This window comes from Polymorphospora sp. A560 (genome assembly GCF_045781765.1).
Lineage (GTDB): Bacteria > Actinomycetota > Actinomycetes > Mycobacteriales > Micromonosporaceae > Polymorphospora > Polymorphospora lycopeni.
On record NZ_CP122282.1, the window covers coordinates 7103103 to 7160281 of the forward strand.

Below are 57179 nucleotides of genomic sequence, written 5' to 3' on the forward strand. Positions count from 1 at the left end.
GGCGACCGGCACCCTCAACGGTTCGGTCACCGTCCTGTCCGTTCCGGCGGCCGGGCGGCAGCTCTCCGGTGAACTCCAGATCGTCACCGACGAGGGCGCGGTCGTCGGCCGGGGTGCCCTGGAGATCGGTACGGTCAACTGAGCTGACCGCAGCTCGCAGTACGACGAGGAGCCCGTCCCCGGTGGGGGCGGGCTCCTCCGTGTCCGGGCCGGCCGGTGCGGCGGGGGCCGGGCCCCGGCGGCGTGGGCCGGCTCAGGCGGGTTCGGCGGTCTCGACCACGAACGGCGTGCCCTGCTGGCAGGTGGTCATCATGTCGGCCTGCACCCGGCCGGTGACGGTGACCCGGGCGCCGGCCCGGACCGTGGGGGTGCCGCCGACGAGCAGGTAGCCGTCGAGCAGGAAACAGTTGGGTTCGACCCCGGCGGTCACGGTGCCGGTCAGGGTCATCAGGCCCGGCGGGCGCCGGGTGGGGCCTGGGGCGCCGGTCGCGCCAGGGCCGGTCGCCGTCCGGTCCGGGGTCGGCTTGACCGTCGGCACCGGCAGGTCTTCGGATCCGGACGGGCTGGTCACCGTTCCTCCTTGCGTCGGGCCGGGCGACGGGGCGGCCGTCCCGTCCTGGGCACAGGCCCCGACCAGCAGGCACAACACCAGGCCGGGCAGGACCTTCCGGAACGTCTTCATACGATCTTCGACGCGCTGGCGGCCGGCGGCGTTCCCATCCCGCCGCCGGTCAGGCGCGTCCGGCGCCGGCGGCGAGGGTCGCGGCCTCGGCGGACCGGGCGGTGGCCGCCGCCTTCATGTCCCGCTTGAGCTCCTGCGGGAGCGAGAAGGTCAGCCGCTCGTCGGCGGTCGTCACCTCGGCCACGTCGGTGAAGCCGCGCTCGGCCAGGTGGTCGAGCACCTCCATCACCAGGTCGTCGGGGACGCTGGCGCCGGAGGTCAGGCCGACCGTGGTCGCCCCGGCGAGCCACTCGTCGGCGATCTCGGAGGCGTAGTCGACCAGGTGACCGGCTCGCGCACCGGCGTCCAGGGCCACCTCCACCAGGCGTACGGAGTTGGAGGAGTTGCGGGAGCCGACCACGATCACCACGTCGCAGTCCGGGGCGATCTGCTTCACCACGTGCTGCCGGTTGGAGGTCGCGTAGCAGATGTCGTCGCTGGGCGGCGACTGGAGCATCGGCAGCCGACGCTTGAGGCGGGCGACCGTCTCCATCGTCTCGTCGACCGAGAGCGTGGTCTGCGACAGCCAGACGACCTTCGAGGGGTCACGCACCGTCACCTTGTCGACACCATCGGGGCCGTCGACGAGCTGGACGTGGGCCGGAGCCTCACCGGCGGTGCCGATGACCTCTTCGTGCCCTTCGTGCCCGATGAGCAGGATGTCGTAGTCCTCGGCGGCGAACCGCTTCGCCTCCTGGTGGACCTTGGTGACCAGCGGGCAGGTGGCGTCGATCGCCTTCAGCGAGCGCTCCCTCGCCTGCTCGTGCACCTCCGGCGCGACGCCGTGCGCCGAGAAGATCACGATCGACCCCTCGGGCACCTCCTCGTTCTCCTCGACGAAGATGGCGCCCTGCCGCTCCAGGGTCGACACGACGTGCTTGTTGTGCACGATCTGCTTGCGTACGTAGATCGGCGCCCCGTAGAGCTTGAGCGCCTCTTCCACGGTCTGCACGGCGCGGTCCACGCCGGCGCAGTAGCCGCGGGGCTTCGCCAGCAGCACGCGCTTGCGGGTCTGGGGGATCGCCTGAGCCTCGGTCACGTGCCCCATCGTACGTGGGCCGCCCGAGGGCGGCAGCGGCCGCGAGCCGCACCACCCCGGGTTCCGCCCGCGCGGCCGGGACCGGGACCGGCACGCCGGCCGGGCTCGCGGACGGTGTCGGTGGCCGGCCGTAGGCTGGCCCGGTGACCCAGGCCGAGACGCCCCGCAGCACTCCCGAAGAGCCATGGCCGGTGCGCGTGGTGAGCCAGAAGGTGAGCGCCTGGATCGCCAAGCTCGGCTGGGTCTGGGTCGACGGGCAGGTGGCCCAGATCAGCCGGCGGCCGGGCGCGAGCACCGTGTTCCTCACCCTGCGTGACCCGTCGGCCGATCTCAGCCTGACCGTGACCACCAACCGCGACGTGCTCGACGCCGGGGCGCCCGAGCTGGCCGAGGGAGCCCGGGTGGTGCTGCACGCGCGCCCCGAGTTCTACGCGGCCCGGGGCACGCTGAGCCTGCGCGCCGACGAGATCCGGCAGGTCGGGCTCGGCGAGCTGCTGGCCCGGCTGGAGAAGCTCAAGAAGCTGCTCGCCGCCGAAGGGCTTTTCGACCGGGCCCGCAAGCGCCGCCCGCCGTTCCTGCCCGGCCGGGTGGGTCTGATCACCGGCCGGGCCTCGGCGGCCGAACGCGACGTGCTCACCAACGCCCGTCGGCGCTGGCCCGCGGTCGAGTTCCGGGTGGTCAACGTGCCGGTCCAGGGGCCGACGGCCGTACCGCAGATCATCGAGGCGCTCCGGCTGCTCGACGCCGACGAGGGTGTCGACGTGATCGTCCTGGCCCGGGGCGGTGGCAGCGTCGAGGACCTGCTCCCCTTCTCCGACGAGGCGCTGTGCCGGACGGTCTTCGGCTGCCGCACCCCGGTGGTCAGCGCCATCGGCCACGAGACCGACGTCCCGCTGGTCGACTACGTCGCCGACGTACGCGCGTCGACCCCGACCGACGCCGCCAAGCGGATCGTGCCCGACCTGGCCGAGGAACTGCGGCTGATCCGGCAGGCCCGGCAGCGCCTCGACCGCGCCGTGGTCGGCCTGCTGGACCGCGAGCGGCAGCGCCTCGACGCGGTCCGCTCCCGGCCGGTCCTCGCCCGGCCCGAGGTGATGATCGAACAGCGGGTCGTCGACGTACGCGGCCTGCGCGAGCGGGCCGGCCGCTGCCTCGACCACCGGCTCACCACGGCCACCGGCGACCTGCGGCAGACCCTCGCCCGGCTGCGGGCACTGTCACCGGCCGCGACGCTGCAGCGGGGCTACGCCATCGTGCAGCGCGCCGACGGCCACGTCGTCCGGGCGGCCGGCGAGGTGACGAAGGGCGACCAGATCCGGCTCCGGCTCGCCGAGGGCGAGCTGGAGGCGACCGTCGACGGCTGAGATGTGGGAAGGACCACGTTGAGCGAGCAGAAGTCCCGTGGCGGCGACACCGCCGACGAACGGCTGACCTACGAGCAGGCCCGGGCCGAACTGGCGACGGTGGTCGAGCGGCTGGAGGCCGGCGGCACCTCGCTGGAGGAGTCGTTGGCACTGTGGGAGCGTGGCGAACGGCTCGCCGACACCTGCCAGCGCTGGCTGGACGGCGCCCGCGACCGGTTGGACGCCGCCCGCCAGGCCCGCGAGAGCGCCTGACGGGCGGCGTCAGCCCCTCTGCCGCGCCGCTGGGAGGCGCGGCTTCGGGACGTCTTCGCGCGCCGAAGCCGCGGTCAGTCGGTCAACAGCTCGTACGCCGCCTCGGGGGCCCGCATGCTCTGGGCGGCCGTCGGCCGGCGTGGCGGGGGCGCCGTCCCGAACTCGCTGTACACGATCTTGATTTCCCGTGCCTCGACCTCCCCGGCGGCGGGGGTCGAGATGCCCAGCTCGACCAGCCGACCCTCCGCGTCGATCCGGGCCTCGAACGGGATGGACGCGGCTGCCGCGCCGAGTGCCTCCAGCATCCCCTCGTCGAGCAGCGCCGAATCGGCCACCTTGCCGAGGTCGACGGTGCCGCGGTAGGTGCCGGCCCCGGTGTCCCGCACGTCGGTGGCCGTCTGGAAGAGCGCCGCGGCGAGCGCCGGGTCCGGCGAGTCGGATTCCCCGGCCTCCACGTCCAGCACGTCCGGAACGCGGGCCGGGTCGACCAGGAGGTACTTGTCACTCCACGAGTCGATGCCCGCGGCCTTGTTGAGTTCGTCCCCGTAGTCGATCCGCACCCACACGTCCTCGTTGATGAGGATGAACTCCAACGTGCCCGGGTCGCCGTCGATGTCGAAGAGGAGCTTGGCGGCGGTGCTTTCGCTGGCCATATCCACCACACCCACGATGTCCTCGGAGCCACCGGTGACGGTATAGAGGAAGTTGCCCTGGTCGAACACCTTGGTCGAGTCGAGCAGCGCCTGGCGCAGGTCGGGCGTCGCGCTCACCCCGGGCGTCGCGTCCTCTTCCGGCGGGCTGTGCGACCAGACCCGTATGCAGCCGGTCGTGCCGAAGGCGAGCAGGGAGGCGGCGACGAGCCCGGCGAGGGTCCGCCGAATGGTCTTCACGAGAAGCTTCTCCACGGGTCTGCCCCGACCCCAGGATCGGCCGGGCGGCTGCGTCGGCAAGCCTAGGAACGCCCCATGGAAGAAACGCTTGAAGAACACTTGAAGCGGCCCGTACCGCCCCGCCGGCCTACCCCAGGCCGTCCGCCAGATCGCGCAGCTCCGCCTCGGTCGCGGAGCCGACCACCATGACGGTGCGCTCGGGTTCGAGCAGGACCAGCGCCCGCTCGCCGGGCCGGGCCGTGTAGCGCTGCCAGGTGCGCCCGCCGATCTCGATGACGCCCTGCGGCTGGCCGTCCGCGGTCAACTCCTGCGGCAGGAGGGTCTCGGCCGGCACGTCGCTCTGCACGAGCTGCACCCCCTCCCCCTCGGGCGAGACGAAACCGACGCGCAGGGTCGCGGTGCCGTCGGCACCGTTGAAGTTGGCGGTGACCGGCCGCCAGTCGTCGTCGACACCGGTCGGGTCGATCACCTCGAACGCCCCGGACGCCCGCGCCTGGGCCACCGCCGGCGCGGGGTCGATCACCACCGGCTGGTCGGCGCCGAAGAAGACCCGGTAGATGCCGAAGATCAGGGCGATCGGCACCAGCAGCACGAGCAGCGAGATCGCCATGTCCTTCGGCGACCGCTCGGATCTCCCGGTGGGTTCACCCGAACCCGGTGGCGGCACGTCGGGATCCTCACCGGTCGACCCGGCGGACGCCGGATCGGCGCCGGCGAGCAGGTCGGTGTCGGTGTCGGCGGTCGTCCGCCCGGGCGGGGGTACGGGCCCACGCTCGGTGGGCTGGGCTGGTTCCACGTACCCCATCTTTACAGTCGCCGTCGGCGGCCCCCAGCTTGGCAGTCGCCGTAAGCGCCACGATCCGGACCATCGGCGCCCCGAACGGACGTTCAGCCCACGACCGTGCCAGGATCGAGGCGAACCGCCCCCGCCCGGCCCCGGAAGAGGGTTCGATGGGCGCGGGACGCGGGATCGCGGCCGGCCCACGCCGCCGGACGCGATCGAGCCGCCGGGCAACACCGGACCGACGGAACGAGTGAGGTAACCGCGATGACCGCTACTAGCACCCGGGTACCGCAGAACCTGGACCGCAACCTCGCCCTGGACCTGGTCCGGGTCACCGAGGCCGCCGCCATGGCCGCCGGTCGCTGGGTCGGCCGCGGTGACAAGGAGGGCGGCGACGGCGCGGCCGTCGACGCGATGCGCAAGCTGATCAACTCGATCCAGATGCGCGGTGTCGTCGTCATCGGCGAGGGCGAGAAGGACAACGCGCCGATGCTCTTCAACGGCGAGCGGGTCGGCGACGGCACCGGTCCCGAGGTGGACGTGGCGGTCGACCCGGTCGACGGGACCACCCTGATGAGCAAGGGCATGCCGAACGCCCTCGCGGTGCTCGCGGTCGCCGAGCGGGGCGCGATGTTCGACCCCAGCGCGGTGTTCTACATGGAGAAGCTGGCGGTCGGCCCGGACTGCGCGGACGTCATCGACATCACGGCCGGGGCGACGGAGAACCTGCGCCGGATCGCCAGGGTCAAGAAGTCCAGCATCTCGGACGTCACCGTCTGCATCCTCGACCGGCCCCGCCACCAGCGCCTCGTCGAGGAGGTACGGGACGCCGGCGCCCGGATCCGGTTCATCTCCGACGGCGACATCGCCGGCGCCATCTCGGCCGCCCGGCTCGAGTCCGACGTGGACGTGCTGATGGGCATCGGCGGCACGCCGGAGGGCATCACCGCCGCCTGCGCGCTCAAGTGCATGGGTGGTGCCATCCAGGGTCGGCTCTGGCCGCACGACGACGCCGAGCGCGAGCGGGCCGTCGCGGCCGGGCACGACCTCGACCGCGTACTCACCACCGACGACCTGGTCACCGGCGACAACTGCTTCTTCGTCGCCACCGGGGTCACCTCGGGCGACCTGCTGCGTGGCGTGCGCTACCGCTCCGGCGGCGCCTACACCCAGTCGATCGTCATGCGCTCCAAGAGCGGCACGATCCGGGTGATCGACTCCTACCACCGGCTGGAGAAGCTCGCCCTCTACTCGGCCATCGACTTCGACGGCCGGCCGATCGCCGAGCAGGAGTGACCACCACCGAACCGGGTACCGCCGCGACCCCGACCGTCCCGTCCAGCCGGCGTGCGGTCGGGGTCGTACTCGGCGTGGTCGCGGGGGTCGCCCTCGCCGCCCAGTCCCGGGTCAACGGCGAACTCGGGGTACGTCTGCACGACGGCATCGCCGCCGCCGTCGTCTCCTTCGGCTCCGGTCTGGTGATCCTGACCGTCCTGACGGCGGTGGTGCCGGCCGCCCGGCGTGGTCTACGGATCCTGCGGACGGCGTTGCGCGACGGCGGCCTGCGGCCCTGGCAGTGCCTCGGCGGGGTCTGCGGCGCGTTCCTCGTCGCCACCCAGGGCCTGACCGTCGCCACACTCGGCGTCGCCGTCTTCATCGTCGCCGTGGTCGCCGGCCAGTCCACCAGCAGCCTCGCCGTCGACCGGGCCGGATTCGGGCCGGCGGGCCGGCAACCGGTCACCGCGCCCCGCCTCGCCGGTGCGGTGCTGACCGTGCTGGCCGTCCTGCTCGCCGTCGGTGACCGGCTGGGCAGTCCCTCGGCGCTCGCCCTGGCCCTGCTGCCCGCCCTCGCCGGGATGGGGATCGCCTGGCAGCAGGCGGTCAACGGGCACGTACGGATCGCCTCCGGCAGCGCGATCACCGCGTCGTTCGTCAACTTCGTCACCGGTACGGCGGCCCTGCTGCTCGCCTTCGTGGTCGTGGTGGCCGTACGCGGCTGGCCGGACGGCCAGTGGCCGACCGAACCGTGGCTCTACACCGGTGGTGTGATCGGCACGTTCTTCATCGCGGTGGCCGCGGTCGTGGTGCAGTACACCGGGGTGCTGCTGCTCAGCCTGTCGATGATCGCGGGGCAGGTCGGCGGTGCGCTGCTGTTCGACGTGCTGATCCCGCCGCCGACGGGGCGGCCGGGGGTGACCACCGTCGTCGGCGCGGCCCTGACCCTCGTCGCGGTCCTGTTGGCCGCCGGCGTACGGGGGCTCCGGCCACCGCGTCGGCGGGGGTGAGGGCCGGCCGGCGCCGCGGCCCGGCCGGCACCGGCCAACGCGGCACCGGGCTCAGCCGGCGTCGGAGGAGTGGCCGGGGAACAGGTGGGCGGACGGGTCGATGAGTACGGCCGCGTTGTTGACGGCGGTCGCCGCCTCGCCGAAGCCGGTCGCGATGAGCCGCACCTTGCCCGGGTATTCGGTGATGTCACCGGCCGCGAAGACCCGGGGCCGGTTGGTGGCCATCGTGCTGTCCACCCGGATGTGTCGCCGGTCGAGTTCCAGCCCCCAGTCGGCGAGCGGCCCGAGGTCGGCGGTGAAACCGAGCGCCGCGACCACGGCGGTGACCGGCACGGTCTCGACCGGGCCGCCCTTGACCGCGATGTCCGCGCCGGTGACCACCGTCTCGCCGTGGATCTTGGCGATCTCGGCGTTGACCACGATCCGGACCGGCAACTGCTGGACCCGGGCCACCGTGGCGGCGTGGGCGCGGAACTTCTCCCGCCGGTGCACGAGGGTGACCGAGCGGGCGATCGGCTGCAACGCCAGTGCCCAGTCGAACGCCGAGTCGCCGCCGCCGACGATCAGCACGTCGTGCCCGGCCAGGTCGGCCAGGTGCGGCACGAAGAACACGATGCCGGCACCGGCGAACGTGGCGGCGGCCGGCAGTGGCCGGGGGGTGAAACTGCCGAGCCCGCCGGTGATGATGACCGAGCCGCAGAGCAGTTCTTCACCCGTGTCGAGCCGGAGCACCGGGCGGCCGTCGAGGTAGGACAGCTCCTGGGCGCGTACGCCGAGCAGGTAGTCCGGGCGGTAGGGCGCGGCCTGCTCGACGAGGTTGGCGACCAGGTCGCGGCCCTTGATCGCCGGAAACCCGGCCACGTCAAAGATCATTTTCTCGGGGTACATCGCGGTGACCTGGCCACCGGGCTCGGGCAGCGCGTCGATCACCGCGACCGACAACCCCCGGAACCCGGCGTAGTAGGCGGCGAACAGGCCCGAGGGACCCGCACCCACGATCGCTACATCGATCTCCCGCATGCGCCACGCCGCCTTCCGTCCCCGGACCCAACGTGCTTGGCAAAGACGGTATGCGGCCAACTCCGGCCGGGCAACAGGCGTCCCGCGGCGGCGGTCAGGAGTATCCGGACGTCACTCCGGACCGTACGCGTCGTCGGCGTCCGGCTGGCGCCGCCGGAAGAGGATCGCCGCGAGCAGCCCGCCGAGGAACCCGAAGAGGTGCCCCTGCCAGGACACCTGCGGATCGGTCGGCAGGATGCCGATCAACTGCCAGCCGTAGAGCAGGCCGACCAGCAGTACCACGCCGAGGTTCCACCAGCTCCGCTCCACGATGCCGCGCATGAGCAGCAGCCCCAGGTAGCCGAACACCACCCCGCTCGCGCCGACCACGACGGAGTGCGGCGAGCCGGTGAACCACACGCCCAGACCGCTCACCAGGATGATCACCAGGGTGGAGAAGAGGAACCGGCGGGCACCGGCCGCGAGCACGAACGTGCCGAGCAGGATCAGCGGCACGCTGTTGCTGTAGAGGTGGTCGAAGCCGTGGTGCAGGAACGGGCCGAAGAAGACCCCGTCGAGGCCGTCGATACGACGCGGGATGATGCCGAGCGCGGGGTCGAAACCGGCCGCGAGCCACACGTCGAGCGCCTCGATGACGAACAGGATGGGCACGACCGCGCACATCGCGACGAAGGCCCGGCCGAGGGCGGCGTAGAACGCCTCGGTGCCGAACCGCTGCGGATCGCCACGCCGGGAGTTCAGGTCGTACGCCACCCCCAAGTAGCTATCAGCTCACGGCGGCCGCCGCCAGTCGGGAACGACGAAGGCGCCCGCGACCTGAGATCGCGGGCGCCTTCGATACCAGGATCGCGGCTCAGTACCAGCCCTGGTTCTGCGACGTCTGCCACGCGCTGCACGGGGTGCCGTAGCGCCCCTTGATGTAACCGAGCCCCCACTTGATCTGGGTGGCCGGACTGGTCTGCCAGTCCGATCCGACGGAGGCCATCTTGTTACCGGGCACCGCCTGCGGAATGCCGTACGCGCCGGAGGAGCGGTTGTGCGCCTTGGGGTTCCAGCCGCTCTCCTTGGTCCAGAGCTTGTCCAGGCAGGGCATCTGGTCCAGGCCGAACCCGCTCTGGAGCAGCAGCGCGCAGCCGATCTGGCGGTTGCCGCTGTATTGGTTGCACGACTCCGGGATCGGCCCGTCGTAGGGCTTGGCCGGCGCGTTGGCGTCGTTGGCCGCGGCGGCCGCCTCCCGCTTCTTGCGACTGGCCGCTTCCTCGGCCTTGCGGGTCCGCTCAGTGGCCGCCTTCGCCGCTTCCTCGGCCTTGCGGGCCGCTTCCTGCTCGGCGAGGCGCTTCTGCGCGTTGGCCACGATGTGCGCGGCGTGCCGCTCCTTGATCAGCGCCTGTTCCGCCGCCTCAGCCTGGGCGACCTGCTGGTCGTTGATGCCCTGCTGCTGGATTTCCTGCTCTTCGCCCAGGTAGTAACCGCCGACGACGCCCGTCAGGAGCAGCGCCACAGCGGCCGACCGGACTCCGATCCGGCTCCACGGCCGAGTCACGAAGTGGTCCCTTCGTCGGGGGCACGGACACGGCGTGGCGACCGCGTCGATCGGATTCCACGCCGCCGAACACCCTGACGCACCGTGCGACGGTTGGGCAATCAACCAACGACATTGTGATGTGCGCCACGCCACTTATCATCCCTAACCGGGACCAAGTGGCGTGGCGCCGTACCACCTAACGAGGGATGTCCTCCAGCAGGTCGGTCACCACCTCGGCAATGGGTGACCGTTCCGAACGGGTGAGCGTCATGTGGGCGAAGAGTGGATGCCCCTTGAGCGCCTCGATGACGGCGGTCACCCCGTCGTGCCGGCCGACCCGGAGGTTGTCCCGCTGCGCCACGTCGTGGGTCAACACCACCCGCGACCCCTGCCCGATCCGGGACAGCACGGTGAGCAGGACGTTACGTTCCAGCGACTGCGCCTCGTCGACGACGACGTACGCGTCGTGCAGGCTCCGCCCGCGGATGTGGGTCAACGGCAGCACCTCCAGCATCCCGCGGGCCATCACCTCCTCCATCACGTTCTCGTGCACGACGGCACCGAGGGTGTCGAAGACGGCCTGCGCCCACGGCGACATCTTCTCCGCCTCGGAGCCGGGCAGGTAACCGAGTTCCTGGCCACCGACGGCGTACAGCGGGCGGAAGACGATCACCTTCTTGTGCCGGCGGCGCTCCATCACCGCCTCCAGCCCGGCACACAGGGCGAGCGCGGACTTGCCGGTGCCGGCCCGGCCACCCAGCGACACGATCCCGATCGACTCGTCCAGGAGCAGGTCGAGTGCCACCCGTTGCTCGGCGGAACGGCCCCGCAGCCCGAACGCCTCCCGGTCACCGCGCACCAGCCGTACGGTCTTGTCGGGCTGCACCCGCCCGAGCGCCGAACCGCGTGACGAGTGCAGCACCAGCCCGGTGTGGCAGGGCAGGCTGGACGCCTCGTCGACGTCGAGCGCGTCCCCGGCGTACAGGCGGTTGATCTCCTCCTCGCCCAGCTCCAGCTCGGCCATGCCGGTCCACGTGGGATCGCTGGCCTGGCCGTGCCGGTATTCGTCGGCGGTGAGCCCGACCGACGCCGCCTTGACCCGCAGCGGCATGTCCTTGCTGACCAGGGTCACCGTCCGCCCCTCGGCGACGAGGTTGAGCGCCACCGACAGGATCCGGGTGTCGTTCGACTCGTTCCGGAATCCGGGCGGCAGCACGGTGTCGTCGGCGTGGTTGAGCTCCACCCGCAGCGTGCCGCCGAGGTCGTTGGTCGGCACCGGCTCGTCGAGCCGCCCGTGCTTGATCCGCAGCTCGTCGAGCATGCGCAGCGACTGACGGGCGAACCAGCCGAGTTCCGGATGGTGCCGCTTGCCCTCCAGTTCGGAGATGACCACGAGCGGGATCACGACCTCGTGCTCGGCGAAGCGGTGGAAGGCGGCCGGATCGGACAGGAGGACCGAGGTGTCCAGGACGTAGGCGTGGCGCGCTGGTGCGGGCTCCGCACTGTCGGCGGTGTTCCCGCTACGGGCGGAGGAAGCGCGCCGGGTGGTCCTGGCGGACCGGGTCGCGGTGGCGGCGGCCGGGTCCTGGTCGGCCCGGGTGTTCGTGCGGCGAGTGGTCACAGGCCTGCTCCGGCGGGCGTGCACCCGGCCACCCGCGTCTCGCCTCGTCCGGAGCCCGGACGAACGGGGTCGGATGCGGGCCCCGTCGCGCCGAAATCGCAGGTCCAGGCCGGCCGGCTGACCCGGGACACCCCCGGGTCATGGCAGGAACGCTAGCCGGCCGGAAGCCGCTTGGGCTAGAGCTGCCCACAGGTTGGCGGCAGTTGTGAGGATCTCGTCACAGTCCGCACCGATCGGGAATTCCGGATGAGCGTCGGCCGGGGATCCGCGAACGGATCCCCGGCCGACGGGAGGACCGGCCGGGATGCGTGCCCCCTGCGCGCATCCCGGCCGGTAAGGGATCACCAGTCACCGGTCTGACGGTGATCCCGTACGGTGCGTGTCCGCCGCGGACGACGCACCGCAATCGCGGGCGACCGCTCACCCCATCACGCGTCGCCGGCAACGGATGCCGGCCGGCGAGCGTGTCTGATGGAGTGCCGTCCGCCGTTGGTCGCGGTCCCCGCGAAAGAGGCGCCCGTGTACGTCGTTCCCTGACGTACGTCGGTGCGGGCGTTGTCGGGTGTCGTGGGTGATGGCACCGCCAGCACCGAGGCGATCGCCGCCTGCGCCTCTCGACGCCGGCGGTTCCAGGCCCCCCGGTCGCCGTCGAAATGGCCCTGCCGGTATCCGAACCGGTAGCCGATGCGGTAGCTGAGCTGACCGTGCAACCGGCCCGCCGCGTAGCTGGACGAGGCCAGCAGCAGCACCAGGAACACCGCGAAGAAGGCGCTCATGTCTCCTCCGTGTCGAACGAGCTCGGATCGTCGGTGAGCAGCCGGTCCAGGTCATCGGTGCTGACCTCCTCGACCAGCTCGACGCTGATCCGGCAGCCGTCCATGACGACCTCGGCGATCGAGGCGCGGCGGATGTCCCCACCGGCGTCGTAGACGCGCACGCTCAACTCCGGGCAGCCGAGGTGCGTGCGCCAGGAGTTCCACTCGGCCCGGTCGCCGACGTTGAGGGACAGGTATCGGCAGCCTCGCGCCAGGTACATGCGCCACGGCGCGCTGAGTCCGGCGGCCACCCCGTCTGCGATCAGGCCGAACGCCTGGGCTCGGGTCGCGAGCTCGGTCACCAGTTCCCTCCTGTCCCAGACGCGTGACCAGATTGAACACGGATCGTCTCAATCACGTGACAAAGAGTAGTCCGTACCACGTGCGTGACAGCATCAGCTTTTCGTACGATTAGCACCGACCCTAAGTCCACCTAGTCTGTACTTGTGACACCCCTCAACACAAGGACTGACTCGTTAACAGGGAATCATGGACCCCTGTCACGCACACAATACAAAGATGACCATCCCGGCGGCGATGCGGAATCCTCGCCGTACCGTCAGCCAGTGCCGGAGACCGCCCACGGGCGCAAGATCGCCTTTGCCGCTTTCGTCCGTAAAGCTCTCGACGACGCGCGGACCACGCGAGCCTGGACCGGCTCGGAGGTCTCCCGGCGGACCGGCGTTTCCCGGCAGACCATCAACCGGTGGGTACGCGGCGAGTGGGCCAGCGACCCCGAGGCGGAGCGGGTCGTCGCCTTCTGCGAAGGGCTCGGGATCAACCCCACCGTCGCCTTCGGCGTACTCGGCTGGGACCGGCAGACCTCGGCCCGGCCCGCACCGGCCGCCCCACCGATGGACCCCGACGTCGAGGCGCTGCTGCGCCGGCTGGTCGACCCCAACGTCTCCGAGGCGGAGAAGTTCCACATCCGCGAGACGATCCGCTACCTCGCCTACCGCCCGCCGATCCCCAGCGAGCCGCGCAAGGGCCGCAGGCGGGCCAGCTAGGCGGGGTTCGGCCGCCTCCGCCGGCCGCCCCCACCTCCACCATCCGAGGCAACGGACATCGCAGTCGATCCTTCATGCCTGGTACGGCCGCACGTGGTGCCCACAAACCGGGGCGACTTCCTCAGATGGCGAAAGAAGGCGTTCCGGTGGCCTTACATGCCGTGCGGGCAACCGAACGGGCACGCTAGCGTCCCAATCTGTACTGCTTGGGCTCGTCGTCGGCGGGGGGACGGGACAAGGCCGAACACAGCCCTGCGGGACAAAAGGAGGGGTCTACTCATGACCCTGAAATCGACAGCGACCGTGACAGCGGCCGTTTCCACGACAATGTGCATCACCATCAACGTCCTGGTCGCCCTGCTCGCCCACAAAGAAGTGCCCGGCATCATCAACATGGTCGTGGTCGGCGTCACCGCCGTCGGGATCGTGCTGGCGATAGTCGGCGAACTGTACGAGCGGATCAACGGGCGGATCACCGCCCTCACCGAGTTCCTCGTGGCCCGGCTGAATGAACTTGACATGAACACCAACGACCGCAACGCCGGGTTCGTGGAGGGCTACCTGCTCAGCCACGGCCAGGACGCGGCGGTCGTGCCGTTCGGCCCGCGCCTGGGCAACCGCCGGGCCATGAGCGGTGGCGACGACCGAAGCTGATCAAGGCTTCGGTTCCCCCACCGTCCAGGTAGGGTGGCTCGTGTGCGGCCGTACGAGACAGGTGACCAGCTTTTGACCCGCCCGGTAACCGCGGAGCAGGCCTGGAAGGCCACCTCCGGCCGGGCCGGGCGGTGCGTCCTGTTCTTCGACTTCGACGGCACTCTGGCGCCGGTCAGCGACGACCCCACCACGGTGCAGCCCGTCGCCAAGGTGATGGTCGCGATCGACGCCCTGGCCGAAGTCGTCCAGCGCATCGCCATCGTCTCCGCACGCCCGGTGGACTTCCTGCGCGACCGGTTCGCGACCGCGCCCCACGTCGACCTCTACGGGCTCTACGGCCTCGAACACAGCCACGGCGGCGGTGAGACCGTCACCGAACCCGCGGCGCTCCCGTGGATCCCCGCGATGGAAGAGCTCGCCACCCGCGCCCGCACCGAACTGCCCACGGCGGTCCTCGTCGAATACAAGCGCCTCTCCGTGGCCCTGCACTGGCGGACCAGCCCGCAACTGGCCTCCACCGTCGAAGCCTGGGCCACCGCCGAAGCCGAACGACTCGGCCTACGCGTCCAGGCCGGCCGCATGGTCGTCGAACTCAAGCCGCCGGTCGACAGCGACAAGGGCAAGGTCATCGGAGAGGCGATCGGCTCCGCCGGATGCGCCTGGTACTTCGGCGACGACGTCTCCGACATCAAGGCGTTCAACGCGCTGCGCGCCCGCGAAGCCGCCGACCCCGACTTCTTCGGCGTCTGCGTCGCCGTCGCCAACCCCGAAACCGGGCAGGAGGTCGCCAGCGCGGCCGACCTGACCCTCGACTCCCCCGAAGCTCTCGCCGACTTCCTGACCGACGCCATCCACGTGCTGCGTTAGCTGGCCTCGCTGTGTTAGCTGGCCTCGCCTTCGGCTCGGCTGGCTCGCTCCGCTTCGCGCCGCCTGAGTGCACCGTCTTCACCCTGCGGGCATGACGGCTTCGCCGCATGTCCTCGGGCTCCAGACGGTGCGGCGGCGCTCGGTCGACTCGCGACGTGAGTTGCGGTCAGACCTGTCCGCCGATTGCTTCGCCGATCCGTGTCGGGTCGTGGCGGGGTTGCGGGCCACGAACTGTCCAGCCCTGGCGACCGCACGGCCGAAAAGCCGTGACGGGTGTGTGCGTTGCCGGGACTTGGTCGGCCCAGTCGTCGACAACGCCCAGGCGACCCGACAGCCCCGGCTGACGAACTGAGCGCTGGAGGGGTTATCCGGCCGGAATAACCCCTCTCCCGCTCAGTTCGTGGGAGGGACCTCGCGTCCACTGCCCGCACCATCAGGGCGATATGCGCCGAACGTCTGTCACGGCGAGGGGAAGGTCGCGGAGATGGGTGGTTGATCTGGGCGGGAGGGACCTTATCGAGCGTGGATAAGGTCCCTCCCGCCCAGATCAGCAAGGAGGACCACCAAACAACGCTCCCGACAAGGCGAGCCCAGCCACCAGGCGGGCGCCGATCGTCACCCTTGGCGGAACCTGCGAAACGTCCGGCGGGGCGTCGGCTGTGGCGACGACCAACCGAAACCGGTCGGCGAAGCAATCGGCGGACAGGTGTGACCGCAACTCACGTCGCGAGTCGACCGAGCGCCGCCGCACCGTCTGGAGCCCGAGGACCGCGCCGCGAAGCGGTCGCGGCCCGCAGGGCGAAGACGGTGCACTCAGGCGGCGCGAAGCGGAGCGAGCCAGCCGAGCCGAAGGCGAGGCCAGCTAGCACAGACTCGACTAACCGCCGTAGCGGCGTTGGCGGTGGGCGTACGAGCGCAGTGCGCGGAGGAAGTCGACGCGGCGGAAGTCGGGCCAGTTGACGTCGCAGAAGTAGAACTCGGAGTGGGCCGACTGCCAGAGCAGGAAGCCGGACAGCCGCTGTTCGCCGCTGGTGCGGATGACCAGGTCGGGGTCGGGTTGGCCGCGGGTGTAGAGGTGTTCGGCGATGTGCTCGACGTCGAGGATCTCGGCGAGTTCTTCGAGGGTGCCGCCGGCGGCGGCGTGTTCGTGCAGCAGGGAGCGTACGGCGTCGGCGATCTCGCGGCGGCCGCCGTAGCCGACGGCGATGTTGACCTCGGCACCGCCGGTGCGTTCCTGGGTGCGTTCCTGGGCTGCCTTGAGGGCGGCGGCGGTCTGGGCGGGGAGGAGGTCGAGGGCGCCGACGATCCGCAGCCGCCAGGGGTTGCCCTCCTCGGCGAACTCGACGACGAGATCTTCGATGATCTTGAGTAGCGGGTCGAGTTGGCTGGCGGGGCGGCGAAGGTTGTCGGTGGCCAGGAGGTAGAGCGTGACGTGTTCGACGCCGGCCTGGTCGCACCAGTTGAGCAGGTGCTTGATCTTGACTGCGCCGACGCGGTGGCCGTCGTTGGGGTCGACGTAGCCCATCTCCTTGGCCCAGCGCCGGTTGCCGTCGCACATGACACCGATGTGGCGGGGTACCGGCTTACCGGCGAGCCCCGCCGTGAGCCGCCGTTCGTAAACCGAGTAGAGCAGGTCCCGCAGTTTCATCTCTTGCAGACTAGCGACCATCGCTGTGGAAGGCAGCCGGGCACCTCAGGTGGTCAGGACGGTGCGTGTTCCGGCGGGCGTACGGCGGTGGCCGGTCCGGCACGGCCGGCGCGCCACAGGGCGTAGCAGGTGAGCGCGGCGGCCGCGACCAGCGGCGCGCCGTCGCGGACGAGTCCGTCGACGCCGAGCAGCCACCAGCACAGCGGCAGGTCGACGGCGAGGACGGCGACGGTGATGGCGACCAGTACTCCCCGGGCCCACCTTTTCCCGCGGAGCAGGAAGAACGCGTCGAGCAGTACGACGTTGCCCACCACCACTCCGGCGACGAACCAGCCGACCACGGCGGGTACGGCGACGAGCTTCCCGTCGAAGATCGTGCCGACGGCGATCAGGCAGGGTACGAGCATGAGCGGGCTGTAGGTGAACGCGGCGACCCGGGCGGTGAGCAGCCAGGCGGCGACCGGCGGCTTGCGCGGCGGCGTCGCCCGCCAGGAGATGCCCTGCCGGTCGATGACGAGCCGGCCGGGGTGGCGTACGAGGTGGGCGTCGACCTGCGGCGAGCGGTAGAGCATCCACACGACGGCGGCGCAGAGCAGGGTGAGCGCGGCGAAGCCGAGCAGGCCCGGCAGCGGTGGCAGGCCGGCGCGCGGCACGATCAGCCGGCCGACGGCGAAGACGGTGGTGACGGCGAGGATCAGTCCGAGCGGGCGGGCCGCCGTCCGGCCGCGGCGTACGTGCCAGATGAGCACCAGGAAGCCGACCGAGCGCAGCAGTGCCCAGCCGCTGCGTACGGCGAGCCCGAAGCCCTGTTCGGGGGCGTACCACCAGTTGAGCAGCTCGACCGCGACGGTCGCGGCGGCGGTGGTCGCGAGCAGTGCGGTCAGGCCCCGGACGGCCGGCGGCCGCCGGACCCCCTTCGGAGTCGCGGCGGCCGTCGTCATGCCTGAGATGATGCCCGGCCGGCGCCAGCGGCACACCGGCGGGCCGGGTGGGCCGGCCCGGTGTCCGCGGGCCGGAGGGTGCGGTCAGGCCGTCGGGCCGGACTGCCCGTCGAGCCGGGCGCGCAGCGCGTCGAGTTCGGCCCAGAGTACGGCGGGCAGCTTGTCGCCGAACTTCTCGAACCACTCGGTGATCTGCGGCAGTTCGGCCCGCCACTCGTCGATGTCGACCTTGAGCGCGGTCTCGATCTCGGCACGGGTGAGGCCGAGGCCTTCGACGTCGAGGGCGTCGGCGGTGGGTACGTAGCCGATCGGTGTCTCGACGGCGGCGCCACGTCCCTCGAGCCGCTCCACGATCCACTTGAGCACCCGGGAGTTCTCGCCGAAGCCCGGCCAGAGGAACTTGCCGTCGTCGTCGCGGCGGAACCAGTTGACGTAGAAGATCTTCGGCAGCTTGGCGGCGTCGCCGTCGACGCCCTTGCCCATCTCGATCCAGTGCTGGAAGTAGTCGCCGGCGTTGTAGCCGATGAACGGCAGCATCGCCATCGGGTCGCGGCGTACGACGCCGACCTGGCCGGCCGCGGCGGCGGTCGTCTCGGACGAGAGCGTCGCTCCCATGTAGACGCCGTGCACCCAGTCGCGGGCCTCGGTCACCAGCGGCACGGTGGTCTTGCGCCGGCCGCCGAAGAGGATCGCGTCGATCGGCACGCCCTTGGGGTCGTGGTATTCGTCGGCGAGGATCGGGCACTGGTTGATGGGGGTGCAGAACCGGCTGTTGCCGTGCGACGACAGCTCGCCGCTGTCCGGCGTCCAGTCGGCGCCCTTCCAGTCGGTGGCGTGCGCCGGCGGCTCGCCCATGCCCTCCCACCACACGTCGCCGTCGTCGGTCAGGGCGACGTTGGTGAAGACCGAGTTGCCGCGGTCGAGGGTCCGCATGGCGTTGGCGTTGGTGGTCCAGCCGGTGCCGGGGGCGACGCCGAAGAGCCCGAACTCGGGGTTGAGGGCGTAGAGGCGGCCGTCGTCGCCGAAGCGCATCCAGGCGATGTCGTCGCCGACGGTCTCGACCTTCCAGCCGGCGATGGTCGGCTCCAGCATCGCCAGGTTGGTCTTGCCGCAGGCGGACGGGAAGGCGCCGGCGATGTAGTGCACCTTGCCCTCGGGCGAGGTCATCTTGAGGATCAGCATGTGCTCGGCGAGCCAGCCCTCGTCGCGGGCCATGACGCTGGCGATCCGCAGCGAGTAGCACTTCTTGCCGAGCAGCGAGTTGCCGCCGTACCCGGAGCCGTAGGACCAGATCTCGCGGGTCTCGGGGAAGTGCGAGATGTACTTGGTCTGGCTGCACGGCCACGGCACGTCGGCCTCGCCGGGGGCCAGCGGCGCGCCGATGGAGTGCAGGGCGTGCACGAAGTCGGCGTCGTCGCCCATCCCCTCGAGGACCTTGGCGCCCATCCTCGTCATGATCCGCATGGACGCGACGACGTAGGCACTGTCCGTGATCTCGACGCCGAACATCGGCGATTCGGCTTCGAGGGGGCCCATGACGAACGGGATGACGTACATGGTCCGGCCCCGCATGCATCCGCGGTAGAGCGCGGTCATGGTCCGCTTCATCTCGTCGGGCGCCATCCAGTTGTTGGTGGGTCCGGCGTCGGCCTCGTCGACCGAGCAGATGAAGGTGCGTTCCTCGACGCGGGCAACATCGGTGGGATCGGTGCGCGCCCAGAAGGAGTTTGGTTTGTGCTCGGGATCGAGTCGCACGAGGGTGCCGGCGGCGACGAGTTCGTCGGTGAGCCGCTGCCATTCCTCGTCGGAACCGTCGACCCAGACGACCTGGTCGGGCGTTGTCAGCTCGGCGACTTCGTGAACCCACGCGAGCAGTTTGGAGTGCGAGGTCGGGGCCTGCGCGAGGCCACGGCTGGTAGCCGGAGCAGTCATGACTTGGTCTCCTTCAGGTCGACGCTGACCGTTATGCGGGATGCCCGAATCCGGCGGGCGGTTAACCGCCACGCCGTAATGAAGTCACGGAAGTTGCGCTCAGCGTAAACCGATCCGCCGACCTGGGCAGTGGGGTCGGTTGTGAAGAAGTGCACAAGGTACGGCCGACCTGCCGTATTGGGAATCTTTTCGCGCTTACCTGCGCAGTTTCGCGCAAACTTTACGTGGAGATCATCACAGCCACCCGTCGACGACCGTCGCTGTGCGTGATCAATTGCACGTCGGGGCATGTATCACACCTTCCCCTGCCGCCCGATTTGTCCTAGGGTTATGACCCATAAGGGTGCTTTTCCCCTAGTGCCCCGCTCCCTCCCGGAGTGCCGCCCCGGGAGAGTGCCGCCCCACCCCTCCCCCTCGACCGTTGGAGCGGACCCGTGACGATCCCCGCCGACCCCGGCCCGGCCGCTGCCGTGGCCACGTGCGTCGCCACCGACGCCGACCTGCTGGCCGCCGTACGAGACGGCGACACCGGGGCGTACGCGACGCTGTGGATCCGGCACTCGCACGCCGCCAGGCGGCTCGCCTACAGCCTGGTGAGCAACGAGGCCGACGCCGACGACCTGGTCGCCGAGACCTTCGTCAAGGTGCTCGCCATGCTCCGCGCGGGGCGCGGCCCGGCGGTCGTCTTCCGCCCCTACCTGCACACCACGCTGCGGCACGTCCGGCACGACCGGCTCCGCCGCGACCGCCGCCTCGCCTTCACCGACGACCTGACCCGGTTCGAGGTGGGTGGGCAACACGAGGACGTCACCCTCGCCCGACTCGAACGGTCGTACGCCATTCGCGCATTCACCCGCCTGCCCCACCGGTGGCGGCTGGTGCTCTGGCACACCGAGGTGCAGGGGGAAACCCCGGCGCAGGTGGCGCCCCGGCTCGGCCTCACCCCCGGCGGGGTCGCCGCACTGGCCTACCGGGCACGGGAGCGCCTGCGGGAGATGTACCTGCGGGAGCACATCAGCACCGCCGTCGATCCGGACTGCCACCCGATCCGGCAACTGCTGGCCGCGTACATCCGCGAACGGCTCGCCACGCGGGCCCGTACCACGGTCGAGACCCACCTCGGCCGCTGCCGGGCGTGCCACGGTCTGCGTACGGAACTGGACGAGGTGAACGCCGACCTGCGGATGGCCCCGACGCCGGGGTGCGCCCCGACCGGCCGGCGCCCGCGCACCCGCCCCGCCCGCGAGAGCTGCGTTCGGTCACCCGCCGGTCACCCCGTGTCGAGCGACCCCGGAGACCACGGGCGCCTCTGTTAAACCTCGTCGCTCGCGCCCGTCAGAATGGGGAGCAACCGGTACGCTCGACGGCGTGCCAGTGACCGCGACGGGCGAGCAGCCGCCAAACTCCATCGATAGACCAGGGCTCGTCCGGAGGATCATCGACCGTTTCGGTCACCTGGTCCGCGAGCTCGGCAAGTTCGGCGCGGTGGGCGGCATCGCGTTCGTCGTCGACCTGCTGATCTTCAACCTGGCGCGTGGTCAGGGCATGGAGGTCCTCGCCGCGAAGACCCTGTCCACCGCGGTGGCCGCCACCGTCGCCTTCATCGGTAACCGCTTCTGGACCTGGCGCCACCGTGAGCGCTCCGGCCTGGCCCGGGAATACCTGCTCTACTTCTTCTTCAACGCGGTCGGGCTAGGTATAGGGCTGGCCTGCCTGGGTATCAGCCATTACGTCCTGGGCAGTATCTGGCCCCGGATCTTCCAGTCCCTGATCGCCGACAACATCTCGGCAAACCTCGTGGGCGCCGCGCTGGGCACGCTGTTCCGGTTCTGGTCCTACCGTCGTTTCGTCTTCGTCGGGCCGGCCAGGGTGGACGCGCCAGAGGTGATCGCGAAGAGCGACTGAGCGCCGAGCCCTCGCCACCCCTCGTCGGGCCGCTGCCCGAACGACTTCCTGCCGTAAGGTGATCCAATGCCCTTTGTCCGTCTACTGCCTGATCGATGGCAGAAGTTCGTCAGCGAGGCCGCCAAGTTCGGCGTCGTAGGCGGCATCAACACGGTCATCAACTACGCGGTCTTCAACGCCCTCGCGTTGACGATCTTCGCGAACGGGCAGCTCAAGGCCACTGTGATCGCCACCATCGTGGCGACGATCACCTCATACCTCATGAACCGGCACTGGACCTACCGGGACCGGCCGAAGTCGGCGATGCGCCGCGAATACGCACTCTTCTTCCTCTTCAACGCCACCGGCCTCGCGATCGAACTGGGCGTGCTGGCACTGGCGAAGTACGGGCTCGGCTTCCACGGTCTGATCGCGCTCAACATCGCCAAGACCATCGGTGTCGTGCTCGCCACACTCTTCCGGTTCTGGTCCTACCGCACGTTCGTCTTCCGTCCGGTGCCGGCCGCCGCCGCAAGCTCGGCGCCCGACCCGGCCGACCCCACGGCCGCTGCCGCGCCCGCCGGGACGCCCGGCGACGCCACCGACGAGCCCGACGCGACCAGCGGCCCGCCGGGGCGGCCGGCCCGCCCGAAAGCCGACGACGATCCGGCCGAGACCGAACCCGCCCGCCCGGCCCCGGCGAAGGCCGACGCCGACACCCACCCGGCCGACGCACGAGCGGCGGAGGCTGCCGGTACCGGCGAGACGCCGCACATCGACTTCACCCGGCTCACCACCCCGCTCGAACGCGAACTGGCCAACCCGATCGACGTCGAGTTCGAAGCCGAACTCGCCGCTGAACTCGACGCCGCCAACCGGCGTCCCGCCTCCCGCTGACCGGGACACCGGTGCGGTCGGGAACGGGTGCCGAAGCCGAGCTGTTCTTCGAGGACCTGACCCCCGGACGCACCTTCGACCTGGGCGTCACCACCGTCGACGAGGCCGAGATGGTGGCGTTCGCCCGCCGGTTCGACCCGCAGTGGTACCACGTCGACGCGGCGACGGCCGCCGGCAGCCACCACGGCCGGCTGATCGCCAGCGGGTTCTTCACGGTCAGTCTCTTCATGCGCGCCTACGTCGACCACCTGCTCTCCCGGGCCGCCGCCGACGCCTCCCCCGGGCTGGAGGAGCTGCGCTGGCTGACTCCCGTACACGCCGGTGACCGGCTGGCCGTACGGCTCGACGTGCTGGGCAGCAAGCCGTCGACGGCCCGCCCCGGCCTCGGCACCGTCACCCTCGGCGCGACCATGACGAGGGTCGACGCGTACGGCCGCCCCGAGCGGGAGGTGCTGCGTACCCGGTTCCGGGGCTGGTTCGTGATGCGTGCCGGTCCGGCCTGAGCGGGCCGGACCGTCCCTACTGCACCGTCTCCCCGGCTGGCCGGGTCTCCCGCGCCTCTTTGAGGATCTCCCGCATCTCGCCGTCGCCGAGGGTGTGCTTGTCGTGGTTGGCCTCGATCAACTCGTACAGCGTGGTCTGCACGCGCTCCACGTGCGGGATGTCGACCAGCACCGACTGGCCGCGCTCACCGGCCGACTCGATCGTCAGCGTGCCGCAGCCGAGCAGCCGTTCGACGAACCGCTGCGACATCGAGTGGTCGTTGACCCGGTTGAGCGGAATGTCCCGCCGGTCGCGGGAGAGCACCCCGTGCTGGAGAAGTACCCGCTCGTTGGTCAGCACGTAGTGCGTGGTGCGCCGGACCAGCCACGGCCAGACGGCGAACGGCACGACAGCCACCACGGCCGCCGCGACCACCACCCACATGCCGATCGTGCCGGCGGTGCCCGCCGGCAGCAGCACGATCGACGCGACCACCGCGGCGACGGCCAGGAGCAGCACCACGACCGGCCGGATCAACGCCTTCCAGTGTGGGTGCAGGTGCAGTACGACATGCTCGTCTTCAGTGAGCACGTCATCGGGGAACGCCACGCCATCCTCCTCGCGTACCGGATCGATCCGCGCTGACGGTAGCGGTTCGCCGCACCGGATGGGGTCACCTGACCGTCGCGTCCTGCGGCGGTCCGACGGTCAACGTAGATGCAGCACGTCACCGGCGGCGACCGCCGTCGGACCGTCCACCGTGTCCACGACCAGCCGGCCGGCACCGTCCACCGAGGTCGCGGTGCCGGTGCGGGTCTCGCCGCCCGGCAGCGACACCCGTACCTCGCGGCCGACCGTGGCGCAGTGCCGGAGGTAGGCGTCGCGCAGCCCGCACTCGTCCGCGTCGCCGGCCGCGGCCCGCCAACGGCCGTACCAGTCGGCGAGGCCACGCAGCAGGGCCCGCAGCAACGGGTCGCGGTCGGTGGCCGCGGCGCCGGCCAGCCGCAGCGACGTCGCCGGCAGACCGCCCGGGTTGGTGGGCAACTCGTCGGCGCGCAGCGTGACGTTGAGCCCGATGCCGACCACGATCGCGGACGGTTCGCCGTTACCGGCCGACGGCACCGACTCGGCGAGGATGCCGGCACACTTGGCCCCGCCGACGAGCAGGTCGTTGGGCCACTTCAGTTCGGCGGGCAGCTCGGCCAGCCGAAGCACGCTCTCGGCCAGCGCGACACCGGCCAGCAGCGGCAGCCAGCCGTATCCGGTGACCGGGGCCGGCGGCCAGTCCCGGTCCGGCACGGCGACCCCCGGTCGCAGTAGGACGCTGGCCGCGATACCCGCCCGCGGCGGTGAGGACCACTGCCGGCCGAGCCGGCCCCGCCCGGCCGTCTGCCGCTCGGCGACCACCACCAACCCCTCCGGGGTGCCCTCGCCGGCCGCCGCGACCGCGTCGGCGTTCGTCGAGCCGGTCTCCCGGCGTACGTCGATCCGGGTCCAGAACCCGCCCGGTACGACCAGCGCCCGCCGCAGTGCCCGCGGGTCCAGCGGCGGACGGTCCAGATCGGTGTACGGCGAGCCCGGCATCAGGCCAGCCTACGGCCAGTCGTACGGCGGTGTGCCGCTGCCGTAGACGGTGCCACGCGGCGGTGCCACGTAGATGGCGGACTCCGGCGGCCGGACGGCCGCCCGGACCGGTCCCGCGTCCACAGCGCCGGGATGATCGTGGCCGTCCACCGTCGGGTGCCGGACCGGTGCGGAGTCGGCGCCGAACGGCCACCGGCCGCGACGCAGCGCGACCAGCACCCACAGGCCACCGGCCAGCAGGGCGACGCCCAGAACCAGCACGTTCTGCCTAACGAGCGGATCAATCACCACGAAACGCCCGGCGGGATTGTAGTGAAATGCACACGACGGCCCGACGGCAAACACCTGAACCATCGTTACGATCCCAAACGTGACCGGACAGCCGAGCGCCACCGAGATCAACGTCCACAGCACCGCCGGCAAGCTGGCCGACCTGGAACGCCGGGTCGACGAGGCGGTCCACGCCGGGTCCGCGCGGGCCGTGGAGAAGCAGCACGCCCGGGGCAAGAAGACGGCCCGGGAACGGATCGCGATGCTGCTCGACGAGGGCTCGTTCGTCGAACTCGACGAACTCGCCCGGCACCGCTCCACCAACTTCGGACTGGACAAGACCCGCCCGTACGGCGACGGCGTGATCACCGGCTACGGCACCGTCGACGGCCGTCAGGTGTGCGTCTTCGCCCAGGACTTCACCGTCTTCGGCGGATCGCTCGGCGAGGTCTTCGGCCAGAAGATCGTCAAGGTCATGGACCTGGCGATGAAGACGGGGTGCCCGATCGTCGGCATCAACGACTCCGGCGGCGCCCGCATCCAGGAGGGCGTGGTCAGCCTCGGCCTCTACGGCGAGATCTTCTTCCGCAACGTGCGCGCCTCCGGCGTCATCCCGCAGATCTCCCTGGTCATGGGACCGTGCGCGGGCGGCGCCGTCTACTCCCCCGCCGTCACCGACTTCACCGTCATGGTCGACCAGACGTCGCACATGTTCATCACCGGCCCCGACGTGATCAAGACGGTCACCGGCGAGGACGTGGCGATGGAAGACCTCGGCGGCGCGCGCACCCACAACACCAAGAGCGGCAACGCGCACTACCTCGCCACCGACGAGGACGACGCGATCGAGTACGTCAGGGCGCTGCTCTCCTACCTGCCGGCCAACAACTTCGACGAGCCGCCGACGTTCCCGGTCGAGGCGGACCTCGCGGTCTCCGACACCGACCGGGAACTCGACACGCTCATCCCCGACTCGGCCAACCAGCCGTACGACATGCACCGGGTCATCGAGCACGTCCTCGACGACGGCGAGTTCCTGGAGGTGCAGCCGCTCTACGCGCAGAACATCGTGATCGGCTTCGGCCGGGTCGAGGGGCGCCCGGTCGGCGTCGTCGCCAACCAGCCGATGCACTTCGCCGGCACCCTCGACATCGCCGCCTCGGAGAAGGCCGCCCGGTTCGTCCGCACCTGCGACGCGTTCAACATCCCGGTCCTGACCTTCGTCGACGTACCCGGGTTCCTGCCCGGCACCGGCCAGGAGTGGGACGGCATCATCCGGCGCGGTGCCAAGCTCATCTACGCGTACGCCGAGGCCACCGTCCCCAAGGTCACCGTGATCACCCGCAAGGCGTACGGCGGGGCGTACGACGTCATGGGGTCCAAGCACCTCGGCGCCGACCTCAACTTCGCCTGGCCGACCGCGCAGATCGCGGTGATGGGCGCCCAGGGAGCGGTCAACATCCTCTACCGCGCCGAACTGGCCGCCGCCGACGACCCGACCGCCGTACGGGCCGAGAAGATCGCTCAGTACGAGGAGACCCTGGCCAACCCGTACGTGGCGGCCGAACGCGGCTACGTCGACTCGGTCATCGCGCCGTCCGAGACCCGCCGGCAGATCGTGCGCGCCCTGCGGGTGCTGCGGACCAAGCGGGAGACGTTGCCGCCCAAGAAGCACGGCAACATCCCGCTGTAACCCGGACCGCCGGGCGGCGACCACCGCCCGGCGTCGGTCAGCATCCGGAGTTGGCCAAGGTGCACAGCCGCTCCACGGCCCGGGCCACGATCGCGTCGGTCCGCTGCCGGTCGTCGGACACAATCACCACGACCGCGTACAGGTCGCCGAAGCGTAGCGCCACGTACATATGGACCCGCACTGACTCGATCTCGTCCTCCTCGACGACGGGGCTGCTGCCGTCCTCCACCGGCTGTCGGAGCACCCACTGCGACGCCATCACCGGGCTCGATATGCCTGCCTCTGGGTCGGACAGGATCTTGGTCGCGTTGTACGGTCGAGCCCACATGCTGGGGGCCAGGGCGGCCCCCAGCAACAACGAGGGAGGCCGGGCGGAACCTTCTAAGGGAGCTTGTCCGGGTCGATGCGTGAGCCGTCGGGGTTCAGCCCGACCGGGTGACGGCTGAACAGTCCGGGCCCGACGTCTTCCGGTTGGAACACTGCACTGTCCGGGATCTCCACCCGCACGCCGCCCGGCCCGGCCGGCAGGCCCGCTGGCACGTCGGGCGGGCTCCCGTCGGGACCGCCCAGTGGGGCCAGGTACCCGAAGACCATGGCGAGTAGCGCCGACGATGGCGCGTACCCGGGTCCGCCGGCGCGACCGGGCACGGATCTCCTCCGGCGCCGGCCAGGAGACCCCTTCGAGGTCGAGTGCGACTGCCGCGGTACCGCCGGTCCGGGAACGGGATCGCCGTCGGCAACGGACGGCGCCTGTGGAATCACGCATCGATGGCCTCCTTCGAGTCGATGATGGCGAGCAGATCGGCCAGTGCCGCCCGGCCGCGCGACAGCCGCGCCTTGACCGTGCCGACCGGCGCCCGGGTCTCCCGGGCCACCTCCGCGACCGGCAGCCCGACCAGGTGATGCAGTGCGATCACGGTGCGCTGCTCCTCGGGCAGCCGGCGCAGGGCCGCCACGACCGCGCCCGTGTCGTGCTCGGCGGCGCCGCCTCGTCCGCCGGACCGTGCCGCAGGTAGGCGCGGGCCCGGCTACGCAGGCTGCGCCAGCGGCTGACCGCGACCGCGCGGCCACCACCCGTACCCAGGACTCCGGGTCGTGGTGGTCGCGGACGGTTGACCAGCGCTGCCAGGCCCGGACGTACGCCTCCTGCACCGCGTCCCGCGCCTCGGACCGGTCGCCGGTCAACAGGTAGACGTACCCGAGCACCCGTTGTCGGCTGCACCGGTAGAACTCGTCGAAGCCCTCGGTATCGGGCACCCGCACCTCCCTGGTGTCGCAGGCAATACGCCTGGCACCCGGCCGGAGGTTGCAGATCTTGAGAATTTCCCGCCGGCTGGCCGGACCGCGCTCAGAGCGGCAGGTCGAGCCCGTCCAGCGCGGGAGCGGCCAGCATCGCGGCACCGACCAGCAGGGCCAGCACGTTGACCGCGCCGAAGACGCCGACCCAGACCAGCCCCGGAATCCGGGTCAGCCAGGCGAGCTGGTCGGCATCGGACTCCGGCATCCCGCCGCGCCGGCGCAGCCGCTGCAGCTCACCGACCGGCCGTACCCCGCCGAGGAGCAGGAACCAGACCCCGGTGTACGCGAACGCGGCCTGCACGTCCGGCGGAGCGAAGTAGGAGACGCCGAGCACCACCCCGGTGGTGACCACGATGGACACGATGCCGAAGACGTTGCGGATCATCACGAGCATCGCCAGCAGCAGCGCGACCGCGATCCACAGCAGCAGGGTGATCCGGTTGCCGCCGAGCAGCCAGGCACCGGCGAGCCCGATCAGGGACGGGGCGATGTAGCCGGCGAGCAGGGTGAACACCATCCCGGGGCCGGTCGGGCGGCCGGCCGACAGGGTCAGTCCGGAGGTGTCGGAATGCAGCCGGATGCCGTGCAGCTTGCGCCCGGTGAGCAGGGCCGCCAGGGCGTGCCCGCCCTCGTGGGCGATGGTGATCGCGTTACGGCCGATCCGCCACGGCAGCCGGGTCAGCACCACCAGGAGCGCGAGCAGGGCCGTCACCAGCACGAGCAGCGGCGGCGGGTCCGGCTGCGCACCGAACAGGCGGTTCCAGAGGTCTGTCAGCCCGTCGATCGACACAGTCCGCGAGCCTACCCGTCCGGTCGCGTACGCCGAGATCAGCTACGGACCGGGCGGAACCCGGCGGCGATCACGTCGAACATCGCCAGGTCGTCGTTCCACCGGTCCTCGGTCGTCGACCAGTAGATCGCGTACGCCTTGTCCGGGGCGGTGATGAAGCCACGGTTGCGGACATGCAGCTTGTTGCCCCGGTTGCTGGTGTAGGTCCACTCCCAGTCGGCGGCCTTGTCCCAGTAGTCGACCGCCCGGATCTCGCCCACCCGCTGGTAGTTGCGCGTCGTCGACCGCCGGTGCCCCTCCTTCGACCTCCAGTCCGCGACCGGGTCGGGTTGCGGCTGGTCGGTCTGGTCGATCATCAGCAGCCGGCCGAACCGGGGCTCCTCGAACCTGACCCGGGTCGCTTCCCGCCGGACCTGCCAGCCCTCGGGCACCGGGACGGAGAAGCCGGTCGGGTCCCGGTGCAACCGCCAGCCCTCCGGCACCACCGGGTCGCCCAGTCCGGTCGGCTCCGGACTTGGGGTGGGGCTGGGAGGCGCGGCGCTGGTCGGGGCAGGCTCGGGTGTCGCGGACGGCGTCTCGGCGGCACCGGTTTCGGCCGGGGCGCTGGTGGGCACGTCCGTCGGCGGGGCGACGGACCGCTCGCCGTCATCGTTACCGAGATAGGGCACCAGGATGGCGACCAGCAGCACCAGGATGACGGCGAGCGCGGCGCCCAGCCAGATCCGCTGCTTCCGGTCGGGGCTGGATCGTCCGGGTATCTCGGCGGCCCCGATCACCGTCGTCGGCTCACCGCTGACCACGGTCGTACGACCGGGGTCCGTTCCGGTCCGCTGTGCCGGTAGGGCAACCGGGGTCGACCTGGCCGGCTTCGCGGCCGGCTCGGGGGTGGACTTCGCCGTCGTCGGCGTGGGGCGCTCGGGCGCGGCCGCCTTGTCCTCGGCGCCCGCCTCGTCTTCGATGGCCGCCTTGTCTTCGACGGCGGTCTTGTCTTCGGTGCCCGTCTTGTCTTCGGTGGCCGTCTTGCCTTCGGTGGCCGTCTTGCCTTCGGTGGCAATGGCCCCGTCGGCCGGGCCGGTCTTGACTGTGCCGGCCTGCTCGGGCGTATCGGCCGTCGCGGTGTCGGCGGCATCCTGCCCGGCGGCGGTGCCCGCGGCGACCGCCGCGGCACCGGACGGCTCCGACCGGGCGTCGCGGTCGGCCGGCTTGCCCACCGTCAGGTTTCCGGTCTGCCGGACCACGACGGTCCGGTCCGCCGCGGTCGGCGACTCCGACCGGGCCGGCTTCACCACCGCCGTACGGTCCGCGGGCTGCGACTGGCCCACCACCGCCGTGCGGTCCACGGCCGGGGACTGTTCCACCACCGCTGTCTCGTCGGCCGGCACGGTCGGTACGGACACAGCCGGGTCGTCGCCGGCTGCCGGTGATACCGGTGCCGGTGACACGGGGGCCGGCGACACGGGGGCCGGCGACACCGGCGTGCCGGTCCTCGGCGTACGTTGCCCCGGAACGACGGTCGGGCGGGGCTCGCGCGGCCCGAGCGGGCTCGGCCGCCGGGCCCCCTCCAACAGCGACAGACCGATCTTCGGGCGTCGGCCGGCGGCGCGACGGAGCAGCCGTTCGGCCTCGGCCGCGTTGATCCGTGTCTCGGGATCCTTGCGCAGCAGGCCGGCGAGCACCGGCTTGAGCGGGCCCGCCTTCTTGGAGACCGGGGGCGGCTCGGTGGCCAGGGCGGCGAGGGTCGCGATCGCCGACGGCCGCGCGTACGGCGACGCGCCCTCGATCGCCGCGTAGAGGGTCGCGCCCAGCGACCAGAGGTCGGCCTCCGGCCCGTTGTTGCCGTCGCGGGCGCGTTCCGGCGCGATGTAGGCCGGCGAACCGAGCACCAGCCCGGTCCGGGTGACGTTGGGGTCGCCGGGAACGGTGGCCAGCCCGAAGTCGGTGAGCACGACCCGGCCGTCCTCGCCGAGCAGGACGTTGCCCGGCTTGACGTCGCGGTGCACGACCCCGGAGCGGTGGGCCGCCCGCAGGGCGCCGAGAACCCCGATGCCGATCTCGACGGCACGCGCCGGGGTCACCGGGCCATCGCTGGCGAGAACGTCCTGCAACGACCGCGACGGGACGTACTCCATGACGATCCACGGGTCGGCGTCGGTGCGCAGGACGTCGAAGACCCGTACGACGTTGATGTGGTTGAGGCGGGCGATGGCCCGCGCCTCGCGCAGCGAACGCTCCCGCATCTCGCGGCGCTCGTCCTCGGTCAGGCCAGGCGGCGGCACCAGTTCCTTGATCGCCACGTCGCGGTGCAGCACCTCGTCGCGGGCCCGCCACACCCTGCCCATGCCGCCCTGACCGAGCGGCTCGACTAGCCGGTAACGGTCGGCGATAAGTTGGGACGGCACGGCGGACATCCCGTGCACGGTACCCGGACGAGTTGAGGGTCACACCTGCGCCACGCGCGGGTGTGAGGCGTACGTCAGTGCCGGTGCCGGCGCGGCGGCGTACGCTCCTGGCATGTCGGAGGCAGATCCGCAGTTCAGCGTGGTAAGAGGCACCCCCACGGCCGAGGAACTCGCCGCTCTCGTCGGAGTCCTCTTCGCCCGGTCCCGACCGGCCGCCGCTCCGACGCCCGCACCCCGGCTCTCCCCCTGGGTCCGGGCCGCCCGTCCCGGCGCCGGAGGCGCGCTCGTCCGGCCGGGTGCCGACGGCTGGCGGGCATCCGCCCTCCCGCGCTGATTCACCGCTCAGCAGCCCGCCCGGCCCCTGGTTCGGGGCTGCCAACCAACCCGACAGCCAGCTACCCTCGGATACCTCATCGTGACGCTGGGGAGGGTCCGTGGGGCTGGCCGAAGACCACCTGGGTCCACGGTGGCTGCACAGTTACGGCGACATCGAGGCCGACATCGGCGCCATGGAGGAGTTCGCGGCCAACCTGGCAGCCGAAGTACGCGACAACTACGCGCCCCACATGTCAGCCGTCTACGAACACATGGCGACCGAGATACCGCAGCCCGCCGCACTCTTCGCCGAACTGGTGTCGTTCCTGACCGTGCACCAACTGTCCCAGCAGAGCACGTCCGACCTCGTCTACCACTACCACAACGTGACCGGCGGCCTCGCCACCTCGGCAGCTGAGATCAGCCGGAAATACGCTGACACCGACGCGTTCAGCGCCGCCACGGTCACCGACGTCAACCAGGCCCTCGACCGGACCGCCGCCGCCGCACCGGACGCCGCAACCACCGACCAGGCCAACTGATGCGGCTCGAAGTCAACGAACGCGGCGAGCGCACCGGATGGCACCTCTTCGACGTGCCAACCATGTGGGCCTTCATGGAAAACCAGCAGACCGACAACCACTGGCGACTCGTCGCCGGCTGGTCCAGGGCCTACGAACTGACGTCCACCCACCTGCTCAGACTGAAGACCTACCGGGAAGGCCTGGCCATTGCCTGGCCACCCGAACAGAGCCCGGCCTCGGCCGCCTACTGCGCCCGCCTCGACTACCTGATCCAGCACGTCCAGCAGGTCCACGACGTCGCGGTCGCCAACTTCAGCACGCTCAGCGTCGTGACGACCGCCATCGCAGCATCGCGGGCGGAACTCAAGAAGATCCACGACGAATACGAGGCGGGGTACCAGGCGAGGCTGTCGCACGAGCGGCGGTTCAAGGATCGGAACGCGCCCACGCCGCCCAACCTGGATTTCGAGAACCTACCCGCCACCCGGCGTGAACTGGAAGAACTGAACGCACGCGCTCGCGCACTCATGTCCAGCCTCAGCAACACCCTCGTCGAAGCCAGCATCCAAATCAAACAACCACCGCCGTATACACCCCCTAAACTCAGTCGCGATTCCAACGAATCAGTGCTGCACGAGTTCACTTCTGTCGCCCCGACAATCCCACCAATCACGCCAATACTTCCCCAAGAAGCGACGAATTCGAGCCGACCGAACACCCAACTCGCGCCAACCGTTACACCGCCTGGAAGTGGGCCAGTACTCGGCAGCAGCGGCACACTAACACCCTTAACACCACCACCCGCAACAACTCCCCCCGCGATCATCACTCATCCAGCGGGCCCCGGGGCGACCGCTCCACCGATAGCCACCCCTACAACACCGACTATTCCGACAGCCCCACCCCCACCCCTCCCTTCCGGCACACCCATTGGAGCACCATCCACCAACAACATGACGCGACAAGGCAGCAACGCCAATGCGATAGCAACACCGCGAGCAATGCCGCCCGGCGGGTTGATTGGCGGAATTCCCACCGCAACCACCACTCATTCCCCCACAAGCACACAACCTGCTCGGCGGATCAATTCGTTTGGTGGCGTAATCGGCAGCCCTAGTGCGACAATTGCCCGTACACATCCAGCAAGAAATACCGCACCTGAGCCAATCAGGCAATCAATCCGTCACGAGAGCCAAATCAGCCGCCCGTGGGACCCAGATCACCCATGGCTAATCGATCACGGAGTAACACCCATACTTCTCCCACCATCAGCGCCCACCCATTTCGATCCTGGCCCAACGATTGGCCAGCACAGGTGAAGCTCAAGTCGCTCTGCCCCCTGGGGACACTGCTGAGCACAGCAATCTTCGTCCTCACCTCCACAACTCCGGCCCTGGCAGACCCAGTCCGCAACAGCCAATGGCACCTTGACTTCCTTAGAGTCTCCGAGGCTCACGAGATAAGCAGAGGCCAAGGAATTACAGTTGCAGTCATCGACACAGGAGTTGAACCACATCCGGACCTACGGAAGAATTTACTGAGAGGTTTCGACCTAGTCGAGGGCGGCTCGGGAGATGGCCGGCAGGATAGAAGCTCACACGGAACAGGAATGGCCGGACTGATCGCAGCCCACGGGCAAGCAGAACGAGATGGCATACTCGGGATCGCACCACAAGCCAAGATTCTTCCCATCCGGGATGAAACCGAAAGGATAAAGGGAGATGCAGACTCGATCGCCGGCGGCATCGAAACGGCGATAACCGAAGGTGCAAAGGTAGTCAACATCTCATCCAGCAGCGGACCCTCACCCCGTCTACGGTCGGCCATAGATCGCGCTATGCGTGCAGACATTCTTATCTTTGCCAGCGCCGGGAATTTCCCGGAGGACTCTGTAGTCACCTTTCCAGCAATCCTTGAGGGCGTTGTTGCGGTTGGCGCTGTGGATCGTAACGGCAATCATTCGCCCACATCAGTCACCGGAAGCAAGGTCGAGATTGTCGCCCCAGGCGTTGACATCGTCAGCACCGGGCTCAACGGCGGCTACCGGAAGGGGACGGGGACGTCTGGGGCTGCGGCGATTGTTTCGGGGGCGGCTGCGCTCGTACGGAGCAAGTTCCCGGACCTGTCGGCGGCAGAGGTCGTACACCGGCTGACCGCCACGGCCGTTGACAAGGGACCGCCCGGCCGGGACGAGCAGTACGGGTACGGCGTTCTCGATCTCGTGGCGGCGCTGACCGCGGACGTACCGCCGCTCGGGACGAGCCCCGGCCCGAGCGCCAGCCCGAGTCCCAGCCCGAGCGGGTCGTCGGCCGCCGGTGACGGACCGGACGACAGGCCGTCCGAGGGCTGGCGACCGGGATTCTTCGTGCTCGGCGCGGTCGCCGCCGCAGGGCTGGCCGCTGTCGCGCTGTTCGTCAGCCGGCGTCGCCGCCGCGGTGCCGGCTGAGCCCGCGCCGGCCACCGGCGGAACCCACTGCGACGACGCACCACCGATGGGCATCGACCGGGACGGTAGCGTTCTCGCCGTGGCAATGACAGACGCGCCCCGGCTGGTCCTCGCCTCGGCGAGCCCGGCCCGGCTCAGGACCCTGCAGGCGGCCGGCATCGAACCGGAGGTGCTGGTCAGTGGCGTGGACGAGTCCACTGTCGACTCGACCAACCCGGATACGTTGAGTCTCACGCTCAGCCGCCTGAAGGCGGAGGCCGTCGCCGAGCGGTTGCGTCGCGATGGCCGGGTCGGGTCCGGCGCCCTGGTGTTGGGCTGTGACTCGGTGCTGGCGTTCGACGGTGAGATCTTCGGCAAGCCGGCCGACGCCGACGATGCCACCAAGCGTTGGGCACGCATGCGTGGGCGGTCCGGGGTGTTGCACACCGGCCACTGCCTGATCGACCTCGACCGGGGTCTGCACGCGGAGGCGGTCGCCGCGACGGCCGTCCACTTCGCGGAGGTCGACGACGACGAGATCGCCGCGTACGTGGCGACCGGGGAGCCGCTGCACGTCGCCGGCGCGTTCACCCTGGACGGGATCGGTGGGCCGTTCGTTGAGCGGATCGAGGGTGATCCGGGCACGGTGATCGGCCTGTCGCTGCCGCTGCTGCGCCGGCTGCTGGCCCAACTGGGGGTACGGATCTTCGACCTGTGGCGGTGACCCCGGAAGGGCTTCCGCGCGGTTAGCGTCTGGGGATGACCACGAAGCCTCTGGTACTGACCGATGAACTGCACCAGTACGTCATCGCGCACGGTTCGTCCCCGGACCCCGTGGCACGGGATCTGATCGAGGAGACGTTGGCGCTCCTGCCGGAGAAGGCGGGCATGCAGGTGGCGCCCGAGCAGGCCGGCTTCCTGACCTTCCTGGCCCGGTTGACCGGTGCCCGGCAGGCGCTCGAGGTGGGCACGTTCACCGGGATGTCGTCGCTGGCCATCGCGCGCGGGCTGGCGCCGGACGGGCACCTGACGTGCCTGGACATCTCGGCCGAGTTCACCTCGGTCGCGCGCCGTTACTGGGCGCGGGCCGGCGTCGAGGACCGTATCGACCTGCGGATCGGGCCGGCGGCGGAGTCGCTGCGGATGCTGCCGGACGAGCCGTACCTGGACTTTGTCTTCATCGACGCCGACAAGCCGGGCTATCCGGTCTACTGGGCCGAAACAGTGCCGCGCGTCCGTACCGGAGGTCTGATCGTGGTCGACAACGTCCTGCGCGGCGGCCGGGTGCTCGACCCGACGGCCGAGGCGGACCGGGCGATCGCCACCTTCAACGAGGAGGTGCTCCGCGACGACCGGGTCGACCTGGTGATGCTGCCGGTCGCCGACGGTTTGACGCTGGCCCGCAAGCGCTGACCGACCCGTACGACGAGGCCGGGGTGGGTCGGTGATGCCCCCACCCCGGTCGGCGGATACGCCCACCGAGTGCAACATCCCACACGCTCAACGCTGGTCGAGCGGTTCAGCGATGCCGATAAACTGCCCGTCATCGCCCGCCGGAGGGAGCACACGGTGCGCAAGGTTCTGATCGCCAACCGCGGCGAGATCGCCGTACGGGTCGTGCGGGCCTGCCGCGATGCCGGCCTCGGCAGTGTCGCCGTCTACGCCGACTCCGACCGGGACGCTCTGCACGTCACGCTCGCCGACGAGGCGTACGCGTTGGATGGCGACAGCGCGGCCGACACCTACCTGCGGATCGACAAGCTGGTCGCGGTCGCCGCGCAGGCCGGTGCCGACGCGGTGCACCCCGGCTACGGCTTCCTCGCCGAGAACGCCGACTTCGCCCAGGCCGTCATCGAGGCCGGGCTGATCTGGATCGGTCCGACGCCGCAGGCGATCCGCGACCTCGGCGACAAGGTCACCGCGCGGCACATCGCGCAGCGGGCGGGTGCCCCGCTGGTGCCGGGCACCCCCGATCCGGTCAAGGGGCCCGACGAGGTCATCGCCTTCGCCGTCGAGCACGGCCTGCCGGTCGCGATCAAGGCGGCTTTCGGTGGGGGCGGGCGGGGACTCAAGGTCGCCCGCACGCTGGAGGAGATTCCGGCCCTGTTCGAGTCGGCCACCCGCGAGGCGGTCGCCGCGTTCGGGCGGGGTGAGTGCTTCGTCGAGCGCTACCTGGACCGCCCCCGGCACGTCGAGGCGCAGGTGCTCGCCGACCAGCACGGCAACGTGGTGGTGGTCGGCACCCGGGACTGTTCGTTGCAGCGCCGTCACCAGAAGCTGGTCGAGGAGGCGCCGGCGCCGTTCCTCACCGACGGCCAGCGGGCCCAGATCCACGACAGCGCCAAGGCGATCTGCCGCGAGGCCGGCTACCACGGTGCCGGCACCGTCGAATACCTGGTCGGCGCCGACGGCACGATCTCGTTCCTGGAGGTCAACACCCGGCTCCAGGTGGAACACCCGGTCACCGAGGAGACGGCCGGCATCGACCTCGTACGCGAGCAGTTCCGGATCGCCGACGGGGAGAAGCTGCGGCTGACCGGTGACCCGGTGCCGCGCGGCCATTCGATCGAGTTCCGGATCAACGGCGAGGACCCGGGTCGTGGCTTCCTGCCGGCGCCCGGTTCGGTCACCGCGCTGCGCCTGCCCAGCGGCCCGGGCGTACGGGTCGACACCGGTATCAGCGCCGGTGACGTGATCGGCGGCAACTTCGACTCGCTGCTGGCGAAGGTCGTCATCACCGGGGAGACCCGCACCGAGGCGCTCGAACGGGCCCGCCGGGCGCTCGACGAGATGGTGGTCGAAGGTATGGCGACGGCCCTGCCGTTCCACCGGCTGGTCGTGCGTGATCCGGCGTTCACCGCCGAGCCGTTCGCGGTGCACACCAGGTGGATCGAGACCGAGTTCGACAACACGGTGCCGCCGTTCACCGGCGCGACGACCGCCGCCGAACCGGCCGCCGAGCGGGAGACCGTCGTGGTCGAGGTGGGTGGCAAGCGGCTCGAGGTCCGTCTCCCCGCCGGCCTCGGCGCCGGCACGGCCACCGCCGCACCGGCTGGCGTGGCCCGCCGCCCGAAGCGGAAGGCCGGCGGGGCGGGTGCGTCGGGTGCCGCGGGCGGCGATGCCCTGGCCTCTCCGATGCAGGGCACGATCGTGAAGATCGCGGTGGCGGACGGCGACACGGTGGCGGAGGGCGACCTGGTCGTGGTGCTGGAGGCGATGAAGATGGAGCAGCCGCTCAACGCGCACAAGGCCGGGGTGGTCAGCGGCCTGTCCGCCGAGGTCGGCGCGGTCGTCACCGCCGGCGCCGCGATCTGCACCATCACCGCCGCCGAGTCCGCCTGACGACGGCCTTGATCCCCGATCCCGGGTCGTCGCAGGCCACCGGCGGATAACGCCTGGTGGGGCGGTGTGCTCCGGCCAGATCCACTGATCTTCGTACGACGCTACCGGTGACACCGGCGGCACGGTCGGCCGGCGCGGGTCATGATGCTCTTGTGCGGTTTCTATCCGGCGCGGCACCCGCGCACGAACTGACCTACAGCGATGTCTTCATGGCCCCGGCCCGGTCTGACGTCAGCTCGCGGCTCGACGTCGACCTGTCCACCAGCGACGGCACCGGCACCACCATCCCGTTGGTGGTGGCGAACATGACCGCCGTCGCCGGGCGGCGGATGGCCGAGACGGTCGCCCGGCGCGGCGCGATCACGGTGCTGCCCCAGGACATTCCGATCGACGTGGTCGCCGACGTGATCGCCTGGATCAAGGAACGTCACCTGGTGCACGACACCGCGCTGAGCCTCTCCCCGACCGACACGGTCGGGGACGCGGTGCACCTGCTGCCCAAGCGGGCGCACGGTGCGGTGGTCGTGCTCGACGACGACAGCCGGCCCGTCGGCGTCGTCACCGAGGCCGACTGCGCGGGTGTCGACCGGTTCACCCAGCTCCGCGATGTCATGTCCACCGAGTTGCACACCGTGCCGGTCGACGCCGACCCGCGTGCCGGCTTCGACCTGCTGGCCCAGGTCCGCCGGCGGCTCGCACCGGTCGTCGACGCCGACGGCCGGCTAGTCGGCGTGCTCACCCAGAAGGGTGCGCTGCGCGCCACTCTCTACCGGCCGGCACTCGACGCCCACGGCCGGCTGCGGGTCGCCGCGGCCATCGGCATCAACGGTGACGTCGCAGGCAAGGCCGCCGCTCTGATCTCGGCGGGTGTCGACACGCTCGTCGTCGACACCGCTCACGGCCACCAGGAGCGGATGATCGCGGCCTTGCGGGCGGTCCGGGCCCTCGACCCGCCGGTGCCGGTGGCGGCGGGCAACGTGGTGACCGCCGAGGGCGTGCGCGACCTGATCGAGGCGGGCGCGGACATCCTCAAGGTCGGCGTGGGGCCGGGTGCGATGTGCACGACCCGGATGATGACCGGGGTCGGCCGACCGCAGTTCTCGGCGGTGCTCGACTGCGCCGCCGAGGCCCGCCGGCTCGGGCGGCACGTGTGGGCCGACGGAGGCGTGCGCCATCCCCGGGACGTGGCACTGGCCCTGGCCGCCGGCGCCTCGAACGTGATGATCGGTTCCTGGTTCGCCGGGACCTACGAGTCCCCCGGCGACATCTACACCGACGCCGACGGGCAGCGTTACAAGGAGAGCTTCGGAATGGCGTCGGCCCGGGCGGTGAGTGCGCGCACCGCGGAGGACAGCCACTTCGACCGGGCCCGTAAGGCGGTCTTCGAAGAGGGCATCTCGTCGGCGCGGATGTTCCTCGACCCGGCTCGCCCCGGGGTCGAGGACCTGATCGACGAGATCGTGGCCGGGGTGCGCAGCGCGTGCACCTACGCGGGCGCGGCAAACCTGGCCGAGTTCCACACCCGGGCCGTGGTGGGCACGCAGAGCGCGGCCGGTTACACCGAGGGGATGCCACTGCCGACAAGTTGGTGATCTGGTCCCGGGCGGCGGTCGGGACCGGATCCGGGGAGTCGTCGAGCCGCGCCGGGCGCGGTCAGGGCCGGTCGACGAGGCGGCGGAGGACCGGCCGCCCGGCGGCCTCCGGGTCCGGGCCCAGGTCCGCGGGCAGCGCACCACCCAGCCACAGGGTCGCGAAGCCGTGGACGATCGACCACGCGGCGAGCCCGTCCATCCGGGCGTCGGCGCCGGCTTCGCCCCGGGTGGCGACCGCCGCGGCGAGCGTGTCGGTGGCGCGCTGCCGGGCAGCGACCACGGCCGGATTGTCGTGGTCGTAGAGCTCCGGCCGGAACATCACCTCGAAATGTGCCCGGTGGTCGACGGCGAACCGGATGTACGCCACGCCGGTCTCCAGCAGGCTTCCGGTCTGCGCGATGACCGGTCGCAGGGTGTCGGCGAGCCGGTCGAAGCCCTCCGCGGCCAGCACGGTGAGCAGGCCGGCCTTGTCACCGAAGTGGTGGGCCGGGGCGGCATGCGACACGCTGGCACGCCGGGCGAGGTCGCGCAGGCTGACCGCCGACGGGCCCGATTCACCGATCGCCTCGACCGCCGCGGCGAGCAGCGCACGACGCAGGTCGCCATGGTGGTACGCCCCATCCTTCTTGCTCACACCCCCACCATATCTTGTCGTTGACAAGTTGGCTCCCGTGAGCAAATCTTGACGTCGACAAGTTCTCGTTCACCTGGACAAGGAGAACCCGTGGCTCCCTTGATCGCCCTTGTCGCCGGCTTCGCCGTCGCCCGCCTGGCCGGGCTGCTCGGGATCGGGGCCCTCGACGCCTGGCAACCCGCGCTACGGGTCGGGCTGGCCGTGATGTTCGTCGTCACCGCCAGCGCGCACTTCGTACCCAAGCTCCGGGCCGACCTGGTCGCGATGGTCCCGCCCGGCCTGCCCCGCCCCGAACTGCTGGTCACGGTGACCGGTGTGCTCGAACTCGCCGGAGCCGTGGGCCTGCTGATCCCGGCCACCGCTCCCTGGGCCGCCGTCGCCCTCGCGCTGCTGATGGTCGCGATGTTTCCGGCGAACGTCTCGGCGGCCCGGCGCGGGGTCCCGTTCGGAGGCCGGCCGGCCACCCCACTGGTGCCCCGCACCATCGAGCAGATCTTCCTCGTCGCGCTGGCCGTGGCCGCCGCGCTGCCATGATCCGGCACGCCCGGCGCGTCACGCTCAGGAAAGCAGCGCCGGTGAGCGGGAGGCGACCGCTTCGGTGAACCTGCGCAGCGCCACGGCCACCGGCAGCGGATCCAGCGCCCGGCCGTCCCGCGAACGCAGCGCCACCAGCCCGTCCGCCGCCTCCCGGGCACCGATCACCGCCGCGTACGGAACCTTCCGCTTCGCGCTGTCCCTGATCCGGGCGCCGAGCGACCCGTCGGACTCGACCCGTACCCGCAGACCGGCCTCGACCGCCGACCGGGCGAACGCCTCGGCGGCGGGCAACTGGTCGGCACCGATCGGCAGCACCTCGACCTGCACCGGGGCGAACCAGAACGGAAACGCGCCCTCGTGCACCTCGATCAGGTAGGCGAACAGCCGCTCCATGCTGCCGACCAGGCTGCGGTGCACCAGCACCGGCCGCCGCCGGCCACCGTCACGATCGGCGTACGACAGGTCGAAGCGCTCCGGTTTGTCGAAGTCGATCTGCACGGTGGACAGGGTCGACTCGCGCCCGGCGGCGTCCCGTACCTGGATGTCGATCTTCGGTCCGTAGAACGCCGCGTCGCCGGGCGCCTCCTCGTACGGCAGCCCCGACAGCGCCTCGCGCAGCAACTGCTCGCCCCGCCGCCACGACTCGTCGTCCCCGACGTAGCTGCCGCCCGGCCCGCGCAACGACAGGCGGTAACCCGCCGGCCGTACGCCGAGCGCGGCGTGCGCCTCGGAGGTGAGTCGTAGCACGTCGGCCACCTCGGCACCGACCTGCTCCAGGGCGCAGAAGTTGTGCGAGTCGTTGAGGGAGATGGCGCGTACCCGGGTCAGGCCGCCGAGCACGCCGGACCGTTCGGAACGGTACATCCCGCCGATCTCGGCGATCCGCAGCGGCAGGTCACGGTAGGAACGGCCGCGGGCGGCGTACACCAGGCAGTGGTGTGGGCAGAGGGCCGGGCGCAGGATCAGTTCGTCGTCGCCCATCCGCAGCGGCGGGAACATGTCGTCGACGAAATGCCCGAGATGGCCGGAGAGTTCGAAGAGGTCCCGCCGGCCGAGCGGGGGTGAGTAGACGTGCTGGTAGCCGGCCCGGCGCTCCAGTTCGCGGATGTACTCCTCGACCGCGTGCCGGGCGGCCGCGCCGTCCGGCAGCCAGATCGGCAGGCCGGCCCCGGAGAGCGGGTCGGAGTGGAAGATGCCCAGCTCGCGGCCGAGCTTGCGGTGGTCGACCATGTCGGTCTCCTCGATCGGGTACGGGGGCGACCCACTCGCGGAGCACGACGAAGCCCCGGGGCGGTCGCCCCGGGGCTTCGTCGTCGACTGGTTACGTCAGCGCGTCGCGCCGGGGTTCCCCGGCGTCGTCGTCAGCACTGCCGCATTACGCATGCCGCACAGCCTAGCTCTCGCGTGCCCCGCGCCGCCACCCGTTCCTGATCACCGTGATCAGGGAGTTTGCACCCCGACACGCCGACGACACGCCCGTCCAGGTCCCTGATCACGCGGATCTTGGAGGGCTAGCGGAGGCGGGTCAGGGAGACTTCCACGCCCTGACCGGTGTTCGGAGGGCCGGAATAGACGCCCTTCAGCGGGGGGACGTCGGCGTACTCGCGGCCGCGGCCGACGACGACGTGGCGCTCGCCGACCGGTACGCCGTTGGTCGGGTCGAAGGCCGTCCAGCGGCCCACCCACCACTCCACCCAGGCGTGGCTCTGGCCGACCACCGTCTCGCCGACCGCCGCCTCCGGGTTCGGGTGCAGGTAGCCGGAGACGTACCGGGCCGGGGTGCCCATCGCCCGCAGCAGCCCCACCACCAGGTGACTGATGTCCTGGCAGACCCCCTTGCGCTGGCGCCAGGACTGCACCGCGTCGGTCTGCACCCCGGTCGCCCCGGCCTCGTACTTCATCTCGGCGCGGATCAGCTCGCAGAGCGCCATCGCCGCCGCGTGCGGGGTCGGATGGTCCGCCCGCACCGACTCGGCGAGTTCGGTCAGCTCCTCGTCGATCGCGGTACGCGGGGTCGGCAGCAGCAGTTCGTGCCACCGGTCCACGTTGGCCGGTGTCGCCAGCTCCTCCCAGCCGACCCCGCCGGTGCTCGGCAGCAGGTCGCCGGCGGGCAGCGTCTCGACCGTGGCGGTGGCGGTCACCTGCAACGACTCGTGCGCGCTGTGCACGTCGAACGCGGTGACGATGGTGCCCCAGTAGTCCTCGTAGCGGTAGGTCCGGGCCGTCGGCCACACCTCCACCCGCGCGTCCAGCACCGCCTGGCGGGTCTCGTTGCGCGGCGACATCCGGGCCTCGTTGTACGACGAGTCGACCTTGCCGGCGTAGGTGAACCCGGTCCGGTGCTGGATCTTCAACCGCCAACTGCTGACCGTCACGCGTCGTACCTCCGTTGCCGACCGGCGGATCGGGGACCGGGACTCGTCATGCCACGGCCTCGGAAACCCAGGAGACCGCCGACGTCTGCCGGAAGTAGCGGCGGGACACCGCGTCGTTGATCTGCGAGCAGGTTCCCTCCAGGCTGGCCAGTACGCCACCCAGGTCGGTCATCAGCTCGTCGGCGCCGCGGAACTCCAGGCCGGTCCGGGCCCGGCCGACGATGCGCTGCACGTCGGTGGCGACCCCGGCCCGCCCCGGGTCGGGTTCCAGTTCGGACAGGCACGCCTCGGCGCGCGACAGCGCGGCGAAGACCGAGCGCGGGAAGAGCCGGTCGAGCAGCAGGAACTCGGCGGCGTAGCGGTCGTCGAGCGAGCCACGGTAGGTGCGCAGGAACGTCTCCCACGCCCCGCAGGACCGCAGCAGGGTCAGCCAGGACGGGATGCTGCCGCCGGCGCGTACGTGGGTGGACAGCAGCCGGGCGGTCATGTCGACCCGTTCGACGCTGCGGCCCAGCACCAGGAAGTGCCAGCCCTCGTCGCGGCTCATGGTGGCGTCGGTGAGACCGGCCATCACCGAGCAGCGTTCCCGGACCCAGCGGAAGAAGGCGTGCACGCCCTGCTGCTCGACCCGCCGCCGGGCGTCCGGCAGCCCGTGCCAGGTCGTGTTGAGGCACTCCCACATCTCCGACGACACCGTCTCGCGGGCGCCACGCGCGTTCTCCCGGGCCGCGGCCAGCGCCCCGACCACCGAACTCGGGTTCTGCTCGTCGAGGCCGAGCAGCCCCACCACCCGGGCCGAGGTGACCGGCCCGTCGGCGCCGGCGACGCCCATGACGGCGAGCAGCGACCGGCAGGCGACCTCCTCGTCGACCCACGGGTCGGCGACCATCCGGTGCAGGTGTACGTCGAGGATGCGGGCGGTGTCCTCGGCCCGCTCCACGTAGCGGCCGATCCAGTAGAGCGACTCGGCGATCCGGCTCAGCATCCGTCCTCCTCCCCGACCATTCGGGCGGCCCCTTCCCCGACCGTCCGGGCGGACTGCTGTTGCTGCTGTTGCTGGGCGACCGCCGGGCCGAGCCCCGGCCCGGGATCGGGGCTGCGCGGCGCGGGCACGCTGACCGGTTCCACCGGCTCCGGGATCGCGACGAGGACCGGCGGGTCGTCGACCGGGGTGGCGGCCGACGCGGTGCCGGCGAGCACCCAGGTGTCCTTGGAGCCGCCGCCCTGGCTGGAGTTGACCACCAGCGCGCCCTCGGGCAGCGCGACCCGGGTGAGCCCGCCGGGCAGCACCCAGACCTTGTCGCCGTCGTTGACGGCGAACGGCCGCAGGTCGACGTGCCGGGCCCGCAGCCGGTTGCCGATCAGGGTGGGGACCATCGACAGGGCGACCTCGCGCTGGGCGATCCAGCCGCGCGGGTCGTGGCTGACCCGCGTACGGAGTTCGGCGAGCTGCGCGTCGGTGGCCTGCGAGCCGATGACGATGCCGGCACCGCCGGAGCCGTCGACCGGCTTGAGGACGAGCCGGTCGAGCCGGTCGAGGACGTACCCGAGGACGTCGGGATCCTCCAGCCGGTAGGTCTCCACGTTGGGCAGGATCGCCTCCTCGCCCAGGTAGTACCGGATCAGGTCGGGCACGTACGTGTAGAGGAGCTTGTCGTCGGCGACGCCGTTGCCGACCGCGTTGGCGATGGTGACCCGGCCAGCGCGGGCGGCGTTGAGCAGCCCGGCGACGCCGAGCATCGAGTCGGCGCGGAAGTGCACCGGGTCCAGGAACTCGTCGTCGATGCGCCGGTAGATGACGTCGACCCGCTTCTCGCCGGCCGTGGTCCGCATGGCGACCTCGTTGCCGATGCAGACCAGGTCGCGCCCCTCGACGAGTTCGACGCCCATCTCGCGGGCGAGCAGGGCGTGTTCGAAGTAGGCGGAGTTGTGCACGCCGGGGGTGAGCACCACCACCGTGGGGTCGCCGACCCCGTTCGGCGCGGCCGCGCGCAGCGCCCGCAGCAACTGCGCCGGGTAGGACTCGACCGGCAGGATCCGGGTGGCGGCGAAGACCTCGGGCAGCACGTGGGCCATCGCCCGCCGGTTCTCCATCACGTAGCTGACCCCGGACGGGACCCGTACGTTGTCCTCCAGGACCCGGAAGGTGCCCTGCTCGTCCCGGATCAGGTCGACGCCGGCGACCTGGATGCGTACCCCGTTGGTGGGGTTGATGCCGGCCGCCTCGCGGTGGAAGTGCGCGCTGGTGACCACGATCCGGCGGGGTACGACGCCGTCGGCGAGCACCTGCCCGGCGCCGTAGATGTCGGCGAGGAACGCCTCCAGGGCGCGTACCCGCTGGGCGACCCCGGCCTCGACGGTCCGCCACTGCTCGGCGGCGATGATGCGTGGCACGATGTCGAGCGGGAACGGCCGCTCGACGCCCTTGAGCGCGAAGGTGATGCCCTGGTCGAGGAAGGCGCGGGCCAGCACGTCGGCGCGGACGCCGAGTTCGGCGCTGGACAGCGGCTGGAGGGTGGCGTGCAGGGCCTCGTACGTCTCGCGCGGCAGGCCCGGATCGACGAACATCTCGTCCCAGCCCGGACCGAGGCGGTAGTCCTCGAACAGGTCAGCCATGGGCAACGCCGCCTTCCGCTCGCGACCGCGGTCCGCCATGCCCCCGTACCCCGCGTGGGTCGAACCTACGCCGGTCGCGTTGCGGGCGGGTAACACCGGACGGCCGGCGGTCACGTAGGCGGGTCGCGGACACGGGACCTGTCCGCGACCCGCTGGCGGCCGGACCCGTCGCCGAACGGGGACCCGGAGGCCGACGGCCGCGCATCTCAAAGGTACGCCGGCCGATGGGCGTTCGGCGCACGCGCGGTCCGTCGCCGCTGTGCCGAGGTCGACACCTGGGCGCACGTCCGGCACCTGTCGCGTCCGGCCGCGTACCGTGACGGACGTCGTCAAGTGCCGGACACCGCCGGCTCTCCACCGCTGGCCGACCGCGCCGAGGTTACGTTGACCGAGTTGCTCACCGCGTCGCCCACCTGGGCCTATCTCGCGTTGCTCGGGCTGCTGGCCGTCGACGCCGTCGTACCCGTCGTACCGACCCAGGCGGTGATGATCACCGGCGGGGCGCTGACCGTCTACGGTCAGCTAGACCTGCGGCTGACCATCCTGGTCGGCGCGGCCGGTATGTTCGCCGGCGACCTGGCCTGTTACCTGCTCGGCCGGTGGACGCCGGCCGGTGCCCGGCTGCCCGCCCTGCGCCGGCCCCGCCAGGTCGCGCCCGCGGGCGCGGAACCACTCCCCGCCGGCACGCAGCCGCCGGACGGGGATACGGCCCCGCTGCTCGGTGCCGCCCGGCGGTGGGCCCGGGCCCGCCGCGCGGCGAGCCGCTTCGGTCGTGGGCTGCGCCGGCCCGGGCCACTGGTCATCCTGATCTGCCGGTTCGTCCCCGGCGGCCGGATGGCGGCGTGCTTCCACGCCGGTCGGGCACGCTATCCGGCCCGGCTCTTCGTGACGTACGACGCGGCGGCGGCGCTCGGCTGGGCGGCGTACGGCGGGTTCGTCGGCCACGTCGGCGGCTCGGCGCTCACCCAGTCGGCGTGGCGGCTGCTGGTGGTGGCGGCGCTGGCCGCGGTCGTCTTCGCCGGCGCCGGCTGGGCGCTGGCGCTCGCCGACCCGGCCGGCCGCCGGGCCGCCGCCGCTGCCGGGCCGGGCCGACCGGGCCGGTGACGCCGCTGCCGCTGCTGGCCCGGCGCCGGGCCGGTGGCGCCGCTACTCCGGCTCGTGCAGCATCAGCTGAAGGGCCGCCTCGGTGATCGACCCGGACAGCGACGGATAGATCGTGATGGTCTGGGCGAGCTGGTTCACCGTCAGGTGGTTCTCCACCGCGATGGCGATGGGCAGGATCAGCTCGCTGGCCTTCGGCGCGACCACGACCCCGCCGATCACCTGGCCGCTGGCCGGCCGGCAGAAGAGCTTGACGAAGCCGTCCTGGAGGTCGGCCATCTTGGCCCGCGCGTTGCCGGCCAGCGGCAGCATCACCTGGCGGGCCGGGACGCTGCCGGCGTCCGCCTCGTTCTGCGAGACGCCGACGGTCGCCAGCTCGGGATCGGTGAAGACGTTCGCCGGGACCGTCCGCAGCCGCAGCGGCTGGACCGCCTCGCCCAGCGCGTGCCACATGGCGATCCGGCCCTGCATCGCGGCGACGCTGGCCAGCGGCAGCACTCCGGTGCAGTCGCCGGCCGCGTAGATGCCGGGCACGTTGGTCCGCGACACCCGGTCGACGGCGACGTAGCCGCCCGGCGCGACGTTGACGCCGTACTCGGTCAGGCCCAGGCCCTCGGTGTTGGGCACCGAGCCGACGGCCATCAGGGCGTGTGAGCCGTCGACCGTACGCCCGTCGGCCAACTCGACCCGCACCCCGTCGGCGGTACGGGTCACCCCGGCCGCCCGCGAGTTGTTGAGGATGGTCATGCCCCGGGACCGGAAGACCCGCTCGATGGCCATCGCGGCGTCGGCGTCCTCGTGCGGCATGACCCGGTCGCGGCTGGAGACCAGCGTCACGTCGACGCCCATCGCGAGGTAGGCGCTGGCGAACTCGGCGCCGGTCACGCCGGAGCCGATGACGATGAGCCGCTCGGGCAGGGCCGGCAGGTCGTAGATCTGGCGCCAGGTGAGGATCCGTTCGCCGTCCGGTCGGGCCGACGGCAGCACGCGCGGGGTCGCGCCGGTCGCGATGAGCACGGTCGAGGCGTCGATCGAGTACGGGGCGTCACCGTGCGCGGGCGTCACCAACACCCGGTGGGTGTGACCGAGCGTGTCGTCGCCGAGCCGCGCCGTGCCGTGGACGAAGATCACCCCGGCCTTGACGAGTTTGGCGTGGATGTCGCCGGACTGGGCCAGCGCGAGCCGCTTGACCCGCTCGTGCACGGCGAGGGCGTCGACGGTGACCGCCTCGAGCCCGTCGGAGTGCACCCCGAACTCCTCGGTGTCGCGATAGCCGGTCACCACGTCCGAACTGGCGATGAAGGTCTTCGAGGGGACGCAGTCGGAGAGCACGCAGGCGCCACCGGCGCCGTCGGCCTCGACCACCGTGACCTCGGCGTCGAGTTGGGCGGCGACCAGCGCCGCCTCGTAGCCGGCCGGCCCACCTCCGATGATCACGATACGGCTCACGACACTCGCCCTTCCCTAGTCACCCTCGGTATCCACGGCAACACCCGCCGCGACTTTCTTCCCTCGATCCGTGCCGACACGCACAGTCGTATTCTCCACGACCGCCTCGCCGAGCTATCGTCATCGCCGTGCGTCATTACGCCGCGTACGGCTCAAACCTCGACCCCGCTCGGATGCGTGCCTACTGTCCGCATTCGCCAATGGTGGGCACCGGCTGGCTGGAAGGCTGGCGCCTCACCTTCGCCGGGGAGGGGGTGATCGGTTGGGAAGGTGCCGTCACCACGGTCGTCGAGTCGCCCGGCGACCGCGTGTTCGTCGCCCTCTACGACGTACATCCCTGGGACGCTGCCCAGCTTGACGAGGTCGAAGGCGTCGTAGCCGGGACCTACCGCAAGCTACACGTACGGGTGGCCACCCTCGACGGCGAGGTCACCGCCTGGGTGTTCGTCTTCGACGGCTACGAGGGCGGCCTGCCGACCGCCTGGTACCTGTCGGAGATCGCCAACGCGGCGGAGAAGGCGGGCGCGCCGGACGACTACGTCGCCCAGCTGCGGACCCGGCCGACCCGCACCACGTCGCCCTAGCCCGGTCCGCCCCCGGGTGCGGCGCCGAGGGGCACCGCACCCGGGCTGGCCAGGTCACCCGGCGGTCGCCTCGACGGTCCGTTCGAAGATGTCGGCCTCGTACGACGCGGTCATGCCGGCCGCGCGGTAGAGGCGGGCCGCCTCGGTCGGGTTGCTCAGGTCGACGCCGAGCCCGGCCCGCTCGCGCCCCTTGGCGGCGTAGCCGGCGAAGGCGTGCCCGAGCAGCGCCGCGCCGATGCCCCGCTTGCGGTGCTCGCGCAGCACGGCGAGGTAGCGCACCCAGCCCTCGTCGTCCTCGACACCCTGGTCGGACGATTGCAGGATGCCGGCGACCACGCCGTCGACGGTGGCGACGAACCACTCGTCGTAGGCGACGCTGCTCAGCGCGGCGATCCGCTCCCGCCAGTGCTCGTAGGTCATCGGGTCGTAGTCCGGGGTGTCCCGGAAGGCGGTGTCCAGCACCCGGTGGAAGGTCCGCATGTCGTCGTCGGAGGACGGGTCCACCACCCGTACCTCCACCCCGGCGGGCGGCGCCGGCGGGGTCGTCGACACGCCGTCCAGCGGGCGGGACATCCGGGCGTACCGCTTCACGAACCCGAAGCCGGCCGCCCGCAGGTCACCGGCCCAGCCGGTCTCGGTCGGAACGGCTCCGGCCCGGACGGTCATCCGGTCGAGCCCGAGTTCGGCCGCCTTCTCCGCGACCCGGGCGAGCTGCCGGGACAGCAGCACCGCCCGCGCCGGGACGCCGAGTTCGGGGTGTACGTAGACCTCGACGAACTCGCGGGTGGCCTGGTTGGGGTTGTCGAGATAGGCCCAGCCGACGACGGTCCCGTCGGGGTCGACGGCGACCAGCTGGTCGCGGGCGAGGTCGGTGTGCGGTGCCTCCAGCACCTCCCGGACCTCGTACTCGGGGAAATCGGGATAGCCGACGGCCGCGATGTCGCTGGCATGGGTCACCTTGAGCAGCGCCGGCACGTCGTCGATGGTGGGGGGCCGGGTCGACCAGCCGTCAGGAAGGATCACGCCTGGCATTGAACCCGTGACGGGCCGCCCCGCGCCGTTGAATTACGGGCTTCTGTCCGCATGCCGACTGCCCGGCTCCGCCCGCCCGCCCACCGGGTCGTCGAGGTCACCGGCGGGTACGGCACGCAGCCTGGCCACCGTGCTCTCCAGCAGCCCGACCAGTTCGACCCGCTCGGCGATGCCCAGTACGGCGTACGCGCCCGAGGTGATCCCGTCGGCGACCGCGTCGGCCCACAGCGAGCGCCGGATCAGCGGCTCGGCCGGCGGGAACGGTGGCGACCAGCCGTACGCGAGCGCCCCGCCCTCCCCCTCCGGTCCGGCGATGATCGCCTCCAGCGGGGTCATGCCGCTCGCCCGCACGGCCAGCAGGTGTGCACCGGCCCGGTGCTCACGCAGCAGCAGAAGCAGCACCGCCGCCCGGGCACCGGGCGAGTCGTCCGGCACCGGCATCGCCCGCCAGGCGGCGAAGAGCGGCATACCGGCCGGGTCGGCGGCCTCGACGACCCGGCCGGCCAGCTCGACCAGCCGGGACACCCGTGGGAAGTCGCCCAGGTTCTCGACCCCCCACCGGCAGCATTCGGCGAGGTTGTGGGCGGCGACGTCGGCCGGGCCGGCCACCCGCAGCGCCCCGTCCCAGCCGTCGGCGACCGCCTCCGGGGCGATGAAGCCCAGGGCCGCCGCCACCGTCTCGGCACGTACGTCACCCAGCGCGCCGGCCCGGCCGGCGACGTGGAACGCCCAGCCGGAAAGGCCGAGCAGCCGGGCCCGGCGCAGCGTGCGGGGGGACTCGCTGAACGCGGTACCGATCTCCGACACGCTGGCCCGGACGGCGCCGGCGGTCTGTTCGGGGGTCAACCGCGCCGCCTCTCCTTCGGCGCCGGCCGGCGGCCGGCGCTCCCTGAGTCTGCCCTCCGGGCCGCCTGTGGAACAGTCTCGGCGTCGAACGCCTCGATCGCCGCCTCGACCTCACCGGCGTGCCGACGGGCGGTGCTGGCGGCCCGCTCGGCGGCGCGACGGGCCGTCCGGCGCCGACCGACCTCCTCCTCGGCCGCGGCCCTCCGGCGCTCCACCTCGGCCAACTCGGCCTCGATCCGGTTCAGTGCCCCGACCCCGTCGTGTTCGGCCGCCTCGCACCGGCGCAGGTCCGTCTCGGCCCGCTTCTGCCGGGTACGGGCCGCCGCCAGCTCGCGGGTCAGCTCCCGGCGCTGCCCGGCCCGGGCCGCCTCCTCGGCGCGCTCCCGCTCGGCCCGCTCCCGCTGCTCGGCCCGCTCCCGCCCCGGCTCGGCCCGCTCCTCGCCGGGCCGCTCCCGCCCGCCCTTCCCCGGCGGGCCGGCCGCCGGTTCCGCCGGGCCCGCGCCACCGCTCAGCAGCCGCAGCTGGGGGCGCGGCACCTCGCCGAAGCCCGCGTAGCTGACCGGCCGGAGCAACCGTCCTGACCGCACCTGCTCGGCGACATCCGCGTCGGACAGTGCCGCGTTGAGGGTCGCCTCGACCTCGGGCAGCGGCAGCTTGCCGGCCGCGACGGCCGGCTCGGCCGCCCGGGCGAGGTCCCGGGCTGCGGCGACCAGCGCGTTCACGGCAGCACGGCGCTGGTTGGACAGCTCCCGCAACCGCTCGCCGCGCAGCTCCCGTTGGGCGGTCCGCAACGCCGCCGACAACTCGACCAGGTCGGCCACCAGCTCCGGCCGGTTGATGGCCAGCAGGTTCACCAGCCAGGCGGCGAGGGTGGGTCTGCGCAGGCGGGCGATCCGCCGGGCGGCGTCGCGGTCACCGGCGGCCCGGGCGGCGGCGACCGCGTCGTCACGGGCGGCGACGAACCGGTCCGGTGGCACCGTGTAGAGGCGCTGCTCGATGTCATCGGCCACGTCCGCCATCCTGCCGTGTCCGTCCGAGCCGCGCAGCGGGTCAGCGGACGCGGGTGCCGGGCTCCAGGCGGGCGTACTCACACCCGGACAGCTTGCTCATGTTGGCGTCGGTGACGGTGTGGCCGGCGTCGCTGAGCAGGGCGTCGTGCAGGGCGAAGGCCCGGCGCGGGGCGACGGCGCGGACGAAGTCGACCGCCTCGGAGAGCTTCAGCCAGGGCGCGGAGACCGGCACGAAGAGCGTGTCGACCTGCACCCCCTCGGGCACGTCGAACGAGTCGCCCGGATGGTAGACCTGATCGTTGACCAGGAAGCCGAGGTTGGGCACCCGGGGGATCTCCGGATGGATCTCGGCGTGCCAGCCGCCGAACGTCTGGATCCGCATCCCGGCGGCGGCGAACGTGTCGCCCGGCTCCACGGCGGTGACCACGCCGCCGAGCCCGGCGAGCTTGGGCAGCACGGAGGCGTGGGTGTGCACCGTCACCGTGGCCCGCTTCGCGAGCGCGTCACCGAGGGCGTCCACGTCGATGTGGTCGAAGTGCTCGTGGGTGATCAGAACCGCGTCCACCCCGTCGAGCGCGGCCGGCTCGCTGAAGCCACCCGGATCGATGACCAGCACCGCTCCGTCGTGCGCGATACGGACGCAGGAGTGGCCGTACTTGGTCAGTTGCATCGTGACTCCCTCGGCACCGAATCGAGATGTCTCCCCGGAAGTCTGCCGGAACCGGCGTACCCGCGCCGCGCGTCTGACGGATCGCCGGACGGTGGGCGGACGCAACCGCCACCGGGTGGGCCGGCGACGGCACTGATCGGAGGGGGACATGGCAGTACGACGGGTCGGCGTGGTCCTGACCGCCGTTGGCGTGGCGGCCGCGCTCGCGCTCACCGGGTGCAGCTCGACCACGGAGTCCACGGCGGACTCGGCGGCGCCGTACCACCAGCAGCAGTCCGGGCAGGACGACGTGGCGGCGGCGCCGGAGGCCGGCGGCGGGCCCGGGGCCGGGCAGCCGGCGGCAGGCGCGCCGGTGCGGTTCCGGATCGACGAGCGGGCGATCATCTACACCGGTTCGATCACCGTACGGGTCGACGACGTCGAACGGGCCGCCGGACGGGCGACCGCGATCGCGACCGGGGCCGGCGGGTTCGTCGGGGTGGACAAGCGCACCAGCGACGACCGGCGCTCGACCGCCTCACTGGAGCTGCGGATCCCGGCGAACCGGTTCGGCCAGGTCGTCGACGACCTGGCCCGGCTCGGTGACCAGGAGCAGCGCGACATCAGTACGCAGGACGTCACCGAGGAGGCCCTCGACCTCGACGCCCGGCTCGCCAGCCAGCGGGCCCGGGTGGAGAGCGGCCGGCAGTTGCTGGCCCGCGCCACCAACCTCACCGAACTGGTGATGCTCGAGAGCGAGTTGGCCAAGCGGGAGGCCGACCTGGCCTCGCTGGAGGCGAAGAAGCGCCGGCTGGACGACCTGACCGCGCTGTCCACGATCACCCTGGTGCTGCTCGGCCCCGAGGCGGAGCGCGACGGGGAGGAACTCGGCTTCGTCCAGGGCCTCAAGGGTGGCTGGGAGATGTTCGTCACATCGCTGCTGGTGCTGCTGACCATCGTCGGCGCGCTGCTGCCGTGGCTGATCGTGCTCGGCCTGCCGGTGGCCGCACTCGTCTGGCTGCTCCGGCGCCGCAACCGCCGCCCGCCGGTCGAGCCCGCCACGGTCACCGCACCCCCGCGGTCCTGACCGGCGACCGCCGGGCCGGCCACTGGTTCGAGCCACGTCCGCCCACCCACCCCAAACTCCCCTATGGGAGTGGGTGGGCGGACCGGCCCAGCACCGTCAGCCACTTCCGGGCCGTATGACGGCCCGGCCCCTCAACGCAGCAGACGACGACGAACTCGACCGCGACCGGGGCCGCGAACAGACCACGAGCAAGGTCGCGGGTAGACCACGACCAGGGCTATCAATTCACCGCGACCAGAGTCGCGAGTCGACCGAGCGCCGCCGCACCGTCTGGAGCCCGAGGACCGCGCCGCGAAGCGGTCGCGGCCCGCAGGGCGAAGACGGTGCGTTCAGGCGGAGCGAGCCAGCCCCGCCGGAGGCGGGGCCAACCAGTTCAGCCAGCCCTCGCCGAGCGAGGGCCAACCAACTCAGAACGTGCCGGCGGCCAGTGCGGCCAGCGCGGTGTGCACCATCACCCGCACGCCGTACCCGATCGCCCGCTCGTCGACGTCGAACGCGGACTGGTGGATGTCGAAGCCGCTGTCGACGCCCGGAACGCCGGTGCCGAGCCGGATCATCGCACCGGGCACCTGGTCCAGGTAGAAGGCGAAGTCCTCGCCGCCCATGCTGATCTCGGCTTCGACGACACTGTCGGGTCCGAGCGCGGCCCCGGCGGCGCCCGCGACGATCGCCGATGCCATCCGGTCGTTGATCACCGGCGGAACGCCCCGGGTGTAGACCACCTCGGCCTCGGCACCGGTGCCGGCGACGACGTCCTTGACGAGCTGGCTGATCAGCTCGGGCGCCTCCCGCCACGCCTCGCGGTTGAGGATCCGTACGGTGCCCTTGATGCTGCCTTCGCCGGGGATGGCGTTGTACGCCTCGCCGGCGTGCACCCGTCCCCAGACCATGGAGACGCCGGCGCGGGCGTCGATCCGCCGGTCGAGCAGGGCCGGTACGTCGACGATCACGCGGCCGAGCGCGTGGATCAGGTCCGCGGTCAGGTGTGGGCGGGCGGTGTGCCCGCCCCGGCCGGTGAGCCGGACCTCGACGGTGTCGGCGGCGGCGGTCAGCGGCCCGGAGCGGACGCCGACCAGGCCGGCGGCCAGTTGGGGGGCGCAGTGCAACGCGTAGATCGCGGCCACGTCGTTCAGCCCACCGGCGGCGATCACCTCGGGTGCGCCGGACGGGATGACCTCCTCGGCCGGCTGGAAGAGCAGGCGTACGCGGCCGGGCAGCTCGTCGCGGTCGGCGAGTTGGGCGAGCGCGAGGCCGACACCGAGCAGGACGGTGGTGTGTACGTCGTGCCCGCAGGCGTGCGCCACCCCGTCGACCGTGGAGCGGTAGGGCACGTCCTTGGTGTCGGGCAGCGGCAGCGCGTCGAGGTCGGCGCGCAGCGCGATGACCCGGTCGCCTTCGCCGACGTCGCAGATGACTCCGTTGCCCTTGGGCAGCAGGCGCGGGTTGAGACCGGCCACGGCCAGCTCGCGGGCGATCAGCGCGGCGGTTTCGAACTCCTGGTGGGACAGCTCGGGATGCGCGTGGATGTGGCGACGCACGCTTACCAGTTCGGCTCCACGGGAGGCGAGCCAGCGGTCGAGCTGACCGGGCAACGCGTCGGCCCCGGGCGGAGTTTCGGGCCAGGACGACGCCAGTGGACTGCTGGTGGGCAGTGTCAACGCACTCGTCACGTCGAATTCTCGATCAGTAGAAGTTTGTGATCCGTTGGACAGCCTAGACCGAGGACGGTGACGCTGCGCAACTTCGTTACGGTAGTATTCAGATCGCACAGAGTCACGAAATCCCTGCTGAGTTGCTCGCGCGGCAGCGTGTGCACTGGTTTCGTTCGCCGCCATGTCTCGCACACCTCCTACAACGTGTGACAGTCGCGATGGTCACGTCGGGTGCATAACAAAACGGACGTAAACCCCTAGACCACCACCAAGTGGAGGTGTCGTCCAGTCCTGACGAACGCGTACGGCGAACATCGATCAGACCCGAGCCCGCCCCCACCGTGCCACACCCGCGCACGTTTCGCCCGCACAGGCGGTCCGTCGCCGTCACCCACCGTAGGTACCCGCAGGTCCGGCCGATACACCCCAGCCCCTACGGGGCGTGACGAAACGACGGTCCGCGGCAGCGGCACCCACCTTCGGCCCGGCGGGGCCCGTCGACCCGGACACCCCACGTTACGCAGCGTCCCACAGTCTTCGCCGACCGTATGCGGGCCGCGGGACGCCCCTTTCGGCGAATGGAGCACGTTCGCCGGATCCACACTCCGCCGAACGGGTAAGGGATCCCGCACGCTGCGTACAACTTTCGGGACTTAGGGCAACGGTGCGGCTGCAACCAGTCAACTTCGGATCGAGGTCCACCCTCGCCTTTTCCTTCTGGCATCCCAACCGCCAAGATAGAGGGGTTGTTATCCGGGACCCTCGATTACCTCGGCGGCATTTCCTGTGACTCAAATTCCGACGTGGAGTGGCGGACCAATCAGCCCTACCAGCGGACGCGCGGCACCAGGCACCACAATCGGCGGACGGTACGCACTTCGCGCAGCCGTCGGCCACGGCGGCATGGGCACGGTGTGGCGGGCAGCCGACACGCTGCTGCGCCGCGACGTGGCGGTGAAGGAGGTCATCCTCCCGCCCGGACTCGCCCCCAGCGACCGCGACGCCATGTACGAACGCACACTGCGCGAGGCGCGGGCCGCGGCGGCCCTGCAACACCCCGCGGTCGTGCAGGTCTACGACGTGGTCACCGAAGCCGGTCGGCCATGGATCGTGATGGAACTGCTCGACGCCCGCAGCCTCGCCGACATGGTGATCGAGGACGGCCCGTTGGCCCTCCGGGCGGTCGCCAAGATCGGCATCGCGCTGCTCGGCGCACTGGAGGTGGCGCACGCAATCGGAGTACTGCACCGCGACGTGAAGCCCGCCAATGTGCTGATCTGTTCCGACGGCCGCTGCGTACTCACCGACTTCGGTGTCGCCCGGATGCCGACGGACGTGCAGCTCACGACCCCTGGCATGGTTCTCGGCTCGCCGCACTTCATCTCTCCCGAAAGGGCCATGGGCAGCGAGTTCGGGCCGCCCAGCGATCTCTTTTCCCTCGGTGTCACGCTCTACACCGCCGTCGAGGGTCGTCCGCCGTTCGACCGCGGTGACCCGATCGAGACGATGCACGCCGTGGTCGAGGACCCGCCCGCGCCGATGACCCGGGCCGGCGTACTCGGACCGATGCTGATGGGGCTGCTGGAGAAGGACCCGGCCCGCCGGCTCGACACCCACACCGCCCGCAACATGCTCCGGGAACTACTGGCCGGCCAGCTCGCCAGCAAGGCACCGGGCCACCTGACGACCGATCCCTACTCGGTCGTACCCGCGCAGCGGCCGGCCTGGCAGCCGCCGACCCCCCCGGCGGCGCCAGCGGGGTCGGCGCCGGCAGCGGCGCCGCCCGCGAAGCCCTCGCAGCCGGCGCCGACCGGCAACATCGGCGGCCGGGCGATGATCGCCCCCGGCGAGTCGCTGACCGACCGGCTCGCCGCGCTGCGGAAGGCCGGCCGGCAGATGCCGACCCCGGCCCAGTACGCGGCCGCCGGGCTCGACCCCGACAACCCCGGCGCGACCGGCGAGATGCCGGCACCGCAACCGCAACGGTGGGACGAGCCGACCGCCCAGGCCTGGGCGCCCGGCGGCGTGAACGCGGCGGCCACCCAGGTCGGCCCGACCGTCGCCGCCCGACCGTCGCCGCCGCCCGGCCCGGCCACCGTCGCCGCCCCGGTCGTCACCGTCGGCGCCCCGGCACCGCCCGCCCAAGGTGGGCCGGGTGCCGTTTCGCAGGCCGTCGCCGGCGTACAGCGCACCGGAAACTCCCTGATCACCACAGTGAAGGGCTGGCCGCGCAAGATCCAGCTCGCCGCCGCCGGCGGGCTGGCCGTGCTGCTGCTGATCGGCGCCTTCGTGGTCTTCAACGGCTCCGACGACGAGGCACCGTCCACGCCACCGGTGGTCGCGCCCACCGAACCCGCCGGGCCGGCGTTCGAGGTGCAGACGCACGCCGAACGCGGGCTGTCGGTCAACGTGCCCAAGGACTGGAAGCAGACCGGCACCGGGGTGTGGATCGACTTCACCGACCCGGAGGACTCCGGCCGGCGGGTACGCATCCTGGTGGAGAAGGCCAACACCGACCCGATGCGCTTCCTCCAGGCCGCCGCCGGGCGGCTGGACAAGAACGCCTCCTCCTGCGCCAAGCCGTACAACCAGATCGTCCTGCGTCAGGTCGAGCTCGCCGGCCAGCCGGCCGCCGAACTCGAATACACCTGCGGTGATGGCGAGACCAAGCGGCACGGCGTGTGGCAGGCCGTCATCGCCAACGGCACGGCCTACTCGTTCTACCTGACCTCGCCCGAGACCCGG

The 57179-nt window shown here is 71.5% G+C and carries 55 protein-coding genes and 2 pseudogenes (2 of these 57 cut by a window edge); 26 read left to right on the forward strand and 31 right to left on the reverse strand.

The window, feature by feature from the left end; translation table 11 throughout:
* Positions 1 to 142: the 3' end of a S8 family serine peptidase gene (locus QCD66_RS31940; protein ID WP_375732894.1), read on the forward strand. It extends 3113 nt beyond the left edge of the window; only the last 142 of its 3255 coding nucleotides appear in the window; the start codon falls outside the window, past its left edge; it ends in the stop codon at positions 140 to 142.
* A 111-nt stretch (positions 143 to 253) separates the two neighbouring features.
* On the opposite strand, the gene QCD66_RS31945 is transcribed toward QCD66_RS31940, so the two are convergent.
* Positions 254 to 682 carry a hypothetical protein gene (locus QCD66_RS31945; RefSeq protein WP_375732895.1) on the reverse strand — a complete coding sequence of 143 codons (429 nt, stop codon included), beginning with the start codon at positions 680 to 682 and terminating at the stop codon, positions 254 to 256.
* Between the two features lie 49 nt (positions 683 to 731).
* The gene (locus QCD66_RS31950; protein ID WP_357533381.1) at positions 732 to 1760 is read right to left on the reverse strand and encodes a 4-hydroxy-3-methylbut-2-enyl diphosphate reductase; all 1029 of its coding nucleotides are present in this window, start codon (positions 1758 to 1760) and stop codon (positions 732 to 734) included.
* 143 nt (positions 1761 to 1903) lie between these two features.
* Here QCD66_RS31950 and xseA point away from each other — a divergent pair, with 143 nt between their 5' ends.
* Together xseA and QCD66_RS31960 are read left to right on the forward strand one after the other, a co-directional pair.
* On the forward strand, positions 1904 to 3124 hold the full coding sequence (gene xseA, locus QCD66_RS31955) for an exodeoxyribonuclease VII large subunit (protein ID WP_375732896.1): 1221 nt from the start codon (positions 1904 to 1906) through the stop codon (positions 3122 to 3124).
* A gap of 18 nt (positions 3125 to 3142) precedes the next feature.
* A complete protein-coding gene (locus tag QCD66_RS31960; protein ID WP_375732897.1) occupies positions 3143 to 3376 on the forward strand; it encodes an exodeoxyribonuclease VII small subunit in 234 nt (77 codons plus the stop codon).
* 74 nt (positions 3377 to 3450) lie between these two features.
* On the opposite strand, the gene QCD66_RS31965 is transcribed toward QCD66_RS31960, so the two are convergent.
* Together QCD66_RS31965 and QCD66_RS31970 are read right to left on the reverse strand one after the other, a co-directional pair.
* Positions 3451 to 4266 carry a hypothetical protein gene (locus QCD66_RS31965; protein ID WP_375732898.1) on the reverse strand — a complete coding sequence of 272 codons (816 nt, stop codon included), beginning with the start codon at positions 4264 to 4266 and terminating at the stop codon, positions 3451 to 3453.
* A gap of 127 nt (positions 4267 to 4393) precedes the next feature.
* Positions 4394 to 5062: a DUF4245 domain-containing protein gene (locus tag QCD66_RS31970; RefSeq protein ID WP_364222977.1), complete on the reverse strand. Its 669-nt coding sequence runs from the start codon at positions 5060 to 5062 to the stop codon at positions 4394 to 4396.
* A 252-nt stretch (positions 5063 to 5314) separates the two neighbouring features.
* On the opposite strand from QCD66_RS31970, the gene glpX reads away from it, so the two are divergent.
* Positions 5315 to 6346 carry a class II fructose-bisphosphatase gene (gene glpX, locus QCD66_RS31975; protein WP_364222974.1) on the forward strand — a complete coding sequence of 344 codons (1032 nt, stop codon included), beginning with the start codon at positions 5315 to 5317 and terminating at the stop codon, positions 6344 to 6346.
* Positions 6343 to 7335, forward strand: coding sequence for a DMT family transporter (locus QCD66_RS31980; RefSeq protein WP_375732899.1), 993 nt, complete (start codon positions 6343 to 6345; stop codon positions 7333 to 7335). Before glpX ends, QCD66_RS31980 begins: the two co-directional genes overlap by 4 nt.
* A gap of 51 nt (positions 7336 to 7386) precedes the next feature.
* Here the strand turns inward: QCD66_RS31980 and QCD66_RS31985 are convergent, their stop codons facing one another.
* The 6 genes from QCD66_RS31985 to QCD66_RS32010 form a co-directional block, all read right to left on the reverse strand.
* Positions 7387 to 8355: an NAD(P)/FAD-dependent oxidoreductase gene (locus QCD66_RS31985; RefSeq protein WP_357533395.1), complete on the reverse strand. Its 969-nt coding sequence runs from the start codon at positions 8353 to 8355 to the stop codon at positions 7387 to 7389.
* Positions 8356 to 8466: 111 nt separating this feature from the next.
* Positions 8467 to 9108, reverse strand: coding sequence for a rhomboid family intramembrane serine protease (locus tag QCD66_RS31990; RefSeq protein WP_375732900.1), 642 nt, complete (start codon positions 9106 to 9108; stop codon positions 8467 to 8469).
* A 100-nt stretch (positions 9109 to 9208) separates the two neighbouring features.
* Positions 9209 to 9898, reverse strand: a complete 690-nt coding sequence (locus tag QCD66_RS31995) for a lytic transglycosylase domain-containing protein (protein ID WP_364222965.1) — start codon at positions 9896 to 9898, stop codon at positions 9209 to 9211.
* Between the two features lie 178 nt (positions 9899 to 10076).
* Positions 10077 to 11501, reverse strand: coding sequence for a PhoH family protein (locus QCD66_RS32000; protein WP_364222962.1), 1425 nt, complete (start codon positions 11499 to 11501; stop codon positions 10077 to 10079).
* Positions 11502 to 11929: 428 nt separating this feature from the next.
* Positions 11930 to 12277 (reverse strand): hypothetical protein, encoded by a 348-nt coding sequence (locus QCD66_RS32005; RefSeq protein WP_212826512.1) that lies wholly within the window; start codon positions 12275 to 12277, stop codon positions 11930 to 11932.
* Positions 12274 to 12618 (reverse strand): hypothetical protein, encoded by a 345-nt coding sequence (locus tag QCD66_RS32010; protein ID WP_212826509.1) that lies wholly within the window; start codon positions 12616 to 12618, stop codon positions 12274 to 12276. Before QCD66_RS32010 ends, QCD66_RS32005 begins: the two co-directional genes overlap by 4 nt.
* A gap of 264 nt (positions 12619 to 12882) precedes the next feature.
* Between QCD66_RS32010 and QCD66_RS32015 the strand changes: the two genes are divergently transcribed.
* The 3 genes from QCD66_RS32015 to otsB all read left to right on the forward strand — a co-directional run bounded on the left by QCD66_RS32015 (position 12883) and on the right by otsB (position 14844).
* On the forward strand, positions 12883 to 13323 hold the full coding sequence (locus QCD66_RS32015) for a helix-turn-helix transcriptional regulator (protein WP_357533402.1): 441 nt from the start codon (positions 12883 to 12885) through the stop codon (positions 13321 to 13323).
* A 279-nt stretch (positions 13324 to 13602) separates the two neighbouring features.
* Positions 13603 to 13977 carry a hypothetical protein gene (locus tag QCD66_RS32020; protein ID WP_375732901.1) on the forward strand — a complete coding sequence of 125 codons (375 nt, stop codon included), beginning with the start codon at positions 13603 to 13605 and terminating at the stop codon, positions 13975 to 13977.
* A 42-nt stretch (positions 13978 to 14019) separates the two neighbouring features.
* Positions 14020 to 14844, forward strand: coding sequence for a trehalose-phosphatase (gene otsB / locus QCD66_RS32025; protein ID WP_375732902.1), 825 nt, complete (start codon positions 14020 to 14022; stop codon positions 14842 to 14844).
* 877 nt (positions 14845 to 15721) lie between these two features.
* Here the strand turns inward: otsB and QCD66_RS32030 are convergent.
* The 3 genes from QCD66_RS32030 to QCD66_RS32040 form a co-directional block, all read right to left on the reverse strand.
* Positions 15722 to 16492 (reverse strand): isoprenyl transferase, encoded by a 771-nt coding sequence (locus QCD66_RS32030; RefSeq protein WP_357538803.1) that lies wholly within the window; start codon positions 16490 to 16492, stop codon positions 15722 to 15724.
* Positions 16493 to 16545: 53 nt separating this feature from the next.
* The gene (locus QCD66_RS32035; RefSeq protein ID WP_407566905.1) at positions 16546 to 17433 is read right to left on the reverse strand and encodes a hypothetical protein; all 888 of its coding nucleotides are present in this window, start codon (positions 17431 to 17433) and stop codon (positions 16546 to 16548) included.
* Positions 17434 to 17517: 84 nt separating this feature from the next.
* Positions 17518 to 19365 carry a phosphoenolpyruvate carboxykinase (GTP) gene (locus QCD66_RS32040; protein WP_375732904.1) on the reverse strand — a complete coding sequence of 616 codons (1848 nt, stop codon included), beginning with the start codon at positions 19363 to 19365 and terminating at the stop codon, positions 17518 to 17520.
* Between the two features lie 434 nt (positions 19366 to 19799).
* Between QCD66_RS32040 and QCD66_RS32045 the strand changes: the two genes are divergently transcribed.
* The 4 genes from QCD66_RS32045 (at position 19800) to QCD66_RS32060 (ending at position 22649) form a co-directional block, all read left to right on the forward strand.
* On the forward strand, positions 19800 to 20681 hold the full coding sequence (locus tag QCD66_RS32045) for a sigma-70 family RNA polymerase sigma factor (protein ID WP_375732905.1): 882 nt from the start codon (positions 19800 to 19802) through the stop codon (positions 20679 to 20681).
* Positions 20682 to 20733: 52 nt separating this feature from the next.
* Positions 20734 to 21270, forward strand: coding sequence for a GtrA family protein (locus QCD66_RS32050; RefSeq protein WP_364211894.1), 537 nt, complete (start codon positions 20734 to 20736; stop codon positions 21268 to 21270).
* A gap of 66 nt (positions 21271 to 21336) precedes the next feature.
* On the forward strand, positions 21337 to 22146 hold the full coding sequence (locus QCD66_RS32055) for a GtrA family protein (RefSeq protein ID WP_375732906.1): 810 nt from the start codon (positions 21337 to 21339) through the stop codon (positions 22144 to 22146).
* Positions 22147 to 22157: 11 nt separating this feature from the next.
* Complete coding sequence (locus tag QCD66_RS32060) at positions 22158 to 22649, forward strand: MaoC/PaaZ C-terminal domain-containing protein (RefSeq protein WP_375732907.1); 492 nt, start codon at positions 22158 to 22160, stop codon at positions 22647 to 22649.
* 16 nt (positions 22650 to 22665) lie between these two features.
* On the opposite strand, the gene QCD66_RS32065 is transcribed toward QCD66_RS32060, so the two are convergent.
* The 3 genes from QCD66_RS32065 to QCD66_RS32075 form a co-directional block, all read right to left on the reverse strand.
* The gene (locus QCD66_RS32065; RefSeq protein ID WP_364211885.1) at positions 22666 to 23238 is read right to left on the reverse strand and encodes a PH domain-containing protein; all 573 of its coding nucleotides are present in this window, start codon (positions 23236 to 23238) and stop codon (positions 22666 to 22668) included.
* A gap of 99 nt (positions 23239 to 23337) precedes the next feature.
* The gene (locus QCD66_RS32070; RefSeq protein ID WP_364211882.1) at positions 23338 to 24213 is read right to left on the reverse strand and encodes a biotin--[acetyl-CoA-carboxylase] ligase; all 876 of its coding nucleotides are present in this window, start codon (positions 24211 to 24213) and stop codon (positions 23338 to 23340) included.
* Positions 24214 to 24222: 9 nt separating this feature from the next.
* A complete protein-coding gene (locus QCD66_RS32075) occupies positions 24223 to 24474 on the reverse strand; it encodes a hypothetical protein (protein WP_364211879.1) in 252 nt (83 codons plus the stop codon).
* A 109-nt stretch (positions 24475 to 24583) separates the two neighbouring features.
* Here QCD66_RS32075 and QCD66_RS32080 point away from each other — a divergent pair, with 109 nt between their 5' ends.
* Positions 24584 to 26176 carry an acyl-CoA carboxylase subunit beta gene (locus QCD66_RS32080; protein WP_375732908.1) on the forward strand — a complete coding sequence of 531 codons (1593 nt, stop codon included), beginning with the start codon at positions 24584 to 24586 and terminating at the stop codon, positions 26174 to 26176.
* A 37-nt stretch (positions 26177 to 26213) separates the two neighbouring features.
* On the opposite strand, the gene QCD66_RS32085 is transcribed toward QCD66_RS32080, so the two are convergent.
* From QCD66_RS32085 to QCD66_RS32100, 4 genes and pseudogenes are all read right to left on the reverse strand, one after another.
* Positions 26214 to 26435, reverse strand: coding sequence for a hypothetical protein (locus tag QCD66_RS32085; protein WP_375732909.1), 222 nt, complete (start codon positions 26433 to 26435; stop codon positions 26214 to 26216).
* A gap of 499 nt (positions 26436 to 26934) precedes the next feature.
* Positions 26935 to 27433: pseudogene (locus QCD66_RS32090) on the reverse strand (SigE family RNA polymerase sigma factor).
* A gap of 91 nt (positions 27434 to 27524) precedes the next feature.
* Positions 27525 to 28265: a M50 family metallopeptidase gene (locus QCD66_RS32095; protein ID WP_375732910.1), complete on the reverse strand. Its 741-nt coding sequence runs from the start codon at positions 28263 to 28265 to the stop codon at positions 27525 to 27527.
* A gap of 1205 nt (positions 28266 to 29470) precedes the next feature.
* A pseudogene (locus tag QCD66_RS32100) lies at positions 29471 to 30673 on the reverse strand (protein kinase domain-containing protein); the annotation flags it as partial.
* A gap of 103 nt (positions 30674 to 30776) precedes the next feature.
* On the opposite strand from QCD66_RS32100, the gene QCD66_RS32105 reads away from it, so the two are divergent.
* From QCD66_RS32105 to QCD66_RS32140, 8 genes are all read left to right on the forward strand, one after another.
* Entirely contained in the window at positions 30777 to 30998 is a 222-nt protein-coding gene (locus QCD66_RS32105; RefSeq protein ID WP_357538817.1) for an acyl-CoA carboxylase subunit epsilon, read from the forward strand.
* 100 nt (positions 30999 to 31098) lie between these two features.
* Entirely contained in the window at positions 31099 to 31521 is a 423-nt protein-coding gene (locus tag QCD66_RS32110) for a hypothetical protein (protein WP_375732912.1), read from the forward strand.
* Positions 31521 to 32822 carry a hypothetical protein gene (locus tag QCD66_RS32115; RefSeq protein WP_375732913.1) on the forward strand — a complete coding sequence of 434 codons (1302 nt, stop codon included), beginning with the start codon at positions 31521 to 31523 and terminating at the stop codon, positions 32820 to 32822. The genes QCD66_RS32110 and QCD66_RS32115 overlap by 1 nt, the downstream gene beginning before the upstream one ends.
* Positions 32819 to 33949, forward strand: a complete 1131-nt coding sequence (gene mycP, locus QCD66_RS32120) for a type VII secretion-associated serine protease mycosin (protein WP_375732914.1) — start codon at positions 32819 to 32821, stop codon at positions 33947 to 33949. Before QCD66_RS32115 ends, mycP begins: the two co-directional genes overlap by 4 nt.
* Positions 33950 to 34034: 85 nt before the next feature.
* Positions 34035 to 34652 carry a Maf family protein gene (locus tag QCD66_RS32125; RefSeq protein ID WP_375732931.1) on the forward strand — a complete coding sequence of 206 codons (618 nt, stop codon included), beginning with the start codon at positions 34035 to 34037 and terminating at the stop codon, positions 34650 to 34652.
* A gap of 35 nt (positions 34653 to 34687) precedes the next feature.
* Positions 34688 to 35341, forward strand: a complete 654-nt coding sequence (locus QCD66_RS32130) for an O-methyltransferase (RefSeq protein WP_375732915.1) — start codon at positions 34688 to 34690, stop codon at positions 35339 to 35341.
* A 156-nt stretch (positions 35342 to 35497) separates the two neighbouring features.
* Positions 35498 to 37270, forward strand: coding sequence for an acetyl/propionyl/methylcrotonyl-CoA carboxylase subunit alpha (locus QCD66_RS32135; protein ID WP_375732916.1), 1773 nt, complete (start codon positions 35498 to 35500; stop codon positions 37268 to 37270).
* Between the two features lie 152 nt (positions 37271 to 37422).
* Complete coding sequence (locus QCD66_RS32140; protein WP_357538822.1) at positions 37423 to 38862, forward strand: GuaB1 family IMP dehydrogenase-related protein; 1440 nt, start codon at positions 37423 to 37425, stop codon at positions 38860 to 38862.
* Between the two features lie 61 nt (positions 38863 to 38923).
* Here QCD66_RS32140 and QCD66_RS32145 read toward each other — a convergent pair whose 3' ends face one another.
* The gene (locus tag QCD66_RS32145; protein ID WP_375732917.1) at positions 38924 to 39496 is read right to left on the reverse strand and encodes a TetR/AcrR family transcriptional regulator; all 573 of its coding nucleotides are present in this window, start codon (positions 39494 to 39496) and stop codon (positions 38924 to 38926) included.
* A 90-nt stretch (positions 39497 to 39586) separates the two neighbouring features.
* On the opposite strand from QCD66_RS32145, the gene QCD66_RS32150 reads away from it, so the two are divergent.
* Positions 39587 to 40030, forward strand: coding sequence for a DoxX family protein (locus tag QCD66_RS32150; RefSeq protein ID WP_375732918.1), 444 nt, complete (start codon positions 39587 to 39589; stop codon positions 40028 to 40030).
* Between the two features lie 24 nt (positions 40031 to 40054).
* On the opposite strand, the gene thrS is transcribed toward QCD66_RS32150, so the two are convergent.
* The 4 genes from thrS to QCD66_RS32170 all read right to left on the reverse strand — a co-directional run bounded on the left by thrS (position 40055) and on the right by QCD66_RS32170 (position 45024).
* On the reverse strand, positions 40055 to 41263 hold the full coding sequence (thrS, locus tag QCD66_RS32155; RefSeq protein ID WP_375732919.1) for a threonine--tRNA ligase: 1209 nt from the start codon (positions 41261 to 41263) through the stop codon (positions 40055 to 40057).
* 281 nt (positions 41264 to 41544) lie between these two features.
* Entirely contained in the window at positions 41545 to 42408 is an 864-nt protein-coding gene (locus QCD66_RS32160; protein ID WP_375732920.1) for a transglutaminase domain-containing protein, read from the reverse strand.
* 46 nt (positions 42409 to 42454) lie between these two features.
* A complete protein-coding gene (locus QCD66_RS32165) occupies positions 42455 to 43393 on the reverse strand; it encodes an alpha-E domain-containing protein (RefSeq protein WP_357538827.1) in 939 nt (312 codons plus the stop codon).
* A complete protein-coding gene (locus tag QCD66_RS32170; protein ID WP_375732921.1) occupies positions 43387 to 45024 on the reverse strand; it encodes a circularly permuted type 2 ATP-grasp protein in 1638 nt (545 codons plus the stop codon). Before QCD66_RS32170 ends, QCD66_RS32165 begins: the two co-directional genes overlap by 7 nt.
* Positions 45025 to 45408: 384 nt before the next feature.
* On the opposite strand from QCD66_RS32170, the gene QCD66_RS32175 reads away from it, so the two are divergent.
* Complete coding sequence (locus tag QCD66_RS32175) at positions 45409 to 46128, forward strand: DedA family protein (RefSeq protein ID WP_375732932.1); 720 nt, start codon at positions 45409 to 45411, stop codon at positions 46126 to 46128.
* A gap of 42 nt (positions 46129 to 46170) precedes the next feature.
* On the opposite strand, the gene QCD66_RS32180 is transcribed toward QCD66_RS32175, so the two are convergent.
* Positions 46171 to 47574, reverse strand: coding sequence for an NAD(P)H-quinone dehydrogenase (locus QCD66_RS32180; RefSeq protein ID WP_364211837.1), 1404 nt, complete (start codon positions 47572 to 47574; stop codon positions 46171 to 46173).
* A gap of 128 nt (positions 47575 to 47702) precedes the next feature.
* On the opposite strand from QCD66_RS32180, the gene QCD66_RS32185 reads away from it, so the two are divergent.
* On the forward strand, positions 47703 to 48158 hold the full coding sequence (locus tag QCD66_RS32185; protein WP_357538830.1) for a gamma-glutamylcyclotransferase: 456 nt from the start codon (positions 47703 to 47705) through the stop codon (positions 48156 to 48158).
* A gap of 54 nt (positions 48159 to 48212) precedes the next feature.
* On the opposite strand, the gene QCD66_RS32190 is transcribed toward QCD66_RS32185, so the two are convergent.
* From QCD66_RS32190 to QCD66_RS32205, 4 genes are read right to left on the reverse strand one after another with little or no spacing between them, the layout of a single operon-like run.
* On the reverse strand, positions 48213 to 49181 hold the full coding sequence (locus tag QCD66_RS32190) for a GNAT family N-acetyltransferase (protein WP_375732922.1): 969 nt from the start codon (positions 49179 to 49181) through the stop codon (positions 48213 to 48215).
* Positions 49182 to 49223: 42 nt separating this feature from the next.
* Positions 49224 to 50036: an SCO6745 family protein gene (locus tag QCD66_RS32195; protein ID WP_375732923.1), complete on the reverse strand. Its 813-nt coding sequence runs from the start codon at positions 50034 to 50036 to the stop codon at positions 49224 to 49226.
* The gene (locus QCD66_RS32200) at positions 50033 to 51055 is read right to left on the reverse strand and encodes a hypothetical protein (RefSeq protein WP_375732933.1); all 1023 of its coding nucleotides are present in this window, start codon (positions 51053 to 51055) and stop codon (positions 50033 to 50035) included. Before QCD66_RS32200 ends, QCD66_RS32195 begins: the two co-directional genes overlap by 4 nt.
* Positions 51056 to 51086: 31 nt before the next feature.
* The gene (locus QCD66_RS32205) at positions 51087 to 51716 is read right to left on the reverse strand and encodes an MBL fold metallo-hydrolase (protein ID WP_357538834.1); all 630 of its coding nucleotides are present in this window, start codon (positions 51714 to 51716) and stop codon (positions 51087 to 51089) included.
* A gap of 148 nt (positions 51717 to 51864) precedes the next feature.
* Here QCD66_RS32205 and QCD66_RS32210 point away from each other — a divergent pair, with 148 nt between their 5' ends.
* Positions 51865 to 52782: a DUF4349 domain-containing protein gene (locus QCD66_RS32210; RefSeq protein WP_375732924.1), complete on the forward strand. Its 918-nt coding sequence runs from the start codon at positions 51865 to 51867 to the stop codon at positions 52780 to 52782.
* A 407-nt stretch (positions 52783 to 53189) separates the two neighbouring features.
* Here the strand turns inward: QCD66_RS32210 and QCD66_RS32215 are convergent, their stop codons facing one another.
* On the reverse strand, positions 53190 to 54452 hold the full coding sequence (locus QCD66_RS32215) for an amidohydrolase (RefSeq protein WP_364211826.1): 1263 nt from the start codon (positions 54450 to 54452) through the stop codon (positions 53190 to 53192).
* A 768-nt stretch (positions 54453 to 55220) separates the two neighbouring features.
* On the opposite strand from QCD66_RS32215, the gene QCD66_RS32220 reads away from it, so the two are divergent.
* Positions 55221 to 57179 carry the 5' portion of a protein kinase domain-containing protein gene (locus QCD66_RS32220; protein WP_364211823.1) on the forward strand. The gene runs 66 nt beyond the window's last position, so only the first 1959 of its 2025 coding nucleotides appear in the window; its start codon is at positions 55221 to 55223; its stop codon lies beyond the right edge, outside the window.

What these genes read in the sequence shown, in the direction of transcription:
- QCD66_RS32125 (WP_375732931.1), top strand. Translation starts at nt 34,035, where the DNA reads ATGACAGACGCGCCCCGGCTGGTCCTCGCCTCGGCGAGCCCGGCCCGG.
- QCD66_RS32055 (WP_375732906.1), top strand. Translation starts at nt 21,337, where the DNA reads ATGCCCTTTGTCCGTCTACTGCCTGATCGATGGCAGAAGTTCGTCAGC.
- QCD66_RS32170 (WP_375732921.1), bottom strand. Translation starts at nt 45,024, where the DNA reads ATGGCTGACCTGTTCGAGGACTACCGCCTCGGTCCGGGCTGGGACGAG.
- QCD66_RS32035 (WP_407566905.1), bottom strand. Translation starts at nt 17,433, where the DNA reads ATGACGACGGCCGCCGCGACTCCGAAGGGGGTCCGGCGGCCGCCGGCC.
- QCD66_RS32030 (WP_357538803.1), bottom strand. Translation starts at nt 16,492, where the DNA reads ATGAAACTGCGGGACCTGCTCTACTCGGTTTACGAACGGCGGCTCACG.
- QCD66_RS32105 (WP_357538817.1), top strand. Translation starts at nt 30,777, where the DNA reads ATGTCGGAGGCAGATCCGCAGTTCAGCGTGGTAAGAGGCACCCCCACG.
- QCD66_RS32040 (WP_375732904.1), bottom strand. Translation starts at nt 19,365, where the DNA reads ATGACTGCTCCGGCTACCAGCCGTGGCCTCGCGCAGGCCCCGACCTCG.
- thrS (WP_375732919.1), bottom strand. Translation starts at nt 41,263, where the DNA reads ATGGTCGACCACCGCAAGCTCGGCCGCGAGCTGGGCATCTTCCACTCC.
- QCD66_RS32130 (WP_375732915.1), top strand. Translation starts at nt 34,688, where the DNA reads ATGACCACGAAGCCTCTGGTACTGACCGATGAACTGCACCAGTACGTC.
- QCD66_RS31945 (WP_375732895.1), bottom strand. Translation starts at nt 682, where the DNA reads ATGAAGACGTTCCGGAAGGTCCTGCCCGGCCTGGTGTTGTGCCTGCTG.
- QCD66_RS32200 (WP_375732933.1), bottom strand. Translation starts at nt 51,055, where the DNA reads ATGGCGGACGTGGCCGATGACATCGAGCAGCGCCTCTACACGGTGCCA.
- QCD66_RS31985 (WP_357533395.1), bottom strand. Translation starts at nt 8,355, where the DNA reads ATGCGGGAGATCGATGTAGCGATCGTGGGTGCGGGTCCCTCGGGCCTG.
- QCD66_RS32005 (WP_212826512.1), bottom strand. Translation starts at nt 12,277, where the DNA reads ATGAGCGCCTTCTTCGCGGTGTTCCTGGTGCTGCTGCTGGCCTCGTCC.
- glpX (WP_364222974.1), top strand. Translation starts at nt 5,315, where the DNA reads ATGACCGCTACTAGCACCCGGGTACCGCAGAACCTGGACCGCAACCTC.
- QCD66_RS32210 (WP_375732924.1), top strand. Translation starts at nt 51,865, where the DNA reads ATGGCAGTACGACGGGTCGGCGTGGTCCTGACCGCCGTTGGCGTGGCG.
- QCD66_RS32085 (WP_375732909.1), bottom strand. Translation starts at nt 26,435, where the DNA reads ATGGCGTCGCAGTGGGTGCTCCGACAGCCGGTGGAGGACGGCAGCAGC.
- QCD66_RS32115 (WP_375732913.1), top strand. Translation starts at nt 31,521, where the DNA reads ATGCGGCTCGAAGTCAACGAACGCGGCGAGCGCACCGGATGGCACCTC.
- QCD66_RS32070 (WP_364211882.1), bottom strand. Translation starts at nt 24,213, where the DNA reads ATGCCGGGCTCGCCGTACACCGATCTGGACCGTCCGCCGCTGGACCCG.
- QCD66_RS32020 (WP_375732901.1), top strand. Translation starts at nt 13,603, where the DNA reads ATGACCCTGAAATCGACAGCGACCGTGACAGCGGCCGTTTCCACGACA.
- QCD66_RS32205 (WP_357538834.1), bottom strand. Translation starts at nt 51,716, where the DNA reads ATGCAACTGACCAAGTACGGCCACTCCTGCGTCCGTATCGCGCACGAC.
- QCD66_RS32165 (WP_357538827.1), bottom strand. Translation starts at nt 43,393, where the DNA reads ATGCTGAGCCGGATCGCCGAGTCGCTCTACTGGATCGGCCGCTACGTG.